Origin of the sequence: Citrobacter sp. MGH110 (assembly GCF_001037515.1) — a bacterium.
Taxonomy (GTDB): Bacteria; Pseudomonadota; Gammaproteobacteria; order Enterobacterales; family Enterobacteriaceae; genus Citrobacter; species Citrobacter portucalensis.
This window is the reverse complement of the sequence record NZ_KQ089831.1, coordinates 57672-115342: the sequence shown is the minus strand read 5'-3', so window position 1 is coordinate 115342 and position 57671 is coordinate 57672. Positions and strand designations below refer to the sequence as shown.

60 protein-coding genes (2 of these 60 cut by a window edge) are annotated in these 57671 nt (G+C 51.4%); 40 read left to right on the top strand and 20 right to left on the bottom strand.

From position 1 onward, the window contains the following. A protein-coding gene (locus SK38_RS16740; RefSeq protein ID WP_048236600.1) for an ATP-binding protein crosses the window boundary here: on the top strand, positions 1 to 248 show its 3' portion. It extends 2995 nt beyond the left edge of the window; the window shows 248 of its 3243 coding nt (coding positions 2996-3243); its start codon lies beyond the left edge, outside the window; it ends in the stop codon at positions 246 to 248. 74 nt (positions 249 to 322) lie between these two features. Here SK38_RS16740 and SK38_RS16735 read toward each other — a convergent pair whose 3' ends face one another. Further along, a complete protein-coding gene (locus SK38_RS16735) occupies positions 323 to 955 on the bottom strand; it encodes a YfdX family protein (RefSeq protein ID WP_048236598.1) in 633 nt (210 codons plus the stop codon). Positions 956 to 1236: 281 nt separating this feature from the next. Between SK38_RS16735 and SK38_RS16730 the strand changes: the two genes are divergently transcribed. Next, on the top strand, positions 1237 to 1833 hold the full coding sequence (locus SK38_RS16730; RefSeq protein ID WP_003826082.1) for a DUF308 domain-containing protein: 597 nt from the start codon (positions 1237 to 1239) through the stop codon (positions 1831 to 1833). Next, a complete protein-coding gene (locus SK38_RS16725) occupies positions 1833 to 2180 on the top strand; it encodes an HdeA/HdeB family chaperone (protein ID WP_048236597.1) in 348 nt (115 codons plus the stop codon). Before SK38_RS16730 ends, SK38_RS16725 begins: the two co-directional genes overlap by 1 nt. Before the next feature lie 206 nt (positions 2181 to 2386). Here SK38_RS16725 and SK38_RS16720 read toward each other — a convergent pair whose 3' ends face one another. The 4 genes from SK38_RS16720 to SK38_RS16705 form a co-directional block, all read right to left on the bottom strand. Then, positions 2387 to 5503 (bottom strand): efflux RND transporter permease subunit, encoded by a 3117-nt coding sequence (locus SK38_RS16720; protein ID WP_048236596.1) that lies wholly within the window; start codon positions 5501 to 5503, stop codon positions 2387 to 2389. Between the two features lie 28 nt (positions 5504 to 5531). Next, a complete protein-coding gene (locus SK38_RS16715; protein ID WP_008785564.1) occupies positions 5532 to 6686 on the bottom strand; it encodes an efflux RND transporter periplasmic adaptor subunit in 1155 nt (384 codons plus the stop codon). A gap of 280 nt (positions 6687 to 6966) precedes the next feature. Then, positions 6967 to 7533 carry a Slp family lipoprotein gene (locus SK38_RS16710; protein ID WP_048236594.1) on the bottom strand — a complete coding sequence of 189 codons (567 nt, stop codon included), beginning with the start codon at positions 7531 to 7533 and terminating at the stop codon, positions 6967 to 6969. A 244-nt stretch (positions 7534 to 7777) separates the two neighbouring features. After that, a complete protein-coding gene (locus tag SK38_RS16705) occupies positions 7778 to 8632 on the bottom strand; it encodes a MurR/RpiR family transcriptional regulator (RefSeq protein WP_048236593.1) in 855 nt (284 codons plus the stop codon). 293 nt (positions 8633 to 8925) lie between these two features. Here SK38_RS16705 and SK38_RS16700 point away from each other — a divergent pair, with 293 nt between their 5' ends. From SK38_RS16700 to iolB, 10 genes are all read left to right on the top strand, one after another. Further along, positions 8926 to 10431, top strand: a complete 1506-nt coding sequence (locus SK38_RS16700) for a CoA-acylating methylmalonate-semialdehyde dehydrogenase (RefSeq protein WP_048236591.1) — start codon at positions 8926 to 8928, stop codon at positions 10429 to 10431. 11 nt (positions 10432 to 10442) lie between these two features. Continuing rightward, a complete protein-coding gene (iolD, locus tag SK38_RS16695; protein ID WP_048236589.1) occupies positions 10443 to 12368 on the top strand; it encodes a 3D-(3,5/4)-trihydroxycyclohexane-1,2-dione acylhydrolase (decyclizing) in 1926 nt (641 codons plus the stop codon). A 343-nt stretch (positions 12369 to 12711) separates the two neighbouring features. Beyond that, on the top strand, positions 12712 to 13698 hold the full coding sequence (gene iolG, locus SK38_RS16690) for an inositol 2-dehydrogenase (RefSeq protein WP_048236588.1): 987 nt from the start codon (positions 12712 to 12714) through the stop codon (positions 13696 to 13698). A 38-nt stretch (positions 13699 to 13736) separates the two neighbouring features. Beyond that, the gene (locus SK38_RS16685; RefSeq protein WP_003839787.1) at positions 13737 to 14666 is read left to right on the top strand and encodes a sugar ABC transporter substrate-binding protein; all 930 of its coding nucleotides are present in this window, start codon (positions 13737 to 13739) and stop codon (positions 14664 to 14666) included. A 53-nt stretch (positions 14667 to 14719) separates the two neighbouring features. Then, a complete protein-coding gene (locus SK38_RS16680; RefSeq protein ID WP_008785559.1) occupies positions 14720 to 16267 on the top strand; it encodes a sugar ABC transporter ATP-binding protein in 1548 nt (515 codons plus the stop codon). An 11-nt stretch (positions 16268 to 16278) separates the two neighbouring features. Beyond that, the gene (locus tag SK38_RS16675; protein ID WP_003826102.1) at positions 16279 to 17307 is read left to right on the top strand and encodes an ABC transporter permease; all 1029 of its coding nucleotides are present in this window, start codon (positions 16279 to 16281) and stop codon (positions 17305 to 17307) included. Between the two features lie 8 nt (positions 17308 to 17315). Continuing rightward, the gene (locus SK38_RS16670; protein WP_048236587.1) at positions 17316 to 18449 is read left to right on the top strand and encodes a Gfo/Idh/MocA family protein; all 1134 of its coding nucleotides are present in this window, start codon (positions 17316 to 17318) and stop codon (positions 18447 to 18449) included. Positions 18450 to 18461: 12 nt separating this feature from the next. Then, positions 18462 to 20366, top strand: coding sequence for a bifunctional 5-dehydro-2-deoxygluconokinase/5-dehydro-2-deoxyphosphogluconate aldolase (locus SK38_RS16665; RefSeq protein ID WP_048236586.1), 1905 nt, complete (start codon positions 18462 to 18464; stop codon positions 20364 to 20366). Positions 20367 to 20380: 14 nt separating this feature from the next. Further along, entirely contained in the window at positions 20381 to 21271 is an 891-nt protein-coding gene (gene iolE, locus SK38_RS16660; protein ID WP_048236584.1) for a myo-inosose-2 dehydratase, read from the top strand. A gap of 9 nt (positions 21272 to 21280) precedes the next feature. Beyond that, positions 21281 to 22099, top strand: coding sequence for a 5-deoxy-glucuronate isomerase (gene iolB, locus SK38_RS16655; RefSeq protein ID WP_048236583.1), 819 nt, complete (start codon positions 21281 to 21283; stop codon positions 22097 to 22099). Positions 22100 to 22315: 216 nt separating this feature from the next. Here iolB and SK38_RS16650 read toward each other — a convergent pair whose 3' ends face one another. The 14 genes from SK38_RS16650 to SK38_RS16590 all read right to left on the bottom strand — a co-directional run bounded on the left by SK38_RS16650 (position 22316) and on the right by SK38_RS16590 (position 36047). Further along, positions 22316 to 26671 carry an autotransporter outer membrane beta-barrel domain-containing protein gene (locus tag SK38_RS16650; RefSeq protein ID WP_048236581.1) on the bottom strand — a complete coding sequence of 1452 codons (4356 nt, stop codon included), beginning with the start codon at positions 26669 to 26671 and terminating at the stop codon, positions 22316 to 22318. Between the two features lie 433 nt (positions 26672 to 27104). After that, complete coding sequence (locus SK38_RS16645) at positions 27105 to 30647, bottom strand: inverse autotransporter beta domain-containing protein (RefSeq protein WP_048236579.1); 3543 nt, start codon at positions 30645 to 30647, stop codon at positions 27105 to 27107. Positions 30648 to 31216: 569 nt separating this feature from the next. Continuing rightward, on the bottom strand, positions 31217 to 32389 hold the full coding sequence (locus SK38_RS16640; RefSeq protein ID WP_048236578.1) for an Arm DNA-binding domain-containing protein: 1173 nt from the start codon (positions 32387 to 32389) through the stop codon (positions 31217 to 31219). Next, positions 32344 to 32553: a hypothetical protein gene (locus SK38_RS25250; protein WP_048236576.1), complete on the bottom strand. Its 210-nt coding sequence runs from the start codon at positions 32551 to 32553 to the stop codon at positions 32344 to 32346. Before SK38_RS25250 ends, SK38_RS16640 begins: the two co-directional genes overlap by 46 nt. After that, the gene (locus tag SK38_RS16630) at positions 32543 to 32854 is read right to left on the bottom strand and encodes a hypothetical protein (protein ID WP_048236574.1); all 312 of its coding nucleotides are present in this window, start codon (positions 32852 to 32854) and stop codon (positions 32543 to 32545) included. The genes SK38_RS25250 and SK38_RS16630 overlap by 11 nt, the downstream gene beginning before the upstream one ends. A 100-nt stretch (positions 32855 to 32954) precedes the next feature. Beyond that, positions 32955 to 33179, bottom strand: a complete 225-nt coding sequence (locus tag SK38_RS16625) for a hypothetical protein (protein WP_048236572.1) — start codon at positions 33177 to 33179, stop codon at positions 32955 to 32957. Then, positions 33176 to 33397, bottom strand: coding sequence for a ParE family toxin-like protein (locus SK38_RS25245; protein WP_045261750.1), 222 nt, complete (start codon positions 33395 to 33397; stop codon positions 33176 to 33178). Before SK38_RS25245 ends, SK38_RS16625 begins: the two co-directional genes overlap by 4 nt. After that, positions 33369 to 33581 carry a hypothetical protein gene (locus SK38_RS16620; RefSeq protein WP_048236570.1) on the bottom strand — a complete coding sequence of 71 codons (213 nt, stop codon included), beginning with the start codon at positions 33579 to 33581 and terminating at the stop codon, positions 33369 to 33371. Before SK38_RS16620 ends, SK38_RS25245 begins: the two co-directional genes overlap by 29 nt. Then, positions 33574 to 33810 (bottom strand): hypothetical protein, encoded by a 237-nt coding sequence (locus SK38_RS16615; protein ID WP_048236569.1) that lies wholly within the window; start codon positions 33808 to 33810, stop codon positions 33574 to 33576. The genes SK38_RS16620 and SK38_RS16615 overlap by 8 nt, the downstream gene beginning before the upstream one ends. Further along, positions 33800 to 34150: a hypothetical protein gene (locus tag SK38_RS16610; protein WP_048236567.1), complete on the bottom strand. Its 351-nt coding sequence runs from the start codon at positions 34148 to 34150 to the stop codon at positions 33800 to 33802. Before SK38_RS16610 ends, SK38_RS16615 begins: the two co-directional genes overlap by 11 nt. Before the next feature lie 179 nt (positions 34151 to 34329). Beyond that, a complete protein-coding gene (locus SK38_RS16605; protein WP_048236565.1) occupies positions 34330 to 34539 on the bottom strand; it encodes a hypothetical protein in 210 nt (69 codons plus the stop codon). A gap of 38 nt (positions 34540 to 34577) precedes the next feature. After that, a complete protein-coding gene (locus tag SK38_RS25240) occupies positions 34578 to 34994 on the bottom strand; it encodes a hypothetical protein (protein ID WP_048236564.1) in 417 nt (138 codons plus the stop codon). Further along, a complete protein-coding gene (locus SK38_RS16595) occupies positions 34995 to 35207 on the bottom strand; it encodes a hypothetical protein (protein WP_048236562.1) in 213 nt (70 codons plus the stop codon). 171 nt (positions 35208 to 35378) lie between these two features. After that, positions 35379 to 36047, bottom strand: a complete 669-nt coding sequence (locus SK38_RS16590; protein WP_048236889.1) for a LexA family protein — start codon at positions 36045 to 36047, stop codon at positions 35379 to 35381. A gap of 98 nt (positions 36048 to 36145) precedes the next feature. Here SK38_RS16590 and SK38_RS16585 point away from each other — a divergent pair, with 98 nt between their 5' ends. The 11 genes from SK38_RS16585 (at position 36146) to SK38_RS16535 (ending at position 44596) form a co-directional block, all read left to right on the top strand. Then, entirely contained in the window at positions 36146 to 36370 is a 225-nt protein-coding gene (locus SK38_RS16585; protein WP_048236560.1) for a helix-turn-helix transcriptional regulator, read from the top strand. Further along, positions 36342 to 36644 carry a hypothetical protein gene (locus SK38_RS16580; RefSeq protein WP_048236559.1) on the top strand — a complete coding sequence of 101 codons (303 nt, stop codon included), beginning with the start codon at positions 36342 to 36344 and terminating at the stop codon, positions 36642 to 36644. Before SK38_RS16585 ends, SK38_RS16580 begins: the two co-directional genes overlap by 29 nt. Positions 36645 to 37072: 428 nt before the next feature. Next, positions 37073 to 38689, top strand: coding sequence for a DEAD/DEAH box helicase (locus tag SK38_RS16575; RefSeq protein ID WP_048236557.1), 1617 nt, complete (start codon positions 37073 to 37075; stop codon positions 38687 to 38689). After that, entirely contained in the window at positions 38686 to 39654 is a 969-nt protein-coding gene (locus tag SK38_RS16570; protein ID WP_048236555.1) for a toprim domain-containing protein, read from the top strand. The genes SK38_RS16575 and SK38_RS16570 overlap by 4 nt, the downstream gene beginning before the upstream one ends. Beyond that, complete coding sequence (locus tag SK38_RS16565) at positions 39654 to 40514, top strand: hypothetical protein (protein ID WP_048236553.1); 861 nt, start codon at positions 39654 to 39656, stop codon at positions 40512 to 40514. The genes SK38_RS16570 and SK38_RS16565 overlap by 1 nt, the downstream gene beginning before the upstream one ends. Next, positions 40511 to 41293, top strand: coding sequence for an antitermination protein (locus tag SK38_RS16560; protein ID WP_048236552.1), 783 nt, complete (start codon positions 40511 to 40513; stop codon positions 41291 to 41293). The genes SK38_RS16565 and SK38_RS16560 overlap by 4 nt, the downstream gene beginning before the upstream one ends. Positions 41294 to 41504: 211 nt before the next feature. Next, a complete protein-coding gene (locus tag SK38_RS16555; RefSeq protein WP_231587327.1) occupies positions 41505 to 42425 on the top strand; it encodes a hypothetical protein in 921 nt (306 codons plus the stop codon). Positions 42426 to 42437: 12 nt separating this feature from the next. Further along, positions 42438 to 43010, top strand: coding sequence for a hypothetical protein (locus tag SK38_RS16550; protein WP_048236548.1), 573 nt, complete (start codon positions 42438 to 42440; stop codon positions 43008 to 43010). A gap of 153 nt (positions 43011 to 43163) precedes the next feature. Further along, on the top strand, positions 43164 to 43442 hold the full coding sequence (locus SK38_RS16545) for an HP1 family phage holin (protein ID WP_048236547.1): 279 nt from the start codon (positions 43164 to 43166) through the stop codon (positions 43440 to 43442). Beyond that, positions 43414 to 43962, top strand: a complete 549-nt coding sequence (locus SK38_RS16540) for a lysozyme (protein ID WP_048236546.1) — start codon at positions 43414 to 43416, stop codon at positions 43960 to 43962. Before SK38_RS16545 ends, SK38_RS16540 begins: the two co-directional genes overlap by 29 nt. Before the next feature lie 100 nt (positions 43963 to 44062). Beyond that, the gene (locus tag SK38_RS16535) at positions 44063 to 44596 is read left to right on the top strand and encodes a DUF2514 domain-containing protein (protein ID WP_048236888.1); all 534 of its coding nucleotides are present in this window, start codon (positions 44063 to 44065) and stop codon (positions 44594 to 44596) included. 3 nt (positions 44597 to 44599) lie between these two features. Here the strand turns inward: SK38_RS16535 and SK38_RS24230 are convergent, their stop codons facing one another. After that, the gene (locus SK38_RS24230) at positions 44600 to 44815 is read right to left on the bottom strand and encodes a KTSC domain-containing protein (protein WP_071891841.1); all 216 of its coding nucleotides are present in this window, start codon (positions 44813 to 44815) and stop codon (positions 44600 to 44602) included. 260 nt (positions 44816 to 45075) lie between these two features. On the opposite strand from SK38_RS24230, the gene SK38_RS16525 reads away from it, so the two are divergent. The 16 genes from SK38_RS16525 to SK38_RS16450 form a co-directional block, all read left to right on the top strand. After that, positions 45076 to 45282, top strand: coding sequence for a hypothetical protein (locus tag SK38_RS16525; RefSeq protein ID WP_048236545.1), 207 nt, complete (start codon positions 45076 to 45078; stop codon positions 45280 to 45282). A gap of 103 nt (positions 45283 to 45385) precedes the next feature. After that, a complete protein-coding gene (locus SK38_RS16520; protein WP_048236544.1) occupies positions 45386 to 46390 on the top strand; it encodes a tyrosine-type recombinase/integrase in 1005 nt (334 codons plus the stop codon). A 246-nt stretch (positions 46391 to 46636) separates the two neighbouring features. After that, positions 46637 to 47239: a hypothetical protein gene (locus tag SK38_RS16515; protein ID WP_048236543.1), complete on the top strand. Its 603-nt coding sequence runs from the start codon at positions 46637 to 46639 to the stop codon at positions 47237 to 47239. A gap of 198 nt (positions 47240 to 47437) precedes the next feature. Beyond that, positions 47438 to 49054, top strand: coding sequence for a hypothetical protein (locus SK38_RS16510; RefSeq protein WP_048236541.1), 1617 nt, complete (start codon positions 47438 to 47440; stop codon positions 49052 to 49054). A 1-nt stretch (position 49055) separates the two neighbouring features. Next, on the top strand, positions 49056 to 50519 hold the full coding sequence (locus SK38_RS16505) for a DUF1073 domain-containing protein (RefSeq protein ID WP_048236540.1): 1464 nt from the start codon (positions 49056 to 49058) through the stop codon (positions 50517 to 50519). 76 nt (positions 50520 to 50595) lie between these two features. After that, positions 50596 to 51129 carry a phage head morphogenesis protein gene (locus SK38_RS16500; RefSeq protein WP_048236539.1) on the top strand — a complete coding sequence of 178 codons (534 nt, stop codon included), beginning with the start codon at positions 50596 to 50598 and terminating at the stop codon, positions 51127 to 51129. 261 nt (positions 51130 to 51390) lie between these two features. Further along, a complete protein-coding gene (locus tag SK38_RS16495; protein ID WP_048236538.1) occupies positions 51391 to 52656 on the top strand; it encodes a DUF2213 domain-containing protein in 1266 nt (421 codons plus the stop codon). 11 nt (positions 52657 to 52667) lie between these two features. Continuing rightward, positions 52668 to 53171: a structural cement protein Gp24 gene (locus SK38_RS16490; protein ID WP_044702725.1), complete on the top strand. Its 504-nt coding sequence runs from the start codon at positions 52668 to 52670 to the stop codon at positions 53169 to 53171. Between the two features lie 11 nt (positions 53172 to 53182). Continuing rightward, the gene (locus tag SK38_RS16485; protein WP_044702726.1) at positions 53183 to 54130 is read left to right on the top strand and encodes a DUF2184 domain-containing protein; all 948 of its coding nucleotides are present in this window, start codon (positions 53183 to 53185) and stop codon (positions 54128 to 54130) included. 44 nt (positions 54131 to 54174) lie between these two features. Continuing rightward, entirely contained in the window at positions 54175 to 54582 is a 408-nt protein-coding gene (locus SK38_RS16480) for an STY1053 family phage-associated protein (RefSeq protein ID WP_048236537.1), read from the top strand. After that, positions 54554 to 54964: a DUF4054 domain-containing protein gene (locus SK38_RS16475; protein WP_048236535.1), complete on the top strand. Its 411-nt coding sequence runs from the start codon at positions 54554 to 54556 to the stop codon at positions 54962 to 54964. Before SK38_RS16480 ends, SK38_RS16475 begins: the two co-directional genes overlap by 29 nt. Continuing rightward, on the top strand, positions 54961 to 55467 hold the full coding sequence (locus SK38_RS16470; protein ID WP_048236534.1) for a hypothetical protein: 507 nt from the start codon (positions 54961 to 54963) through the stop codon (positions 55465 to 55467). Before SK38_RS16475 ends, SK38_RS16470 begins: the two co-directional genes overlap by 4 nt. Continuing rightward, positions 55467 to 55871: a hypothetical protein gene (locus SK38_RS16465; RefSeq protein ID WP_048236532.1), complete on the top strand. Its 405-nt coding sequence runs from the start codon at positions 55467 to 55469 to the stop codon at positions 55869 to 55871. Before SK38_RS16470 ends, SK38_RS16465 begins: the two co-directional genes overlap by 1 nt. After that, on the top strand, positions 55864 to 56409 hold the full coding sequence (locus SK38_RS16460; protein WP_048236530.1) for a phage neck terminator protein: 546 nt from the start codon (positions 55864 to 55866) through the stop codon (positions 56407 to 56409). Before SK38_RS16465 ends, SK38_RS16460 begins: the two co-directional genes overlap by 8 nt. A 3-nt stretch (positions 56410 to 56412) precedes the next feature. Next, positions 56413 to 57558, top strand: a complete 1146-nt coding sequence (locus SK38_RS16455) for a DUF3383 family protein (RefSeq protein ID WP_048236529.1) — start codon at positions 56413 to 56415, stop codon at positions 57556 to 57558. Positions 57559 to 57569: 11 nt separating this feature from the next. Further along, positions 57570 to 57671, top strand: the 5' end (the start) of a protein-coding gene (locus SK38_RS16450) for a DUF3277 family protein (protein WP_000257260.1). 339 nt of this gene lie beyond the right edge of the window; 102 of the gene's 441 nt are visible here — the first part of the coding sequence; its start codon is at positions 57570 to 57572; the stop codon falls past the right edge of the window.

Genomic DNA, 57671 nt, shown 5'->3' with positions numbered 1-57671 from the left:
TGAATGATATACAAGCGGCTGAGAAAGCCGTTCTGCAAGATGAACCTCAGCTGTTTTTGCGAGCCCTTCACCGGTTGCATGGTTCGGCGCAAATTCTGGGTATCACTGCGCTACAGAACCTGTGCGACCCTTTCGAATCCAGACGACATGACGATCTTTCTCTGTCAGAACGCGAGGAGGCATTGCAGAAGATCATTGCTGTTATGCGGGAAATTGAGATTGAGATAGACAGTCTGATTAGCCATTAATCCCCCTGATCGGGTAGCTGTAGCTGCCCGATCAGGAGAGAAAGTCCTGGTTCAACACTCCGTAGTGCTGAGTACTACTGGCCTGCGCCGATCATCTCGCTATCGACCACAATGCCATCTTCAGCACCTTTTAACACAAGGTTTGCTTCATAGTATTTACCGGAAGTCAGCAGTTTTTGCGCGCTGGCAACGGCTTTACGAGTCTGATTCAGAGGCATCAGGTATTGGGTCTGAAGCACGCTGATACCAGCCAGTTGCAGAGTATCCACTGCACCTTTCCAGTCGCCTTTGGCCATTTTGCCATTCGCTGTTTTGATAGCGGATTCTTTGGCCGGAGTCGCAATATAGTCTTCTGACAGCGCGACCGTAGCGTTAATAACCACGTACTGATCGTCAATCATCTTGGCTTTAGGCGTAGCTTTTACAAATTTCGCCCAATCTTTGCTGTCGCCTGCCAGCAGGGAAGCCGCGTCATCGGTTAATTTTTTAGCGCTGTCAGGCTGTCCATGAAACAGGGCCAGACGAGCAAGCTGAATATCACGCATCGCATTTGCGCCTTGCACTGCGACCTGCATAACATCGGCAGCTTCTTTTTGTACATTTGCGGTAGCAGCTTGCGCCGGAGTGGTTGTGGTAGCAGTAGCAGCCATCACTGGTGCTGAACCCATCATGGTTGCAAGCACACCCGCAAGAATAATCTTTTTCATTACTTTCTCCTGAATAAATTTGGTATATGTCACCAAACGCAATAAGCATATTAAATAATGTTAAAGAGAGGAATCAGAGCCAAGATAGAATAATGACCGTTTAATCCTACAAGTGTCAGATGTCTGACATGTGTAGGAATATACGCATAGCGACATTCTCTTGTTCTTATATACGCTTCCTTAGTGGAAGTCTTATCATTCTATTGTAAGTAACATATGTTGAGTGAGTAATAATTCTTGTGTCAACAGGTTACATTGCGTTTATGTATAACGGAGGATGTATGTTTGTTTTTAATCAGCGTAGCCTGAGAGCGTTTAATGAAAAAACACTCGTTCATTATAAAAAGCACGCGACGATTATGGCGGTGTTGATGTTGATTTGTGGCATCTGCTGCTTGATTTATCCGATTGCTGCAGGTGTTTATTTAAGCTATGCAACCGGCTTTATGTTCCTGGTATGTGGTTTCTATTCTATTTATAGCCTGTTTAGCTCAGGTAAAAAGCAATTGAAAGCCAAATTTACCTATGCCTTTTTTGCTATCGCGTGGTTACTGCTGGGTTACTGTTTCCTCGTGAATCCTGTGATAGGCATGAATTCACTGGCAATGGTATTTTGCTGCCTGTTTATTCTGGGGGGGATTTTTCGTATCGCCTCTGGGGTCAAACTGTTCCGTAGCCCGGGTTATGGATGGAACATTTTTATTGGTATTTTTGACCTGCTTATTGCCGGCGTATGGCTGAATATGGATCCCGACAGATCGTATGTATTTACCTCAATTTTTATTGGTGTCGAGATGATCTTTAGTTCTTTAGCTTTTATCAGTCTGCGTAGAAATGCGACGCTGGTTAAAACTGATAAGCTCGCCGATAAAAATTAATGCTAACTCTGGAGCGCATAGTGAATATTAAGATGATGGTTTCTGCAGCTATTCTTGTGACCTCTGTTATGGCGCCAATAACCCGTGCTTTGGCTACTCAGGCAACGGAAGCTGCGCCACAAGATATGACCTGTAAAGAATTTGTTGATATGAGTCAGCAATACAAGACGGCAATTGCCTTTGTGATTGTTAATAAAAATTCTGACTTTAAAGGCGATGATTATGTTCCCCTGCATGAGGTGGAAACGGAAGCTGTACCGAAAATGGTTAAAATGTGCCATCAGCATCCGAATACAAAACTGGGTGAACTGGCTGTAAATCTGAAAGGTTCCGGTCTGCACTATTGATTAACCGTTTTGATAGCCTGGCTTTTGTTAGAATTGACAACCTCTGTTCCTACCCTCAGTCGTTCCTTATAAAAAATCCGCGTAATTTACCCTGCTATCCACGAGAAACTCGCTGGATAGCCGTGCCCGCTAATAACCGTAGACCTGACAAACGAAGCCCCATCCCTGGGAATTTAATAATCTAAACCCAGGGATAGGGCAGGGGATCAGCGTCGAGCTTTAAATCGCGCTAACGTATTTTCAACGAGGACAAAGAACACTGGAACAAAATAGATTGCCAGTACCGTCGCGGCCAGCATCCCACCGATAACCCCCGTACCGACGGCATTTTGCGCACCAGAGCCCGCGCCGTTGCTTATTGCCAGTGGAATAACCCCCAGGATGAAGGCCAGTGAGGTCATCAGAATTGGACGTAAGCGCATTTGCGCGGCTTCCACTGCGGCTTCAAGCGGCGTTTTCCCTTCTTTCTGCATAATCTCGACGGCAAACTCGACGATCAGAATGGCGTTTTTAGCCGACAGCCCCATGGTGGTGAGCAGGCCGACCTGGAAATAAACATCATTGCTCAGGCCGCGCAGATCGGTAGCCAGCAAAGCGCCGACCACCCCGATTGGCACAACCAGCATCACCGAGAACGGGATCGACCAGCTTTCATACAGAGCCGCCAGCGCCAGAAACACGACGATCAGCGAAATGCCGTACAGCATTGGTGCCTGGTTTGTGGATAGCGCCTCCTGATAAGACAGACCGGTCCAGGCATAGCCGACGCCTGCGGGCAGTTTATTAATCAGCGATGCCATAAATTTCATCGCATCACCGCTGCTTTTCCCTTCAACCGGCTGGCCCAGAATTTCCATTGCTGGTTGACCGTTGTAGCGTTCAAGGCGAGGAGAACCGTAGGTCCACTCGGTGGATGAGTAGGCGGAAAGCGGGGTCATGGAACCGGAGGCGTTACGTACGTACCAGTGGTTGATATTGTCCGGCAACATACGGAACGGCGTATCGGCCTGGACATACACTTTTTTTACGCGCCCCTGGTTCAGGAAATCATTGACATAGCGACTACCAAACGCGGTGGAGATGGTCTGATTAATATCCGATAACGCAACGCCCATAGCTTCAGCCTTTTTGGCGTTGACGTGAATGCGGAACATCGGTGTATCTTCCAGACCGTTCGGACGCACCCCGTCGACCTCACCGGATGACTGGTTGGCCAAAGCCAGAAGCTGGTTCCGCGCCTGCATCATTTTTTCATGCCCAAGATTACCGTTATCCAGCAGCTCCATATCAAACCCTGATGCGGTGCCCAATTCTGCGACCGCCGGTAAATTGAACGGATAAACGACGGCATTATTGATGGTGCTTAAGGCCATCATGGCCCGTCGAATAATGGCGGTAACCGAGTTTTCTTCGCCAACGCGTTCTGACCAGGGCTTCAGGCTGATAAACGCCAGACCGTTGTTTTGTCCCTGGCCGCTGAAACCAAATCCGCCGACGGTGAAAACGGAAGCAACGTTTTTCTGCTCTTTCGTCAGGTAGTAGTCGGTTATTTCCCCGAGCACTTTACTGGTGTTCACCATCGTTGAACCCGAAGGCAATTGTGCCGTGGTCATGAATACCCCCTGATCTTCTTCAGGCAGAAACGAGGTCGGAGTGCGTAAAAACAGCACAATCATGCCCGCGCCAATGACTAAATAGACGACCATATAACGGCCTGTGCGACGTAGCAGTCTACGGGTGCTGTCCGTGTAGTGCTGAGTGCATTTCTCCATGAAGTGATTGAAACGGGTAAACAGAAAATGTGTGTTTTCCTTTTCTCCTTCGTGGGATTTCAACAACATAGCGCAAAGTGCAGGCGTCAGGCTCATTGCCACAAATACCGACAGCAGCATGGAGGAGATCAAGGTGATGGAAAACTGACGGAAAATTTCACCCGTTGCCCCGCTCATAAATGCCATTGGCATAAACACGGCGGATAAGACGACGGCAATACCGACCAGTGCTCTCTGGAGCTGACCCATCGCTTTATGCGTCGCCGCTTTTGGTGACAAGTGCTCTTCGGCAATAATACGTTCTACGTTCTCAACCACCACGATGGCATCATCGACTAACAGCCCTATCGCCAGCACCATGCCAAACATCGTGAGCGTGTTAATCGAAAAACCGGCGACGTCGAGTATTGCAAAGGTTCCGAGGATAACCACCGGAACGGCGATAGTGGGGATAAGCGTCGCACGGAAACTCTGTAAAAATAGATACATGACGAGGAATACCAGAATGATTGCCTCGATCAAAGTATGAAAAACACCCTGAATCGAAATCTCGATAAACGGCGTGGTGTCATAGGGATAAACGGTTTTCATACTGGCCGGAAACCAGGCCGATAATCTGTTCAGCTCTTGTTTGACCGCCTGGGACGTTGCCAGGGCATTGGCACCAGCGGCAAGTTTAATCGCAATCCCGGCGGCGGGTTTGCCGTTGTAACGTGCAACCGTTGCATAATTTTCCGCACCCAGCTCAATGCGCGCGACATCGCGCAGCAGAACCTGAGAACCATCTTGCTGAACTTTAAGGAAGATCTTGCCAAATTCATCGGTCGTTTGCAGACGCGTCTGGACGATTATCGACGCATTTAACTGCTGATCGGCTGACTGAGGCATGCCCCCCAACTGCCCGCCAGATATCTGATTATTCTGCACTTTGAGCTGGGTAATGACGTCCTCGGGAGTGAGGTTATACTTGTCGAGCTTTTGTGGATCCAACCAGATGCGCATGGCGTATTGCGAACCGAATAACTGTACGCTCCCCACCCCGGCAGTGCGGCTTAGCGGATCTTTAATGTTCGAGGCCACATAGTCGGCAATATCATATTGGCTCAGGCTGTTATTATCAGAGATAAAACCGGCAACCATTAAGATATTGCTGCTGGATTTATCAACGCTGATCCCTTGCTGTTGTACTTCCTGTGGCAAGGAAGGCATCGCCAGCTGTAGTTTATTCTGTACCTGAACCTGCGCAATATCGGGTGACGTACCCGTTTTGAAGGTCAGGATAATCGAGGCATTACCTGCCGCATCGCTGGTGGATGACATATACATCAGGCCATCAAGACCATTCATATTCTGTTCAATCACCTGGGTGACGGAGTCTTCAACGGTCTTTGCGTCAGCCCCTGGGTAGGCAGCGCTGATGGTAATGGTTGGGGGCGCAATTTGTGGATATTGGGCGACAGGCAGGTTCATTATCGCGATACCGCCCGTAAACATCATGATAATAGCGAGCACCCAGGCGAAAACCGGGCGCTCAATAAAAAAGTTGGCCATGAAGAAAGTGTCCTTAATGCCTGAAATATTACTGTTCAGCTACCGTGTCAGGTGTGTTCAGTTTTGAAGGGAGGACCCGGGCTTTGATTCCCGGACGAATTCTTTGTAATCCGGACACAATGACCCGATCGCCAGGATGTAATCCCGCGGTCACTAACCATTGATTACCAACGGCCTTCACTGCGTTTATTTCACGCAGTTGCACTACGTTTTCCTGGTCAAGGATCAGCGCGGTGGCTTTTCCTTGCTCGTTATGCGTAATTCCTTGCTGGGGGACCATCAACACGTTTTGTTGACTACCTTCATCCAGCAACGCCGTGACATACATACCGGGTAAAATTTCACCTTCAGGATTGGGAAATACGGCGCGCAGGGTTACCGAACCGGTGGTCTCATCAACAGCGGGATCGGAAAACTCAAGCGTACCGGTATGGCGATAGGGCTTGCCGTTTTCCAGCATTAGCTCAACCGGAATTTTGCCTTGTTGCTGGGCGATTTGGCCGTTGGCTTTCTCTTCTTTCAGGCGTAAGAAGTCCTGTACTGACTGGGTTAAATCAACATAAATCGGATCTAATCTCTGAACGGTGACCAGCGCGTTTTCCTGATTGGCAGTAACCAGGGCACCCACGGTCACGGAAGATTTGCCGCTAATGCCATCAATGGGCGAGGTAACATTGGCGTATCGAAGATTGATGGTGGCTTGTTCAAGATCCGCTTTAGCGACGGCAACATTGGCTTGCGCTTCATTAAGCTGTGAACGCGTCGTATCATAGTCTTGGCGGCTGACGTAATTAGATTTTATTAATGCTGACTGCCGATTGAGTGTCAGACGAACATTATTGGCGGTAGCCTGTGCCTTTGCCAACGCGCCTTTGGCTGAGTCCAGTCGTGCCTGCAGCGGGGCTGGATCAATTTGATACAGTGATTCTCCTTTGCTGACTTTATCACCTTCAACAAAGTTGCGTTTTATGATGATCCCACCAACCTGAGGGCGGATTTCGGCGATCTCGAACGCAAGCGCGCGACCCGGAAGTTCACTTTTAATATTTACTGAGGAGGGCGCTAAGGTAACAACGCCGACCTCGGGCTCCATGGCGGTTTTTACTGCAGGTTTATTATCGCAGGCGGTGATGATGACGCTACTAAAGAATAATGGTATCAACAGTAAGCATTTTCTGTTCATAGTAATCCCTGAATAATGTATAAACACAAATGTTCTTTTATTGCATGCAGGGTGGGGGGGTTGTCGGTAAATAACAAAAGATGGTCAGGCATGAGAAGGGTAAAGCCCATTTCTTCGCTAAAGAATTAGCGGTTAAAAATTATATGTAACAGGAAGAATGCATGTTAAGCGAAGGATCTCATGAAGCAGGATGGCGCAATAAGATAAACGCGGGGTGATGAGAAGGGGTGTTTGCCAACACCTGACTCCGGAATATAGTCGCGCCATCTTACCTCTGGGATTATTTCACTAGCTCCGGAGTTACCTGAGTGACTGTATTGGCGTAGTAAGGCGCTCCCCACATCGGCTCAGGCCAGAATGCGCCGTAACCATAATCCCACATGTTATAGGTGGTGTTGACAGACTCAGTTAAATGCCAAACCTGAATTCCTTGTAAATCAACTTTAACAAAGTTGTACGGGACTTTGTTGATGAATCCTGACTCATCTCCTTGAATTGTTCCCAAAATGGTCACGAAATGGTTTCTGTAGTTTACCGGATCGAGGAAACCTTTCTGCTGGGCAAGAATACGTCCCTGATAGCTCGCGTCTATTTGTGGCTTAGCAGAGTCGTTCAGTGGCAAAACGGCGATTTCCAGCAACGTATCATTTTTGGTGTTAATCACATTGATGACTTTACCACCAAAGCGAGCCTGTTGACCGGTATATAAACTGGGCTGGTTATGCACGGAGATAAAGTTTTTTTGGATATCGGGTTGATTATTACCTTTGATATTCTCAGGAATGGAAGCACATGATGCCAGGGTGAAAGCAAGGGCAATAATCATCAACCCTTTTGTATTTTTCATTTTACTTTCCTGCTTAAAAAAGACAGGTCTATAGTAAACCTTTGCGTATTATTGTCAGCATGCGCATTGTTGATTATCTAATATTAATATAATTGTAGCTTATGGTAATAACGGATTGTATTTTATCTGGTCGCTGAATGAGGGCGATATTTTCAACGACCATAAAAGTAACGGCTGGCATCACGGTTTCACGTCACGCTGGCGGGAATGTAATAAAGCGGATCGTCAATTTTTGCGGTGCTCATCACCCGACAGAATGACCGCGTTCATTACTCCCGTCACCCAGACGGTAAGCCAGCGCCACCACTAGCGACTGCACCAGGCACAGCGTCGCAGACTGGGATCGAAACGCGTCAACCTGCGCCTCTTTCACCACAAAGCAGAGATCGCTGAACGTGGCCAGCGGGCTTATCTGGCTGTCGGTAATCACGATCTGGCGCGCGCCGGCATTGGCCGCAGTTTCGCTGACCATCAGCGTTTCTTCCGCATAAGGCGAGAAGCTAATCGACACCACGATATCCTGCGCTTTGATGCGGTTAATCTGCTCGCGCAGCATTCCGCCCATTCCGTCGAGCAAAATAGGACGACACTCAAGATGGCTCAGGGCGTAGGTGAGATAGGCCGCTACGCTAAACGAACGACGCAGACCTGCAATGTAAATGGTGTCGGCTTCTGCCAGCAATTGTACGGCGCGTTCCAGCATTTCAGGTTCGGCACGGGCTGCCAGCTGCTGGAGCGCCTGGGTATTCGAACGGGCGAACTCCTGCAGGATATCGAGCGGGGTTTCCGGTACGGCTTCGCTTTCCATCTCACGGAACATGCGCGCGCGGTCGCTGTAGCTGGCGGTTTCCTCTACCAGGTTCATACGAAACAGCTGTTTCATTTCGTTGAAGCCGGTGAAGTCAAAGGCGTTGGCGAAGCGGATCAGCGTAGAGGGGGGCACTCCGGCACGTTCAGCAATGACGGCAACCGTATCAAAGGCCACGCTATTGGTATTATCCAGCACATAGCGGGACACCTGCTGCAGCCTCTTACTCAGGCTATCGTAGCGATCGCGGATTTGCTGCTGCAGCTCGTTCAGGCTGGTTGCTGTTGTCATTTTACCTCCTGGTACATAGTTTTATGATTCTAAACGCAAAACCGCGTCTTTGAAATGTCACTCATTCATCTGGCTGTAAAAACGAAACAAAAGCTTCAGGCTTGTCGTCCGCTGAAACGTTATGCCAGTGCACGCTAATCATGCGATTCCGCTTGTTAACATAAAAACCCATCCTTGATCACATTAATCATTATTTATTTTATTTCAACTTAAAATGGAATGTTTGTTTCATATATAGTACACAGATAACAGTGTTCAGGTAACAGTCACGTATCAACAGCGAGAGGTTAAGGATGGAGACAGTAGCGAATTTTATCCACGGCGAATGTGTCACCGGTTCAGGCCAGCGCGTTCAGGCAATCTTCAACCCGGCCACCGGCGAACAGATCCGCCAGGTGGTGATGAGTACTACACAGGAAACCGAGCAGGCCATTGCGGCAGCGCACGACGCATTCCCCGGGTGGGCGTGCCATTCTCCGTTAAAACGTGCGCGAGTGATGTTCCGCTTTAAGGCGCTGTTGGAAGAAAACATGGAGAGGCTGGCTCGCATCATCAGCGAAGAGCATGGCAAGGTATTCTCTGACGCAGTTGGTGAGCTGACCCGCGGCCTGGAAGTGGTGGAGTTTGCCTGTGGCATCCCACATCTGCAAAAGGGCGAACACTCAGCCAACGTAGGGACCGGCGTCGATAGCCATTCGCTGATGCAACCGCTCGGGGTTTGCGTCGGGATCACGCCGTTTAACTTTCCGGCAATGGTACCGATGTGGATGTTCCCCATCGCGCTGGCAACCGGGAATACTTTCGTGCTGAAACCCTCAGAAAAAGACCCTTCTCTCGCCCTGGCACTGGCGAAACTGCTGCAAGAAGCCGGATTGCCTGACGGCGTGTTCAACGTCGTGCAGGGGGACAAAGAGTCCGTTGACGTGCTGTTAACTGACCCGCGCGTGCAGGCCGTGAGTTTTGTCGGCTCTACGCCGATTGCGGAATACATTTATCAGACGGCATCCGCCCACGGTAAGCGTTGCCAGGCGTTAGGTGGCGCTAAAAATCACTGCATTTTAATGCCGGATGCCGACATGGATATGGCGACCAACGCCATTATGGGGGCCGCTTACGGCGCGGCGGGTGAACGCTGCATGGCGCTTTCGGTCGTGCTGGCGGTAGGGGACAAAACGGCAGACGAGCTGTGCTCGAGACTGGAAAAACAGATTGCGGCGCTGCGTGTCGGGCCTGGTCTTGACCAGACACCGGAAAATGAAATGGGGCCGCTTATCTCCTCTGTACATCGTAATAAAGTGCTCGGTTATATCGACAGTGGGGAATCGCAGGGGGCCAGCCTGCGCGTGGATGGTCGACGTTTTAGCGTTAAAGGCCATGAGCAGGGTTATTTTGTCGGGCCGACCCTGTTTGATAACGTCACGCCGGAGATGACCATCTATAAAGAAGAGATTTTTGGACCGGTGCTTTCTGTGGTGCGCGTAGCAGATTACAGCAGCGCAGTGGAACTGATTAACCGTCATGAATATGGTAATGGCACGGCAATTTTCACACGTGACGGCGGCTGTGCGCGTCGCTTCTGCGAAGAAGTGCAGGCGGGCATGGTGGGCGTAAACGTGCCAATTCCGGTGCCGATGGCGTTCCACAGTTTTGGCGGCTGGAAGCGGTCTATTTTTGGTGCGCTGAACGTTCATGGTAACGATGGCGTGCGCTTCTACACCCGGATGAAAACCGTCACCGCACGCTGGCCGGAGATGCTGCAGGACACAGGGGCCGCGTTCTCCATGCCAACGCTGGGCTGACAGGAGGGTTTATGCAAACCGAACGTATGACCATGGCTCAGGCGCTGGTCAAATTCCTTAATCAACAATATATCTGTGTCGATGGCGTGGAAACACCCTTTGTCGAGGGCGTCGCCACCATCTTTGGTCACGGTAACGTGCTTGGCATTGGCCAGGCGCTGGAGCAGGCACCCGGTCATTTGCAGGTGATGCAGGGATGTAATGAGCAGGGAATTGCGCACATGGCGACCGGATTCGCCAAACAGCATCGGCGCCAGCGTATTTTTGCCGTGACGTCATCGGTTGGGCCGGGAGCGGCAAACATGGTGACCGCCGCGGCAACCGCGACGGCGAACCGTATTCCGCTGCTGCTGTTGCCTGGCGATGTCTACGCCAGTCGTCAGCCGGACCCGGTATTGCAGCAAATTGAGCAATACCATGACCTTGGCATCAGTACCAACGACTGCTTCCGCCCGGTCTCGCGTTACTGGGACCGGATTAACCGCCCGGAGCAGTTAATGAGCGCGATGCTAAACGCGATGCGAACGCTTACTGACCCCGCAGATACTGGTGCCGTAACTATTTGCCTGCCACAGGATGTGCAGGGGGAAGCCTGGGACTATCCGCAGAGCTTCTTTGCGCGCCGCGTTCATTTGATCGAACGTCGACCACCCGACCCGCAGCGTCTGGCGATGGCGCGGGCGCTGATTGCCCGCAAACGCCGTCCGCTGGTGGTATGCGGCGGCGGGGTACGATATTCCGGCGCGCATGAGGCGTTTCGTACGTTTGTTGAAACGCTGCAACTGCCGTTTGCCGAAACTCAGGCCGGAAAGGGAGCGCTGGTTAGTGACCACCCACTTAACCTCGGAGGCATTGGGGTAACTGGAGGGATGGCAGCGAATCAGCTCGCACCGCAAGCCGATCTGGTGATCGGCATTGGTACGCGCCTCACAGACTTTACCACCGGTTCGAAAGCGCTGTTTTCTCATCCGGAGGTTGAGTTCCTGCTGCTGAACGTGGCGGAGTTTGACGCACTGAAGCTTGATGCTACTGCGCTTATCGCCGACGCCCGTACCGGGCTTACGGCATTAACTGAAACACTGAAAGACTACCGCAGCGATTGGGGGAAGGAGGTCGCTAAGGCGCAAGAGGCCTGGCGCGATGAGTGCCAACGTTTATGGGAGCGCGACTGGCGTCCCGATGACGAACCCGAAGTGGCTGGGCATCTTGACGCTCAGCTGGCGGAATATGGCGACACGCTAAACACCCGGTTGACCCAGACGAAGGTGCTGGGGCTTATCAATCAGCACATTGAAGATAACGCTATCGTCGTGGGGGCCGCCGGATCGCTGCCTGGCGATTTACAGCGTATCTGGCAGGTCAAAACCCCGGATAGCTATCACCTGGAATACGGTTACTCCTGTATGGGCTATGAGATTGCGGCTGCTATTGGAGCCAGGCTGGCGAAGCCGCAGCAGCCGGTATATGCCATGGTGGGGGATGGCTCGTACATGATGCTGCATTCCGAGCTACAAACCGCCGTCCAGGAGGGGATAAAAGTCACTATCCTGCTGTTTGATAACGCCAGCTTCGGGTGTATTAACAACCTGCAGATGGGGCATGGGATGGGGAGCTTCGGTACGGAAAACCGTCACCGCAACCCGCAAACCGGACGGTTGGATGGGCCATTGGTGAAGGTCGATTTTGCTAAAAACGCTGAAAGCTACGGCTGTCGGGCATGGCGTGTACATGACGAGCAAAGCCTGCTGGCGGCGCTGGAAGCCTCGCGTGCGCATTCGGGACCTGTGCTGCTGGATATCAAAGTTCTGCCGAAAACCATGACCCACGACTATGCCTCCTGGTGGCGCACTGGCGATGCGCAGGTGGCAGAATCTCCGTCGGTGCGAAAAGCGGCTGAGCAGACGTTTGAGCAGATGAAAAACGCACGTCAGTACTAAAAGCGATTAATGCCGGATGGCGCCGCGCTTATCCGGCCTACAGCGGATTCTACCCCCAGGCCGGATAAGTCGTTAGCGCTGTCATCCGGTAACCTGCGACAACGAAATTTTCATTTCATTTTTCCTTTCTCTTCATCCATCGCCTCCTTCCTGAACGGAAGGGGGCTAATTCCTGCATCTTCCCTGTTGTTATGTTGTGATATTGATAACAGATTTTATCTCGATCATCTCAAAAGTGTTAACTTGCACCCAAAAACATAATTTTCACTATTTATAAAAATGAAATAAATGTTTTATTTAAAGGGTCGTTAGTTCATCGCATTCACCAACACCGGGAGCCGTTATGTTTAACATTGCTTTACTGGGCGCTGGCCGAATTGGCCAGGTACATGCAGCTAACATTGCCAGTCACAGTGCCACTACCCTCTGGTCCGTCGTCGACCCGAATAAGGAATTTGCCACCCGTCTTGCCACACAGTACCAGGCTCGTTTGCAAAGCCTGGATGAGGCGATGACGGACCCTAACGTTCACGCCGTGCTGATTGCCTCCGCGACCGATACCCATGCGGATCTGATTGAAATGGCCGCCCGCCACGGCAAAGCCATCTTCTGTGAAAAGCCGGTCCACCTGGATCTGGCCCGTGTACGCGACTGCCTGAAAGTGGTCAAAGAGTACGACGTACCGTTGTTTATCGGTTTCAACCGCCGCTTCGATCCACAGTTTCGCCGTGTGAAAACTGACGCACTGGCCGGGCGTATCGGAAAGCCGGAATCGCTGCTGATCATCTCCCGCGACCCGTCGCCGCCGCCTGCGGAATACGTGTGTGTGTCCGGCGGTATGTTCCGTGATATGACCATCCACGATTTTGATATGGCGCGCTTTATCATGGGCGAAGAGCCGGTTTCGGTGTATGCCCAGGGCAGCAATCTGGTGGATCCGGCGATTGGTGAAGCGGGCGATATCGATACCGCGTTCATCGTACTGAAATATGCCTCCGGCGCGATGGCGACCATCGTCAACAGCCGCCGCTCCTCCTACGGCTACGACCAGCGCCTTGAGCTACACGGCTCTGAAGGGCTGCTGTGCGCGGGCAATATTCTCGAAAACCAGGTGCAACACTACGCGAAGACCGGCTGCACCAGCGCGTTACCTGAACACTTCTTCTTGCAGCGTTATAAATCGGCCTATGCCGCGGAATGGGAACACTTTGTTGCGGTTCTGCGCGGCGAAGCAGTCCCTGATTGCAGCGGGGACGATGGTGAGCGTGCGCTGTATCTGGCGGATAAAGCGCTGGAGTCACTGCATAGCCAACGTGAAGTTCTCCTCTGATTGTCACCACAACCTACCCTACACAGAGAGACATAATAATGAAAAAACTGATCTTAGCTGTCCTCATCGCCATGACATCCGGGGCAGCCATTGCTGAAAACGAGCAAATTGTTTTCAGTACGCCAAACCTGGCGATGCCATTTGAAGTTCACATGCAGCGTACGGCGGTGAAAGCCGCAAAAGAGATGGGCGTGAATTTACAGGTCCTGGACGGGCAGGGTAGCTCGCCAAAACAGGTCGCTGACCTGGAAAACGCCATAACTCGTGGCGCACAGGGCTTTATTGTTTCACCGAACGATGTCAACGCGGTGTCCAGCGCGGTAGATGAAATTCAGGATGCGAAACTGCCCGTTGTTACCCTCGACCGCTCCGTTGACAGCCAGAAAAAAGTGCCGCACTTCGGCGCGAACAACTACAAGGGCGGTCAGGCGATTGGCGACTTTGTCAAAACCAAATTCCCTGACGGGGCAGACATTATTCTGCTGACTGGCCAGCCAGGCTCCTCCTCCAACATTGAACGTACTAAAGGCATTCGCGACAGCCTGAAGGCGGGTGGTGAAAAGTACAAGATCGTTGCCGATCAGACCGGTAACTGGATGCGTTCTGAAGGGATGCGCATTGTCGAAAGCGTTCTGCCTTCGTTGCCGAAGCGTCCGCAGGTGATCCTCTCCGCTAACGACGATATGGCGTTGGGCGCGATTGAAGCGTTACAGGGACAAGGACTGAAACCGGGTGAAGTTCTGGTCACGGGCTTCGATGCCGTGCCGGAAGCACTGGCGCGTGTGCGCGACGGCTGGCTGGCAGTGACGGCGGATCAGCGTCCTGGCTTTGCGGTGAAAACGGCCATGAGCCAGTTGGTGAATAACGTCCGTGAGAAGACTGCGATCACCGGGGCTGACTACCCGCCAACGCTTATCACCAAAGAGAACCTGCAGCAGGCCGAGCGTATTAGTGAGGCCGGTAACTGATATGTCCGCAGCCGCCGCGCAAGTGGCGGCTCTCTATGAGGAGGAGCAGACCGATGTCGCAACCCTTACTGAAAGTGACCGACCTGGCGAAAAGCTTTTCCGGCGTTTGGGCGCTGAGCAGCGCACAGCTGACCGTCGGAGCAGGCGAAATTCATGCGCTGTTAGGTGAGAACGGTGCCGGAAAATCGACCCTGCTGAAAGCGCTGGCGGGCGCACAGCCGCAAACACGCGGGGATATTTGGTTCAACGGCGAAACATTGCCGGTAGAAGACTCTCCGGTTGAGCGGCAGAACAAGGGCATTATCACGATTTATCAGGAATTTAATCTGCTGCCCAATATGACCGTCGCCGAGAATATGTTTCTCGGACGCGAACCGCGTAAACGCAATCTGATTGTTGACGAAAAGGCGGTAAATCAGGAAGCGCAGGTGATTCTGGATTACCTGCAACTGAACGTTGCGCCAACCACGGCCGTGGCCCGGCTGAGCGTGGCGCAGCAGCAAATGGTGGAAATTGCGCGGGCGCTGACGCTGAACGCAAAGCTGATCATTATGGATGAACCTTCCGCCGCGCTGAGCGACAGCGAAGTAGAAAGCCTGCATCGTGTGGTGCGGGAACTTAAAGGGCGTGGCGTGAGCATTATCTACGTCACCCATCGCCTGCATGAAGTTTTTCAACTCTGCGACCAGTTCACCGTTTTCCAGGATGGACGATTCACCGGGAATGGCGCGGTTGCACAGACCACCGTAGAACAGCTGATCCGCCTGATGGTGGGGCGCGATGTGGCCTTTAATCGCCGTCCGGCCAGCGAAACTCACCATGAAGATAAACCTGTGCGTCTGGCGGTGAAGGGGCTTAGCCGCGAAAAACCGCCGCTGGATCCGCATGGTATCGCGCTGCACGACATTAGCTTCCACGTGCATGCTGGCGAAGTGTTAGGCATTGCCGGACTGGTGGGTGCCGGGCGCACTGAAGTGGCCCGCTGCCTGTTTGGCGCCGACAGTTTTACTTCCGGCAGCTTTGAACTTGATGGCGTGCCATATCAGCCGCGCGATCCGCTGTTTGCGCTGGATCAGGGGCTGGCGCTGGTACCGGAAGATCGTAAAAAAGAGGGCGCGGTGCTTGGGCTGTCGATCCGCGACAACCTGTCGCTCTCCAGCCTCTCGTCACTGCTGCACTGGCGCTGGTTCGTGAATACCCGCAAAGAGGATGCCCTGATCGAGTCATACCGCCAGGCGCTGCAGATCAAAATGGTCAACAGCGCGCAGGAGGTGCGCAAGCTCTCCGGCGGGAACCAGCAGAAAGTAATCCTCGCGCGCTGCATGGCGCTTAATCCTCGGGTGTTGATCGTGGATGAACCAACGCGCGGCATCGATGTTGGCACCAAATCAGAAGTCCATCAGGTGCTGTTTGATATGGCGAAAAAGGGCGTGGCGGTGATCGTGATCTCCTCCGATCTGCCGGAAGTCATGGCGGTTTCCGATCGGATCATCACGTTAAGTGAAGGCCGGGTGACTGGCGAGATCCACGGCGACGACGCTAATGAAGAGCGGCTAATGACGATGATGGCCATCAACCACAACGCCCTGAATGCGGCATAACGGAGTGATTCATGACGCAGATTATTTCTAAAACGCAGGTTCCTGCCAAACGCGGCGGACGTCTTGATCCCATTGCCTTTTTTGAGCGCTTTGGGGTACTGATTTTCATGATCCTGCTGCTGATTTTCTTTCAGTTGCAGAACAGCAATTTTCTTTCTGAACGCAATATTTTCAACATTCTGACCGAAGTCTCCATCTACGGGATCATGGCGGTGGGGATGACGTTTGTCATTCTGACCGCCGGGATCGATCTGTCGGTGGGCTCCATCCTGGCGGTCTGCGCCATGACCGCCGCGTATGTGATTAAGGGCGACAACTTCACCACCGTCGACCCGAACGCCTGGGGTGGCATGAGCTGGCTGATTGGCCTTGGTATCTGTATGGCGATGGGCACCGCGATTGGTTTTCTGCATGGCCTCGGCGTGACCCGCCTGCGTCTGCCGCCGTTTATCGTCACCCTCGGCGGGATGACGATCTGGCGCGGCCTGACGCTGGTGATTAACGACGGCGCACCAATTGCCGGTTTCGACGCGGGATACCGCTGGTGGGGACGCGGCGAACTGCTTGGTATCTCCATTCCAATCTGGATATTCGCGCTGGTGGCGGTAGGCGGTTATCTGGCGCTACATAAAACCCGCTGGGGGCGCTTCGTGTACGCCATCGGCGGCAACCCGGAGGCGGCGCGTCTGGCAGGGGTTAACGTGAAGCGCGTGCTGGTGAGCGTCTACGTGTTAATTGGCTGTCTGGCAGGGCTGGCGGGCTTCATTCTCAGCGCGCGGTTGGGCAGTGCAGAAGCGGTCGCCGGGATCTCGTTTGAGCTGCGCGTTATCGCCTCGGTGGTCATTGGCGGTACCTCACTGATGGGCGGTTACGGGCGTATTGGCGGCACCATTATCGGCTCGATCATCATGGGCATCCTGATTAACGGTCTGGTGCTGATGAACGTCTCGGCTTACTACCAACAAATTATTACCGGCTTAATTATCGTTCTGGCGGTGGCGTTCGATACCTACGCCAAGAGCCGTCGCGGCGCATTGTGAGGATCATGATGAAAGAAGTTCGTATTGGATTGATTGGCACCGGGTATATCGGCAAGGCGCATGCCATCGCCTATGCCCAGGCCCCGACGGTGTTTAACCTGCGCGGCAAGCTGGTGCGCGAAATGGTGGCGGAAGTCTCTCCAGAGCTTGCCGCCGAGCGGGCGCAGGCGTTTGGCTTCAATCGCTCAACCGGAGACTGGCGTGCGCTGGTGGCTGACCCGGCCATTGATGTCGTGGATATCTGTTCTCCTAATCATCTACACAAAGAGATGGCGCTGGAAGCGATTCGCCATGGCAAGCATGTGTACTCGGAAAAGCCGTTGGCGCTGAACGCCCACGACGCGCGTGAAATGGTTGAGGCTGCACAGCGGGCAGGAGTGAAAACGCTGGTGGGGTTCAACTATATGAAGAACCCAACGGCGCAGCTGGCGAAAGAGATCATTGAGCGCGGAGAAATTGGTGAGGTGATCCATTTCTACGGCACCCACAACGAAGACTACATGGCCGATCCGCTTGCGCCGATCCACTGGCATTGTTTTAAAGAGACCGCCGGACTTGGTGCGCTTGGCGATCTGGCGGCGCATATCGTCAATATGGCGCAGTACCTGGTTGGGGATATTAAGCAGGTCTGCGGCGACCTGAAGATCGTGGTGCCACAGCGTCCGGCGAAAGTCGGTTCCTCGCAAATGGTGACGGTAGAGAACGAAGATCAGGCCCACGCGATGGTGCGCTTTGCAGGCGGTGCGCAAGGGGTGATTGAAACCTCGCGCGTTGCCTGTGGCCGCAAGATGGGGTTGTCGTATGTGATTACCGGGACCAAAGGAACCATCAGTTTTACTCAGGAGCGTATGGCTGAGCTGAAGCTCTATCTGCATGACGATCCGGTCAACCGCCAGGGGTTTCGCACTTTACTGGTTGGCCCGGCGCACCCGGACTACGGCGCGTTTTGCATGGGAGCCGGGCATGGTATCGGCTTTAACGACCAGAAAACAGTAGAAGTACGCGACCTGGTGGACGGCATTGCCGCCGATGCACCGATGTGGCCGGACTTTGAAGAGGGCTGGAAGGTGTCGCGCGTGCTTGACGCTATCGCACTCTCGCACCAGGAAGGCCGCTGGCTGAACGTGAACGACATTGTCTGAAGAGGTATCAACGTGGAAAAGCAGTTTGATGTGATATGCATGGGCCGCGTGGCGGTTGACCTCTACAGTCAGCAGATTGGCGCACGCCTGGAAGATGTGTCGAGCTTTGCCAAATATCTTGGTGGTTCGTCCGGCAACGTGGCTTACGGCACGGCACGCCAGGGACTGCGTTCTTCAATGCTGGCGCGGGTTGGCGACGAACATATGGGCCGTTTCCTGCGTGAAGAATTAAACCAGGTAGGCTGCGATACCAGCCATCTGATCACTGATAAAGACCGCCTGACGGCGCTGGTGCTACTCGGCATTAAAGACCGGGACACCTTCCCACTGATTTTTTACCGTGATAACTGCGCGGATATGGCGATTACCGCCAGCGATGTTGATGAACAGTACATCGCTTCTGCTCGTTGTCTTGCCATCACCGGGACGCATCTTTCTCATCCGCAAACCCGCGAGGCGGTGTTGACGGCGCTCGCTTACGCCCGGCGTCACGGCGTGCGTACGGCGCTGGATATCGACTATCGCCCGGTGCTGTGGGGGCTTACTTCCTTAGGCGACGGCGAAACGCGCTTTATCGCCGCCGAACAGGTCACCCGCCAGTTGCAGGAGGTGCTGCATCTTTTTGATGTAATTGTCGGCACCGAAGAGGAATTTCATATCGCGGGCGGCAGTACCGATACGCTGCAGGCGCTGTCTCAGGTTCGCGGCGTGAGTCACGCGACGCTGGTTTGCAAGCGTGGTGCGCTCGGCTGCTCGGTGTATACCGACGCCATCCCGGCCCGGCTTGACGATGGCCTGACGGTGACCGGCGTGCGCGTGGAGGTGCTGAACGTGCTGGGGGCAGGGGACGCGTTTATGTCCGGTCTGCTGCGCGGCTATCTTAACGATGAGGGATGGGAGCAGGCGTGCCGCTATGCAAATGCCTGCGGCGCACTGGTGGTATCACGTCACGGCTGTGCGCCAGCGATGCCGAGCAAAGTTGAGCTTGATGATTATCTTTCTCGCGCTGCAGAGGTTCCGCGTCCGGATCTCGATCCGCATCTCAACCATTTGCATCGCGTGACGACCCGTCGTCGCACATGGCCGGAACTGTGCGTGATGGCCTTCGATCACCGTAGCCAACTGGAAGAGATGGCGTTGCAGTGCGGCGCGTCTTTGAAGCGTATTCCGGCATTGAAACAGCTTATTTTGCAGGCCAGCCGTGAAGCGGCCAACAGCGCCGGGCTGGAGGGCAAGGCCGGGCTGCTGTGCGATGGTACGTTTGGTCAGGATGCGCTGAATGCGATAACCGGAGAGGGCTGGTGGATAGGTCGCCCTATCGAACTGCCGGGGTCGCGCCCGCTGGAGATGGAACACGGCAATATAGGCTCGCAGCTCATCAGTTGGCCGCAGGAACATGTGGTGAAGTGTCTGGTCTTTTTCCATCCGGAAGATGCCCACGCGTTGCGTCTGGAACAAGAACAGAAAATCGCTGAGGTGTACCGCGCCTGTTGCCAGTCCGGTCATGAGCTGCTGCTGGAGGTGATTTTACCGGCCAGTATGCCGCGCAGTGATGAACTGTATTTGCGCGCCATTTCCCGTTTCTACAACTTAGGGATCTACCCCGACTGGTGGAAACTCCCACCGCTGACTTCTGCTGGCTGGACGGCGTTGAGTGACATTATCGAACGGCGCGATCCGCACTGCCGTGGCGTGGTGATCCTGGGTCTGGACGCTCCGGCAGAGCAACTGCGTGCTGATTTTAAAGCGGCTGCGGGTCATGGGGTGGTGAAAGGATTTGCCGTGGGACGCACGCTGTTCGGCGACGCTTCCCGCGCGTGGTTGAAACACGATATTGACGATGCGCAGCTGGTGACGCGCATTAAAGATAACTACCTGCAGCTTATCGCCTGGTGGCGCGAGCGCGGACAAGCATAATTCAGGAGAAGATGATGACGGTACAATTAGGTATTAATCCACTGACATGGACGAATGACGATCTTCCTTCACTGGGCGCTGAGACGTCGCTTGATACGTGTCTGAGCGAGGGCAAAGAGGCTGGATTTGCTGGTTTCGAACTGGGCAACAAATTCCCGCGTGAGGCGCGACTGCTCGGCCCCATTTTGCAGCGCCACGACCTGCAACTGGTTTCCGGCTGGTACTCCGGACGTCTGCTGGAACGCAGCGTGGAGGAGGAGATTGCCGCTGTGCAATCGCACCTGACGTTACTGCGCGAACTGGGAGCGAAGGTGCTGGTCTTTGCCGAAGTCAGTGGCTGCATTCACGGCGAGCAGCAGACGCCGGTACATCTGCGTCCGCGCTTCCCGCAAGAGCGCTGGCAAGAGTACGGTGAAAAACTCACCGAGTTTGCGCGCTACACCCAGCAGCAGGGGGTACAGATTGCCTATCACCACCACATGGGAACGGTGATTGAATCTGCTGAAGATGTGGATAATATGATGACGAATACCGGTGATGAAGTTGGCTTGTTGCTCGACACCGGGCATTTGACCTTTGCGGGTGCCGATCCGTTGGCTGTGGCGCAGCGCTGGGCATCACGTATCAACCATGTTCACTGCAAAGACGTACGTGCCGACGTGCTGGCGGATGTCAAAAACCGCAAAACCAGCTTCCTTGATGCGGTGCTGAGCGGCGTCTTTACCGTGCCGGGAGATGGCTGCGTTGACTATCCGCCAATCATGGCATTGCTGAAGGCGAACCAGTATCAGGGGTGGCTGGTGGTGGAGGCGGAGCAGGATCCAGCCATCGCGCATCCGCTGACGTATGCGCGTCTGGGCTATAACAACCTTAGCCGTCTGGCGCGGGATGCCGGGCTTATCTGAGGAGGTGATATGTCACGTTTATTATCACGCTGGCAGCAGCCGGACGCGCAAGGGTGTACGCAGTCAGTGACGCCGGAAAGCGCCGGTTGGGGATATGTTGGCTTTAGAGCGTATGAACTGGAGGAAGGGCAGCAGCTTACGCTGCCCGCCGTCAGCGAAGAACGTTGTCTGGTATTGGTTGCCGGACGCGCGACCGTCACCACGCCGGGCGCAACTTTTACGGATATCGGTGAACGGATGAGTCCGTTCGAGCGTATCAAACCGTGGGCGGTTTATGTCACTTCTGGTGAAACCATACAGGTTCAGGCGGTGACCAGACTGGAGCTGGCGGTCTGCGCTGCACCGGGGAAAGGCACGCACCCAACACGGCTGATCGCACCTAAGGATATCGACGGGGAAGCGCGCGGCAAAGGCCACAACCAGCGCTACGTGCACAACATCTTACCGGAAGATAAACCCGCAGATAGCCTGCTGGTGGTGGAGGTGTGGACCAACGAAGGTTGTACCAGTTCTTACCCAAGCCATAAGCATGACACCGATAATCCCCCGCAGGAAACCTATCTGGAGGAGACTTACTACCATCGCCTCAACCCGCCGCAGGGATTCTGTATGCAACGGGTCTACACCGATGACCGGTCGCTTGACGAGTGTATGGCAGTCTATAACCGCGACGTGGTGATGGTGCCGAAAGGGTATCACCCGGTGGCAACCCTGGCGGGATATGACAGTTACTACCTTAACGTGATGGCCGGCCCGGTTCGCAAATGGATGTTTACCTGGGAAGATGAACATGTGTGGATTAACAGGGATTATCCGGTTGATAAGTAAGGTCATGAATGGCTTTTTTAACTGCGAGTCGTTTTTTTCCCTCCTTTTGATGAGTAAAAGGGGGAAGAATGGGATGACGGTTGGCGCTATTTAAGTGCTCATTATTCTCATAGCTCGCCTGGCCATGAGAATAATCCAAGCGTCGATATATTTGAGGTTATGGCAGTAGCCGGGGTGCTCTCGAAAACACCCCGGCTATCTTTTGTTGAGGGCTAATTAGAAATGATATTTCAGTCCTAACGTTGCCGAGCTGTTGTTATAACCGTTGTCTCCCATCTGGACGCCCACATTACCCCACAGATTTAAATCTGGTGTAATCTGGCCTTCGACACCCAGTTTAATCTCTCCCAGATTGCGTGCACCTTCCTGGCTGACGCTAACGTCGTCCATTTTAGTGCTAAAACTGCGTGTATTATGGAGCCAGTTAGCTTCAATAAATGGCTGGAATTCGCGGCCTTTGCCCTCATCCATTTTATTAAAGCTTTTCAGGTAGGCTCTGGCTCCAAGACGGGTTTGAATATTACCGTTACCATTCATCTCGATACGCGTTCCGTTAGCTTCCCGATGGTCATCAGATTTGACCCCCATCCAGGTAACCTGCGCCTGCGGTTGAACATACCACTCATTAACGGTTCCTTTGCTGCCAGAGAATTCGCCAACTTTAAAGGTATATCCCGTTTCAACAGAAGCTGTCAGACCTTTGGATTTATAGGACTCAGAAGCCAGTCCTTCACCTTTTACATGGTTGTCAAACCATCCATATTGTGCCCAACCGTCGAGGTACAGGCCTTTATGGTCGGTGTTATCGGCAAACCATGTAGCATAAAGGCCAGTGCTATAGCCATTGACGCTACCTCGCGAGGTGTAACCCGTTGCTGATGAGCGGGTCTGATTATTGTCATGACCATACCCGGCCATGATCCCGAGACGCCAGCTATCATGCCCGTTGGTTGAGCCCTGCGCGATATCGCTGCCGAGTTGCATCACATAGCGATTACTTTGAGTACGTAATTGGCTGCTACCGTCATACCAACTTTGGTGGCCACCTGCCTGACGCATCCACATACCGGTGGTTTTCATCTCTCCGGTTGACACATCTGTGTACTGAGCTTTGCCCGAGCGAGCGTGTAACTGCATGTTAAACATGGTGTTTACGGCAGCATGGTTCGCGGTATAGGTCCCTCCTTCCGGGCGAAGCATATGCTCTGTGGGCGAAACCGGTTTTTCGGGTATTTCAGGCTTATTCAACTGACTGGTCAGATACCAGTGATTATTGTTAGCCCCCTGACCTCGAACCAATGAATAATCATACGCGCCCGCAGTGATACGCCCGCTCTGAGTAAAATCACCATCAGAACGGCCATCAACATGAATAAGCTCAATCCCCTCCAGAGTTTGTGAACCCTGGCCTCCTGCATTGGTGACACTGACTTGAGTATTACCAGTGGTATCACCTTTTACAATAAGCTTATCGGTGGCTGAACGGTCGTCCCCCAGAACCGTATCAAAATTAATAACACCATTGTCGCCGTGGTAATTTCCTTCAACAATCAGCTGATTGCCTGCGGACTGTCCAATATTCCCTAAAGATATCGCACCCTGGTTGGTGAGATCTCCGCCAACAGTAAAGTGGCCTGATGCTCCATTTCCGGCAACAAACAGTCCGGCATTATGGATACTGCCTAGTACCGTTCCCGCGCCTGAAAGCATACCGGCAGAAGATATATTGACCTGCTGGCTCGCTAAGGTAACAGGTGCATCCTCCTGACCCAGCATCAGACCCCCTTGTTGAATATCAGTGGTGCCGGTATAGGTGGAATCTGCAGTCAGAGTGATAGTGCCCTGACCCTGCTTGATGACATTACCGCTGCCATCGACCTGGTTTTGCATGGTCCAGTCATCCAAGCTGTTAAGGATCATGTCACCCTGATTATGAATGGTCGCCTCTCCCAGATGTTCGGCGGCTGACGCCACTAATTGTGTGTTTTTATCCAGGTTAAGCTGGCCGCTAAATCCACTGTTATCCCCCTCAAGAGCGACGTTAGATTCGCTGAATGAAACTTCACCCTTACCGCTAAGGTTGTTGGACAAGTGTCCCTCAACGGCATTGAGATTGAGGTGGCCATCGGAAATAATCTCCCCGGTCCCCAATCCCTGAACATTATCCAGAGTGACCTCTGCGCCGGAAGCGATGGTCGTTGTTGCGCTTAAGGACGCATTATTGCCCTTCACGCTAAAGACACCGTTATCTATATTCAGATTACCGCTGCCGACCAATGCTCCTGCGGATGTTCCGCCGTTAGAAATCGTCAGGCTACCGCCATTAATATTCAGAACTGATCCCACCGCGCTGGTTAGCTGCCCAATCGTCTGGCTATGCCCATTCATATCCAAAACGGTCTCTTCTGCCATCTGCAGACCTGCTGTATGGCCCAGTACATTATCATTGAGCATCAGTAGATTACCGCTGCGCAAATCGGTCAGACCGGTGTAATCATTATTCAAACCTGACAGTGAAACTGTGTGGCCTTTCTGGCTGTCGAGCGCCAGATCCCCGGAGCCGGTCAGGCGGGAACTCAATTCCGCAGCCGCTCCGGTTTTTCCGTTGGCGTTCAGGATCAATGCATTCTGACCCTGTCCTTGTAATTCAATCTGTGTCAGACCGTAGCCCACATAAAGGCCGTCATGATTTTGCCCACTGGTCAGGCGATAGTCATACGTTCCCTTTGCTACAACCTGTCCGTCCTGGCTGATGTCATGCTGAACAGCATCTGTTATCGCGTTACCGTTCAGATCTTGCAGTTGCAGGTTTCCGGCATCTCCTGTTACAACGGTTGCTGAATTGGTGGAAACCAGCTTAATTTCCGCATTGGCGTCTTCCTGCTCCATTAAGGAGAGACCGGTATCAATACCCTGAGATATGGCGTCCACTACGCCCACAGGATTCACCTGCACAGCACCAGACCCAGTCAGGTCTAACTGATCTTTAACATTCACCATTTTGTCGGTTTGGTGTATGCCGGGGGTAATGTTACCAAACTCAATGGTACCGCCAGAAAAGGCCAGGCTTCCAATGGACTGTGTGCCAGTGCCCAGTGAAATTTCACTTCCTTTTCCTGCAATCAGCCCTGCTTTTGCAAGAGAATCGGTGTTGGTTCCCTGCAGGTTGAATGTCGTATTCTGTAACGCCAGAGCACCAGTGAACCCAGAGGTCGCTGTGCTATTTTTAAAAGAGAAAGCGTGATTTCCCGTATCGACACTCAGGATGCCGGACCCAGAAATCTTGTGGTTAAACAACCAGTCGCTGGTGCTATTGAGCTGCAGTTTCCCGGCAACGGATAACCCGGCAGAGCCCAGGTTTTTCTGATCGGACACGGTCGCAACGGCACCCGATTCAACATTGATCTTGCCTTTAAAGGCGCTGTTATCACCCATTAACGCCACATTTCCGGCGCCGACGGAGATAATACCGTTCCCCGTAATCTTATTGGTGAACTCCATGTCATCTTGAGCGTTCAGCAAGAGTTTGCCGCTATTGCTAATATCAGCGGTTCCCAGGTTCTGCGTAACCCCAAGGGTGGCATTCTTGGCAATTTTTACTTTGCCGCTAAATTTTGAGTTATCTCCGGACAAAAACGTTGTGCCATTAAGCGCATTGATATTACCCAGCCCCTCACTGCCGCTTGATATATCAGCTGTTATATTGGCGTTATCACTGGTGTGGTTCAGTGTGATTTTTTTATTGTCCGTACTAGCCCAAACGAATTCTATTTTCTTGGCGTCAATAATCCCAGCAGCTTTAGCTTTCTCTCCTTCTTGAGCGCCTAATGCTAATTCTGAGTTCGTACTCAAGCTAATTTCTGGAGCAGAGATTTTCCCCATATCTGATACCACTAAAGTGGTATTTGAGTCTTGGTTAAAATACCCCAGACTTAATTTCTCACTGGCGTTAATTTCTCCCTTGTTATTAACCGACAGGAATTGATCGCCACCGTAGCTCTTGAAAACACCCATGAAGAATGTTTGAGTATTTACCTGGCTACCTTCGCCGCTAATGTTTCCCCTTTCATAGGTAAGACGACTGGTCCCTTTAACATGAATCTTACCGCCATCAGACACGTTAAAATAACCGCCAGTTCGCCAGTTGTCTGATGCGCTGTCATATAAGTCGTCAGCATAGAGTTCGCTGCCTGCATTGGACACGTTAAGGTAACCCGTACCTCTCAGCAGAACGTTTAGCTCACCATTGATACGCACTGTTCCTTGGGTAATATCCAGCCCACCACCTGATGTGAAGGTCAGGCGGGGGCGAGAGTCCGGCGCATTAATCACCAGGTTGGCGTTATCTTTTACATTGATATGGTAATTAATGGAGTGACTGTTTTGGCCAAAATCAATGGTGTTATCTGTGATGACATCAATATCATCAGCAAAAGCCATTGATGAGCATAGCGCTACAGCACCGGCTAATAACGCCCTGGACTTTTTTTTCGTGTTCTTCCTTCCCAGTTCGGAGCACACACACCAGCAATTACGGACTTTACTCCATTTTATTTGATATATTTTGTTCATAAACTCTCCGCAAAATAATCATAATAAAAATTTAACACTTTTGGGGTGAAATATTTATCGGGATACATTTTTGAGAGTGAAAATGTAGATCTCCGAATTGATGATATATGTCACGTGTCATTAATGTGATGTAAACATCGATACCGGATACTCGATTCAAGTCTCCCTGCGTAGTTTGTCACGTGATAAATTAATTTTGATAATATAGCCATCTGGTTGGAAATATTTTACCTGAGGTTTTGTCGATATTTCCAGCCCCTTTATTATATTGCTGCTTGTTTTCAAATCAACGGGGAAAGGGGAATCATCGAGAGTGAACTTAGCTTTGCTAAAGCTATTACAGTTCTGAGTCTTAGTGGGTAGAGGACGCGTGGACAATATATAGAAAGGGAGATAGCCGCCACGCTGCGGCTATCTCCTGTTTATATCCCGATCAGAAATTTGGTTGATGGTTCTCAACTACCCAGACGGTGAGTACTTTTTCCAATGTTTTATCTCCCGTCGTCGCCTTCGCTCTCACCCAACTTACACCGGCCGTATCCGTTCTCAGTTCAGAGTAAGCATTCCCTAACTTAAAGTTGGTTTTATCCGGCGTCATCGTAAAGGTTCCGCTGCCGGGTTTGGCTTTGCTGCCTGCGCTAAATTCGACACTGCCGTTTAACGGGTTACCGAATTTATCCTGCAACCGGGCCATAAAGCCTACCGGCTCAAGGTTGGCAACGGCATAGCCAGGATCCTGCTCCAGAGTGAGTACTGGATTCTGGGCATCGGCATTCAGCGTTAGCGAAGCATTTGCCGAGACATTGCTACCGTGTTCAGCCAATGTGGCGGTCAGCGTGTAACGACCCGCCTTATTACCGTGGACATTTACAGTCGCAGTACCGGAACCATTGGTGGTGACAAGCGTATTGTCAATCACCAGAGGATCGCGTGGCGATGGGCCTGTAGCCGTAATTTTCAGCTTACGGTTGCTGACGCTGTTCCCTGATGTATCGGTCAGATGCAGGGTAAACGCCACGTTATCCACATCACTGACTACGGCGGATGTCGTTGACGGTTCGATCGTCAACGCGGCATTTTGTAGATCCGATACCACCTCAATCGCCTTACTCGCCGTAACGCGTTTACCCTCTTTGATGAAGGTTGCCTGCAATTGATAGTGCCCGGCTTCTGCGGCAATAAAGGTTGTTGATGCCATTCCTTTCTCATCCAATGTCAGTTCGGACTGGCCCAGTTTTAATCCACTGGTAGGGGAACTGGTCAGGTGCACGTCACCACTAAATGGGTTGTTTTCACCGTCGACAACCTGTACCTGAATTTCATGTGCCGCTGATGCGTTTGCCACAATGCTCTCAGACGGTGCGGTCAAATTCAGCACTGCGCTGTTAATATCAGGTACGAATTCCAGGTCAACGCTTGAGGACTCAACGCTGTGCTGCCCATCTGTAACCCTGGCATTAACGGTGTAATGACCTGCCTTAACCGTAGTTAACGTTACCGTCGCGTAACCGTCTTTATTGGTGGTGATTTTCTCCGGGTACACGAGCCCTTGTGGCGTGACGATAAGCTCCACTTTCTGCCCTTCAACCGACGCGGCGGTATTGTTGAGCATGATCTCAAGCGTGGCACCATCGCGGCCGTTTGCTGCAATATTGGTGATTGCGCCATTGTCTTTGGCTGTCAGAGACAATGTTGCCCCCTCCATTGCAGAGGCAAATGTTACGCTTAGCGATGAGCTGATGTTCCCCGCGCTTAGCGTAATATCATAAGTTCCCGGCGTTGAACTGGTCAGTGAGAATCTTGCTTCACCTTTGGCATCGGTCTTCACAACGTTCTCCCCATTCGCGATCTTAACCTGTGGCGGTAACGCCAGGGTGACCGTGTATCCGGACAGCGGGTTCCCATAACGGTCGGTCAGGGTAACGACCGCGACATTACTCTGTTTGCCATCCGCCAGCGCATTGTCCCTGGTCAGGTTAAAAGCCTGCACCACCGGTTGCGTTTTGTCGGCAATCCAGTTGGCTTGTTTTTCCAGCCCGGAGAAATCATGTTTTTGTGACGTCACACCAATGCGTGTCGCCTGAGCCAGTTCAGACGTTGCCTTAGCGCTGTACACGCCGTCTTTCTCTTCTACGGCAGTAAAACGGACCTCGCCGCTGGCTGAAACAGCATAAAAACGTAAGCTGTCGTCGCCGGTGATGGCATTCCCGTCTTTATCTTTTGCTTCTAACGCCAGGCTAATCGGGTGTCCAACGACCTGCTCCATGGGCATTACCGTGAATGTCGATTTTGCCGCCTCTGCGGAAACCGCTTTTAGTTTCACCGTCAGGGTTTCTGTTTTACCCAGAACTTTAGCGGTTATGCGTGCCGTCCCCGCCGTTAAACCCGGCGTCAGCGTGGCGGTATACACCCCGGAGCGGGTTTCCTGCACTTCACCAAGCTTTGGAGCCTGTGCCGAACGCTCACGATTTCTCTGTGCGTCAGGTGTAAACGCTAAAGACAACTCAATGTCATGTGCAAGTCCTGTTAACGGATTACCATTGGTATCTTTAAGCACCAGCGTAACCGGATGCTGTGACTTCCCGTCAGCAGCGATGATCGGTTGCTGCTCGCCGTTCAATGTAAAATCCATTGTGCCGACAGAGGCCGAACTCCTCGTCACCGTCACGTCCATCACCGCATAGTTAGAGGCGTTTCCTTTAACATCTCGCGCCATTGCACCGATTTGCCAGTGATTAGTGCCGCCTGGTGTATAAGCGGGTAACGTCAGTTGCCATGATGTGCCGCTACCGGAAATGCGTCCGCCAGCGGCGGTAAATGCGCTATCGTTCCACTCTACCGACTGAATGCCCCAGTGGGATTTATCCAGCGAAATAGTCACCGGAATAACGGCGCCACCTTCCCCCTGTACGCTTTCAGGCAGGCGGATTTTCAGAACCGATTTTTTGCGGTATTCCAGAACAATATTGTTATTTCGTTCGACAAAATCGTAGCGTCCGTGCTGAACTTCGCGCATTAACGCAACATTGTCGCTGTCCAACTGCTTCGCCAGCGGGATGCCGGGGCGATAGTTAATCTCTATGCCGAAGCGTGAATCATGAGTATTGCTCTGCCCCTGCTTGTGTTCAGCGGAAAGCGTAACTAGCGGAACCGGCGTATAGCTGATCCCGCCTGTAAAGGCGTACGGATTTTCCTGAAGATGATTGCTGCCAAAGAGGCCGACATTCTTGCCGTAATACTTTTCATATTTAAGCGATGCGCCCAGTTGCGGATACGATGGCAACCAACCTTGGGTATAGATATCCCATCCATCCGCCGGACGTTCCTGATAATCATCCAGATCGTGGGAATCCTTCCATTTTGATAATCTTAAATAAGCATTTGCGCCTGCGCGTAAATAATCTCGCCAATACTCAACGCCTGCACCCATACGTGCGTGATGACGACTTAAATCGTAGTCATAAAATAAGTTTGCGCCAAGCATTGAATTATCCGCCGTGAAGTAGCGATAACCCATACCGATATTAGTTTGGGTTCTGTCATCGGTACGGTGAAGCGATGTCTGGCTAAATAAAACATGCTGCTTTGTATCAACCCACGGATAAAGGAAATCGAACGCCGAATCTTTCAACGAGAAAGCGTCATCGACGTTGAGTTGAATACGCGCATTACCGTACTTCTGTAGCCACTCTACCACCTCCTTCGTTGCCTGTGCTGAGACGGTATTGGCAGCAAAACTGCCCGCATGGCCGTTTTCAATACTTCTGCCAGCCTGCGCGGCGAGAGAAGACAGACCGCGCAGTTCTTGCTGTTCTGCGGTGGCCTGCGATGCCTTAACGGCTGACGCATGGCTGATGGTTGGCGTGAAGCTAAGAAGGGCAGGATACAGAGCCTGCAAAGCGATTGTTGACCATGCGACAACCTTATTAACGGGGCCTGTTGCCCCATTGCTCCGCGAAATTTTCTTATTTGACATTTGTAACTCCAATATCAATTAAAAAAATCAAAGGTTATTTCATGTACTGAACGGGATGCGTAATATATGTATTTAGTAGGAAAATTCAAGAGTTGTTCATGGAGAAGTTAACTGGATATTTTTACACTATGCGGCATTGTGGGCTGTTTAACGATGTCGAACGTTTAAATGACGAATGTATTTAAAAAATACGTTTCTTTTTATCGTGATGATTTTAAGCCTGTAGGGATATTATTTAACCATGGTCGTTCACTGTTAAATAAAAAGAGTTATCAGGAAATTAATCTGCCTGTTCGTATTCAGCTATCATCACGTTCTCCGGATCTAAGTCTGGAACGTGTCAACACTTTCAGGACGGGTCAATAGACACAAAAAAGCCCTCAGCTTGCGCTGAGGGCTTTCACCGGTGTTTGGTGGAGCTGGCGGGAGTTGAACTCGCGTCCGAAATGTATTTAACTAATTGAAAATAAACAATTATTTCACCATATCAGGCTTCAAGTGCATTTTACGCGCATATTGATGTCTGTCTAACGTCCTGATTCCGTCCAACATTTTGAAATATTCCCCCTTTACAGAGCTGCTGAAATCGCGGTTTTGCCGTCATATTCAGCTAGGTATTTACCGTAATTGCGGAACAACATTTCCGGCCCTTTGTGGCCCATCTGTCCAGCAAGCCAGAAGAGGTTAACGCCCTGGCTAATATGCTTGGTGGCGAACGTGTGACGGGTCTGGTACGGGTTACGGTAACGCACGCCTGCTTTTTTCAGTGTCGGTACCCATGCTTTTTTGCGGATCGCGTCGGCGTTCGCCCATGGCTCCCCCGTTTTCGGATCGCTGAATATGAACTCACTTTTCATAAAGGTGTATTGTTTCTGCGCCTGCAGGGCTGCCAGTGCCTCACTGTTCAGCTCCACCTTACGGGTACCGGCTTTTGTCTTGGTACCTTTAAGTACCCCTACGACACTGGCTGCCTGTACGTGGGCAGTGTTCGCTATAGTATCGAGATCAGGCCAGCGCAGCGCGCACAGTTCGGAGCTCCGCAGACCGGTATTGAAGGCGAAGCGGAACAGGTTTTCCCATTCCGGGTATTTGCAGCTCTGGTAAATAGCGAGGGTTTCCGCTGGCGTGAACGGGTCAACCTCATAATCGTCAGCGCTTGGACTGTTGTCGATCACATGGTACCGGCTGGCGCTGACAAGGGTTACCGGGTTTATAGTCAGCAAGCCATCCGTCACCGCTTCATCGATGGCGCTGCGCAGAAACGAGAGGTTATTCCTGGTCGTTTTCAGCTTCGTTTTCCGGCTGGCTATCCAGTTTTTAAGGACAGCAGGTGTCAGTTCTGAGACATGGAGTTTATGCAGAGCTGACAGCGCCGACAGGCATTTTTCATAACCGTTGATGGTCGACGGAGACAGGTTGCGGTTCTGGCAGATTTTCAGGTACTCGTCCAGGTAAGACTTTATATTTTTGGTCTTCTTCACTACCCCGAACAGTTCCAACTTTTTTGAGTTAGGGAAATATTTAGCATATTCAAAGGTTCCGCTGACGATCTGGTTTTGTATCTCCCCGAGCAGGCGCTCGGCGTACTTCACACCGCGCGCGTTCGCTTCCATTTTGGAGAGGGGCTCCCGGCACAGAACCCCTTTGTATGTAAAAGTGATAACCAGAGTGTCGCCAGTTTTATGCTGGCGGATGGTTACTCCTCTTGGGAGAGATAATGATCCTTGTTCTTTCTTGCCCACTTTGAAACCTCCGTTAAGTCAATCCAGCGTTCTTTAACGCCATCGACTTTTAATACATGTACTCCCTCCTTCCATAACCCCCTTTGTATCCGTTTGTTAACGGCTTCTACCGTTTCCCCCGCGTCCCTGCAGTACGTAGAAAGGGGTACACAGTCAAGAGTCATGGCTGACCTCCTGCCCAAATGCTTGGGCATTTTCCAGTTCATTAGCTGCATAAATCAGGGCGTTGTGATGTGCTCGAAAACCACCATCGAGTTCGCGAGCAGCTTTGTCGCGCAAGATGTCGATCGCTGCCTGATAGTCACTCTGACAATCGACTGACTTTTCAGCCGAACTGGCTGGCAGTTCCCCCAGTACCATCAACATGTTTTCCGGGTCGATCGGGATGGTGGTGAGACCCAACTCTTTGGCTTCCGATGCTAAACGGGTCCAGCGTTCAATAATTTCAGTGGTATCTTTTTTCATGGCATACCTCAGAAACCCATTAAAAATTTATACTCAATAAGCGCGCCGAAAACGACGGCCACCAGTAACAGGCCAAACAGCATGGAAAGGAAAATGGCTTTCATCTGGCCGCTTCTCTCTGAACGGTTTTATAAGCCCTTAGCATTTCTTTCGATCTGCCAGAAAGGACTGATCTCATAATGAAAAAGCCACTCCGGTTGGCAATAACACCAGGCGAGCAAATTAATGCTGTATCAACAATGCGCACATGACGACGGAACTCAAATACAGTGCTGGTAATCGTTACCTTTGCGGTTGCGCCTTTATCTTCATAAGCAATTTTCATTTTCTATCCTTCACTTTGCTGTAGCGTTCATGGCTCATCACTTCCCAGTTCTGGCCGCCGTCTCGGGACAGCAAGCGCCAGCGGCGATTAACCCTCAGGCTCAGGTTCCCGGAACCGTGCATGCGACAGGGATGAATTCGCCTGGCCCTGAACTGGCGGAGTACATGGACCGCCTGCAGGTGCACCCACTCAGGAATTCGTATCGCTGTCAGGGCCATTGTCCTTCTCTCCTGCAGGTGGAGTGATCGTGTAACCGGCACGTTCAGCCATCCATAAAAAAGTCTCCAGCGACGCTGTAACTTCGCCGTTCTGAACCGGGCGCACGTGGATTACTTTCCCGTTCTCGATCGTCAGCACTATTTCAATAGGACCATGTTCCACCGAATAATTAACATCAGCCATTTGATGTCTCCTGAATGCGTAATTCCATATCCCGAGCCATTTCGATGAATGTGTCCAATGTGCAGATATGTTCATCCTCAGTTAGCCGTCGGTCGCACTTAACTGCGCCATTTTCGATATAGAGAACCACGCGCCCGGTAAAAGCTGGAGATACATGTAGATCTATACTTAAAACAGGACGTGGAATTAATGCCTCTTTGTACATAATCAATTTTTGATTAGACTGCATGTTGAGCTCTCCTTTTTTTCAGCGCTTCTTCAGCCAGGGTTTCAATAAGAGCATCCATGAAATACACTGCATCGGGTGTTAAGTTACTTTTACCTAAGCAGTCGAAATAATGCCCGGCTATGGCTTCTTCTGCTAAATGCTTAGTGGGATAAGTCATGTAAATCATTTCTTCAAAAAGTTTTATCAGCGCTTTTGTCAATATGCCTTCGGATAATTCGACAGGAAATAATGCACCGTTATTCAACTTTGCCATTTGGATATAGCCGCCAGTTCTACGATAAACAGAATTCAGTTTCGCCTGCACTAAGTGACGACGGCGAGTTTCAATTAGTGTATTCATGATTATTTCCCGTATGCTTTTTTTAAGTAAAGGGTTGCTATGACCATATGCCCAGCAGCGGCGAAACGCTGTGCTGTTTTAAATGCCTCAATATCTTTAATGAAAGTAATAATTCATCATTCCCTATTGCAGGGCTGAGTGATTCCCCAGCGATTAAGCTGTAAATAAATTATTGGTTATTACTTGGTTAGACCGCGACTATGTGAATCGATAACATCCATCTGGTTTAATAGCGCGGTTGCAATAATATTAATGTTCGCACCAGCACCAGCACCTTCAATGGAGTCGGATATAAAAAACAAGGCCTGTGCACAACGTTCTATTTCGTCTCTCCATAACTCAAGGTCTTCGGCAGAGGTTACTAATGGTGCTGACTGTTTGCTAGGCATAACACCCTCTCTTTATCCATATTGCTGATAAGTGACAATTAATTTAATTTCGATTCAATTTTTTCTAGTTCTGCACGGATTCTCATGGCGTAATCGTGAATAACATCTGACATATAACATTTAGGGTTGTTATTATCTTTATCTGTGAAATATGCCTCGATATAAATGTGGGTTAGTTCTTCCAGTTTTTTTGCAATAATGATTGCATCAAAAATATCTTCATCGATATTGGCCGTTCTATCCGTTAAATTAAAATCGGGTTGTGTTTGCGTGTTTAGTTTTTCTACATATTCATATGCAGACTCATTGGTTTTCTGCATGGAGCGAATCAGGCACGCAATTGCATTATCAGCTTCTGGCGGCAATTCGTTGTTGCGGTAAATAACCTCAAGTAATGAAGTGCTTTCTAAAAGATCAGCCGCAATGCTTTCAATCATGCTGATTGGAGTTTTCATTTATTTATTCTCCGTCCAGTCATGACCAAGTTCATGGTTTAAAGTGGAAAGGTTTTTTTTCAGTTGATTGATACAAATTTGAATAAGGGCTGCAGGTTTATAGCCAGTATCTGGATCAGATTCGGCATATTCAAGCGCATTGACCACCCGATCAATATCCATAGCTAGCTTATGGACAAGACCATTTTCCGAAACCAATTGTTGAGTGTTCATATACTCGCTCCGTTTGCTTGTTGATGATTCAACAATACATAATGTATTAAGTTGCGTCAATACAAAACGGATTAATCTGATGTATTAATTTTTATCTTTCTGTTTGTAAAGGGGTTTTTGTTTGCTCTAGTGACGTAGGGCATAAAAAAAGCCGCTTACGCGGCTTATGCACTATGGAAGATTGGTTATCTTTGCGTCTACCACGACACCGATAATACGGCAATTACCGTTTATGGGAATGATCGGATATTGAGGGTTCAACGGCTTGAGGAATCGTTGACCAGCATCGATAACTAGTTTTTTGAAAGTAGCCTCGTTATCCCCATCAAGCTTAGCTACAACTAACTTTCCGTTGATGGGCTCAACCTGAGGATCGACCAGTATAACCATGCCTTCTGGAATGCTAAGCCCTGCAGGCGAGGTCATCGAATCCCCTCTGACGTCTAACCAAAATGAATCTTCTGAACATTCGACGGTTGTATCATACCAGCGGTCGATCGCCCGCCTATGATATGGCTCTACTGCTTCCATCCAATCCCCTGCGCTAACCCAACTGATTACGGGGTAGCTTCCTTTCGATTCATTGATTCCGCGAAATGACACATTGTGATCAGCTCTTGCGTCGCTCACCGCGCCGTCAGCGTCAACTACAAAACCTGGCATTTGTAGAATTTTAAAAATTTTTGCTATGACCTCCAGATTAGGTTCACGTCTTCCGTTCAGCCAATGACCTAACCCACCCTGTGTCATACCGAGTGCTTCAGCTAGCTGTTCCTGAGTCATTCCGACTTCTTTCATCCTGGATTTAGCCAGGTCCTGCCATCTCTGTTTCATAGACATGATTATTACAATCCGTATTTTTTGAACAACTTCCATTTTGTATTATTGTCTTAAGTGTGTATAGTACGTTATGTATTATTTAGATAGGAACTATCCGAATGAGCGGTATCAAGAGCCTAAGGCTGAGAGCAAAAGTGACCCAAGGGGAGCTGGCAGCGTTGATTGCTAGCTCTCAAGGGGCCGTTAGCCACTACGAAACTGGTCGCCGAATCCCAGATATTGAAGTTGGGAAACGCATTGTGAGCGCTTTTAAGCAGCTCGGATATGAAACCAGTCTGGATGAGGTTTTTTCCGATGAACATACCGGAGAGCAACTTCGATAACGCAATGCTGCCGGAAACCCACTCACAAGCGGATGCCGAGTGGGTTAAGCAGCAGTTACTTAGCCTGACACCAACTGCAAGACAAAAAGCTATCCAGCGTTATGCAGCTGTGTATCAGGAGGCGTTCGAAGCTGAACCCGTTTCATACCGCAAGGAGAACCGGGCAAGGCATGAAGCAAACACAAGGCTTCGCCTGTTTGTGAGAAATCAGGGCAGAGCTTTACAGGGGTATACCGCCGAACCTCCCCTGGCTGGAACGCGACAGCGCTCCTGATTGTTTCGGGTTTAAAGGTACCTGAACAGAAGCAGGCTTAAAGGTGCCTGTTCAGGTTGGCAACCAACTGACCCAACTCCTCATGTGTACTAGGGAAGTAGTACGTTTTTATGGGGAAGAGGGAAAGGGGGGTAAGGGGGGATTGGGTGCAGGGGTAGGAATAGGGTCTTTTCCAACAGGAGAGATCCATTGGTTAAGTAGATCACTGTCTTAAGGGCGCAATTTAAAAAAACGCCTGTATCAGCAAGGTAGTACAAAGCGCTCAGGCGCTGAGAAACGAAAAGGGTTCTTCCTGGAAGAGTGATTTTTCAGAGGAGCTGAATCAGAAGGGAGGCTGGCAGCCTTTGGGGAGGCCGCTAGCCATGTGAGGGGGAATCCATGAAAACCACATCACAAAATTATTATCTCATCAGCACGGGGGCAGCACAATGGAGCTGACGATTACGCCGAATTTTGCACAGGAAAGAGCGTTAAACATGTTGCGCCATGACTGGAAGGCAAACGACACCTTCATGGTGTACTCGCCAACTGGCAGCGGTAAAACTGGTCTTGCCGCTTTCATCGTTGCCGGGTTCGTCAGCCGTGGTATGCGCGTTCTGTTTTGTGCACCGTACACCATCCTGATTGGTCAGACGGCCAATCGCTTTGTGGAGTACGGGTTACCGGGGGATGAAATCGGTTATATCTGGGCGGATCACCCGAACTACGATCCAGCCCGTAAAATTCAGATTGCCAGCGCCGACACGCTTATTCGTCGTGTTTTTCCTGAAAATATTGATCTGCTGATTATCGACGAAGCACACCTGCGTAAAAAACGCATCCTGAAGGATATCGAACGGCTGCGCGGCAAAGGCGTAAAGGTGATTGGTCTGTCGGGTACGCCTTTTTCCCCATTCCTGGGCAAATACTATGACCGACTGATTAAGCCGACCACCATCGGCGAGTTAATCCAGCGTGGCGATCTGAGTAAATACGAATTTTACGCGCCAACAAAGCCGGATCTGAAAGGCGTAAAAACCAAGTCTTCGCTTGAATACGGCAACGATTACAACGAAACGCAGCTGGCTGAAATTATGTGTGGCTCTACGCTGGTGGGCGACATCGTACAGAACTGGCTGGAGAATGGCCGGGATCTCCCTACCATCGCTTTCTGCGTCAACGTAGCTCACGCCAATTACCTGACAATCCAGTTTAACCTGGCGGGTGTTAACGCTGAGGTCATGACCGCCGACACTCCAGTGGATGAGCGCCAGACCATCATTCACCGCTTTGAAACCGGCGCAACGAAAATCATCGTTAGTGTGGGCGTTCTGGTGGCCGGCTTCGATAGTGACGTTCGCTGCATCATCTACGCCAGACCAACAAAAAGCGAAATTCGCTGGCTGCAGGCGCTCGGGCGTGGCCTGCGCACCGCACCGGGTAAAGAGTCCTGCCTCATATTCGATCACAGCGGTACTGTGCACCGCCTCGGTTATCCGGATTCTATCGAGTATGACGATCTCCCCGGTAAGTCTGACGGTATGGAGGAAAGCGCGCGCCGCGCAGCTGAAGAACGGGCCGAAAAACTCCCCCATGAATGTTCTCAATGCCACTACATGAAACCCGCTGGTGTGTACGTATGCCCGAAATGCGGACATAAGCCGTTGGGCGGTGAGGACGTCGATACTGACACCGGACGCAAACTCAAAAAGCTGGGTAAAGACCAGCATCAGCCCACGAAGGCAGAGAAACAGGCCTGGTGGAGTCAGATCAAATTCTATCAGCGCCAGCGCGTATCGCAGGGGAAAAAGCCCGTTAGTGATGGCTGGTGCGCAAACACTTTTCGCGATCGTTTTGACGAGTGGCCTAACGGGCTGAGCGATTTCCCGATGGAGATCACACCGACTGTTTCGAATTTCATCCGGCACAAATTGATCGCTTATGCGAAAGGTCAGGAGAAGGCCAAACGTATGCAGGCGGCATCTGGTGCACCTGCGCCATCCTCCATTCGGCAAGCACAGAAAGTGATTAGCGATATCAAACAGCAGTTAGGAAAACGAGCATGAAGACGGCAGAAGCAGCAATTGGGCATTGGCCTACCATCTTTGAGCACTTCGGCCTTCCGCCGATCACTGGTAAAAACCACTTTAAAGGCGAATGTCCGGTATGTGGAGCGCGCGGCAAGCTACGTATTGACGACCGCGACGGTCGGGGGACGTGGATTTGTACCTGCGGCAACGGTGACGGTATGAAGCTTGTCACCCTGACACAGGGGAAGCCATTTAACGAGGTTTGCAGGGAAATAGACCACCTGATCGGTAATGATTTTCAGCGTGTAAAAATCCCTGTCAGCAGCAGTGCTACCAGCCTGCGTACAAAGGTTCTGAATAAGTTCGCGAAGCTGCAGCCGTTGCGCGGCACTTCTGGTGCTGCGTATCTCAATGCGCGCGGTATTTTCAGTCTGCCTCCTGAAGCGATTCGCTTCAACGATAAGCAGCGCCATGCCGGGAGGGTGTATCAGTCGCTTTATTCCCTCGCCACTGACGATAAAGGGGAACTGTGCTATCTGCACCAGACATTACTCGATGGCGCCAAAAAGGCAGATATTGGCACCAGTGCAAAGCGCCAAAAATCCCTGCAGGAAGATAACTATCTTGATCACGCTCGTTCAGTAGCGATCCGGATGTTCCCGGTAGCCAGCACACTTGGTATCGCCGAAGGCATCGAAACCGCTTTATCAGCGCACCAAATTTACAACGTAAATACCTGGGCAACCATGACGGCCAACTTCATGAAGAAATTCCGCGTTCCGGCTGGCGTTAAGCACCTCATTATTTTTGCTGACCGTGACGAGAACAGCGCTACCGGGTTGGCTGCGGCCTATGAATGCGCTCATGCCAATCTGCTGGCAAAGAATGACTTACAGCGAGTGAGCGTGTACTGGCCCGATCACGATGATTTCAACAACATGCTCATGAACGGCGATCAGGTTCGTGAGCTGGTTTTCCACAAGAAAAAGGCGGCTGCGTAATGCGTACAGATAATAACGAACATAAAGCACTATTCACCATCCCGACGGCAGCGCACAGCTCCGCCCTGGCAAACATCAAACCTCTGCCTGAGCAACGGAGAATCACCGGGCATAAACAGACCGATGCCTATTTGTGGGTACTGGAGGTCATCCGCCTGAATGAACCGGCACATCTGGACGCTGCAGAAGCTGCGCTGGAGAAAATTAAAATCTCTCCAAAAGAGGCCGAGCAACGGTATTCCCGTTATCTGCTGGCGAATGGCGGCGATCCTTTCCAGGTAGCTTTCGGTACCATCGGCATGGATAACCCGGCCCGGGCTATTGAGAATGCGCGTAAGAACATCAAAAAAGCTGCTGATGTGCGTGCTACGTTCGGCAGCTATGAGGCAGCGATGGAGGACGTAGAGGCCGAGCGAATTATTAAGTCCTCTGCGAAATTCATCGATGATTATGACTGGGGATGGACTCCAGAGGAACTCGAAGCCGGCCATATTGGCGGCGGTCGTATGTTTGAAATTGACGATCAGCGTCGTGATTATGTTGATGGTTATCGTGATGTTTTGCCAGAGCCCCATACTCTCTCTGATGTTGTTCGCGAATTTGTTTACTGGGACTGGCTTTATAGCGTACGCAATGCCGCAGGCAAAGAACTCGGTTATGAATTCGGTTACTCCGAGCATCATAATTCAGTCTATGACCGCGAGCATTATCTGGAAAAATTGCTGGCAACCATCAAACCCGTGACGCGAGCTGAAGCTATCGAGGTATGTCGCTGGTTCCTTGAAAGTGAAAAGGTACAGTACATGGAAAACCACGGTGCAGCGGTCATTCTTAATCTTGTTGGGGAGTGCGAACAATGAAGCTTGAGGCATCGCTAAAACACTTCAGCCCTCAGGGAATGCATATCAGCGACGACGTGAAGGGAACCTCTCCGGATCGTATTACCGGCACCGATGTTATGGCGGCCATTGGTACCACCAGCAGCCGCGCGCGGTTTGGTCTGGCAGCCTTCTTTGGTAAGACCGGGATCAGCAAAAGCGATGAGCAGCTGGCTGTACAGGCTCTGGCGCGTCATGCAATGGAATCAGCGCCCAGGAATGTACGTAAAGCAGCTGCAGGAGAGTTTGGCTGGTGCATGCTGGTGCTCGCACAATTTGCTTTTGCTGAATACTCCCGTTCAGCGGAAACCAGCGTGACATGTCACCGCTGCAGCGGCAGCGGATTAACCTCTCAGTATGAGGATGTGATCAAACATCCTGGAGTCTTCAACTCTGACGGAATGGAAATCGTACCGCCGAAAATCAAGCACGAACTGGTCAAGCGTAAATGCGCGGCATGTAACGGTAAAGGTGAGTTGTTGGCCCGATGCCGTTGCGGCGGCAAAGGTGAAGTGCTCGACCGCAAAGCCACAAGCGAGCGCGGCGCGCCGGTGTTTAAAACCTGCGAGCGCTGCAGCGGAAGCGGATATTCTGTCGTTTCATCTGCAACTGTTCATCGTGCCATTTTGAAGAGACTCCCGGATCTCCATCAATCCTCATGGTCGCGTAACTGGAAGCCATTCTATGAAATGCTGATTGATGTACTGCACAAGGAGGAGAGTCGGGCATCATCAGAATTTGAGAAGGCAACCAGTAATTAATACGATCGGAACAGATGGTGACAAGTTTTCGCATGATGGTGTTGACTTTGCATAAAACTGTCCTGTATGCTTCTGATTATGGAGTATAACGCCCTGTAAATAATTAATCTCAAAAAGCCCGCTATTTTGCGGGTTTTTTATTTGTGATCACTTTATTTTTTTCGCTGCTAAGTTACTGTATGTTCGTGAACAAAATTTAAGTGGTGGCATTGTGCTTTCTAACAACGAGCGTTGGGTTTCTTTTTTTGATTTTGCTTTGAGTCCTACACATCCAGCAGCGCCAAGCATTCCGATCGCAGATATTCTTACAAAGCTTAACCTGCTGGTGAAAGCAGGCAATGCTGTTAAGCTTTACAACAATGGTTCTAGAGCAGTCAGAATTTCAGAAATGAAATATGCAGTCGGGGGGCCACAAGCCACGTTGCTTATTCAACTGAGCGATAAGAACGGATCAGATCCCGTTTTTGGTGAGCTTACTACAGGAAATCTACGGGTAGAGCCTAAGCTTGCAGGGGAAGGCATCGCAGTTTCTTGTCATATTGTGATTTCTACTGAAGTTGTACCGCACACAGCAGATCATTACAAAACACTCGTTGAATCTGTGCCGGGAATAAGCAAGTCGGTTCTTGAGCCTTTTTTGAACGCAATGCTGCGAGAAGCATTCGTAGGGTGTGAGTTTAAAAACCCAGCAACAAAGGCCATGTGTCAACATAGACCAAAACTTGATATCTTCTCCCATGGTTCTCAGACGCTGATGGATGCCCTAAAAGGTGCAAAACTTCATAACGTTAAGCTTGTGAGCACAAGAAGAAAAGGTGGATTGGACCAAACGGCGTACACTGAGCTCTCAGAAAGGTCCGTAAGGTATAAAATCATTAGACAGCCGCCATTGAAAGATAAAGAAAGGTTGTTAGAGATTTTAAGAAAGAAAGGGCAGCAGTCTGGATATACCAAGGTTTCAATTAGTTACTCAAAAGATGGCAAGCAAGCCAGTTTGGATCTTGACCGTAACGAAGATGCTGCCACAAAACTGTTCACTAAAAGTGAGAGGGTAATATTAGGTAACCTCATCAACCAATGTGAAAGCACAGTACATCTGCAGCTTGAAACGAAAATGATAGGGTTGCTCTAACGGGAGTTTCATATGAAACTTTTTTCGCCGCTGAGTTATCTCCGCATCAAGCATGAGGAAAAGGACTGGTATGATTACAAAATACCAGCTGCAGTGTCTCTAATCGTCACTATTGTTTATTATTTCCATGCTAGCAAAATTTCTTTAATCGAGACTAACGGGCTCCTGCTTCAGGTTAATGGATTACTTCAAGTCTTGATTGGTTTTTATATCGCAGCACTGGCTGCGGTTTCTACTTTTTCTAGCTCTTCGATCGACGAAGTAATGGCGGGCGTACCTCCGACTCTAGTAGAGAAATTCCGAGGGCAAAAGCTTACTGTCGAACTGACGCGCAGGCGCTTTGTTTGTTACCTTTTTGGTTATCTAGCTCTTGTGAGCTTTATGCTATTTTGCTTGGGGATGATTTCTATTCTGATTGGGAAGCCTTTCCATTTGTGGCTGCTCACATTCTGGTCTCCTGATGCAATCTTGTGGCTTAAAACGGTGTTTGTTGGCGTTTATATATTCATCTTAATGAATATCATAACAACTACTTTGCTGGGACTTTACTTCCTTGCAGTTCGGTTCCACCAATCATCGCTGTAAAAAAATCTAAATACTTTGAGGCTGCCTTCGGGCGGCCTTTTTTATTTCAGGCTCACGGGAATCATCCTCGACGTGCTTTGTTGATAAATCCAGCCCGTGAAGCCTGACCCTTTTCATACACACAGCGCCATCCGAAAAATCGGAGGTGAGGCTATGACCAGAATGAGCACCATTTACAGCAGACTTTCATATGGAACAGGAACCACGCTGACCGGCTGCGGTGTATCAGCGAAGGCATATGCCGAAACAGCTAAAACAGCAAAAGAGGTGTCCTGGATGTTGGCCGACAGAATTGCAGGGTTAAACCTGAGCGACTGGGCAATTATTGTCGGTATCGCATGCACTGTAATCACCTGTGCAGTGAACTGGTATTACAGGAAAAAGGAAAGGGAGGACCGGCTTAATGGCAATGTCACCAAAGCTGAAGAATAAACTGAGCGCAGCGGTCGTTGGGTTAATTCTTGCCGGGGCTTCCGCACCTGTAATTCTCGATCAGTTTCTTAATGAGAAAGAGGGTAACAGCCTTACGGCATATCGCGACGGTGGCGGACTCTGGACCATTTGCCGTGGCGCCACGATGGTTGATGGTAAGCCAGTAGTTCAGGGTATGAAGCTGTCTGCTGAGAAATGCGCCCAGGTGAACGCCATAGAACGCGACAAGGCGCTGGCGTGGGTTGAGCGAAATATCAAGGTACCACTGACCGAACCACAGAAAGCCGGGATCGCATCTTTCTGCCCATATAACATCGGCCCCGGAAAATGTTTCCCGTCTACGTTCTATAAGCGGATCAATGCGGGCGACCGTAAAGGAGCCTGTGAAGCGATCCGCTGGTGGATTAAAGACGGTGGCCGTGATTGTCGCCTAACCAAAGGCCAGAAAAATGGGTGCTATGGTCAGGTAGAGCGGCGAGACCAGGAAAGCGCGCTGGTGTGTTGGGGGATAGACCAGTGAAATATTTACCATCTGCAATCTGCTTCATTGTCGCCGGAATACTCGCATGCAAGGGTATGACTGGTTGGGGATGGTTCTTGTTTGTGGGAGTGATATTGCTATGAGTTTTCGCTCTCAGATAATTATCGCCGCGCTTCTGGTATCCGTCGCATTCATCGGCGGAAATGTCTGGAGTAACCGAGGCTGGGAAAAAAAGTGGGCGGAACGTGATAGTGCGGAATCATCGCAAACAACGAACGCTCAGACCGTCGCGCGCATGATTGAACAAGGGCGTATTATTGCCCGTGATGAGGCTGTAAAAGATGCACAAGCACAAGCCGCTAAATCTGCTGCCACTGCTGCTGGCCTGTCTGCCACTGTTAGCCAGCTGCGCACCGAAGCAACAAAACTTGCCACCCGCCTGGATGCCGCAAAGCACACCGCAGATCTTGCCGCTACCGTCAGAAGCAAAACAACCGACGCCAACGCCGCAGTGCTCGCCAACATGCTCGGAGATATTGCAGAAGAAGCTAAACGTTATGCTGGAATCGCTGACGAACGCTATGCCGCCGGGATGACGTGTCAACGTATTTACGACTCGGTGAGACAGTCGAATAACGGGAAGTGGCAAAAAGCGGGGACGAATCCCCGCTAGCTGTTAGCCAACTTTGCGATAAGGATAGCCAGCTTTTTTGATGTGGGCATCAAAATACTGACCTTTTGACGGTGCATTCATTAGCGCCGTGTGCACGGCAGAAGGAACCCGAGAGTATTGATAAATGCCACTGCTATGGAATGCAATTTCCAGCGTTGAAGTGGCCTGGTCATAACCTACTGATTGGAGATTTGAAGATGAAACAGGTTGACGAATCAAAGCAGTTTCCTCGTTTGAATGGGAAAAGTCCCGAGGAAATCGTAGAGCTATTCAAAGGGTATAACTTTGTCGACGATCATGGTCATCGACTGGATATGTGCCAGGACTTCATTGACTTAGTAGAGATGGCGACCGAAACAGATAAGTAGCCATTACAAAGCTCATCGCGGGTGGGCTTGATCATGGTCTTGAAATCTGTAATGCAATCCCCATTTACATTTTGAAACCCTCCGAGTTGGTAGGGAATTAAGGGGATTGTCATGTTAGAGAACTATTTTAAAAATGGCGCGATTGCCACTGATGAAAAAACTCAACGTCTTTTAGCTGTTCAAGCGGCCTTAGAAATTGTTAAAGCATCAGCTTCCTCAGCTGCTGGGCAGGGCGGGTCAATGTATAACGATTTAACTTCCGCCAAAGAAGGTATCTCTGGCCTCGCAGATGCGATTCAAGCTGCATTAAAAGGCTGATAGTCTCAAGTTTCTACCTAACCGCCTACGGGCGGTTTTTTATTGTCATTACAATGGGCAGTCCCATCGTAATGACATAGCTTAAATCAGAGGATTGTTCAGTATGGCTTCGTTAAAAGAATCCACTGATGTCAATGGACAATCAAAATATTACGTCCACTGGAAGGATGAAAAATCCGGTCATGGACGCCGCCGCATCTTTAAGAATATTGACGATGCAGCACATCTTTTCTGGCAAAAACAGAATATTGAGCTGGATTGTCGAACCGCCAACTGGAGCGGAATAGATCATTCATGGACTTTCCGAAAGTTAATACTGTTTTATCTTGGCTATCAGGCCGGCAAGCTGGAAAAAAATATCATACGGCTGTCGTCTTATACGAAATGCCGTCACGATCTTCTCGCTGTTGATGGGCCGATACTGGAACAAAATATTCTCCATATCAGTCATCGGGATATCGTTGATTCGGTTCGCCCTGGCTGCCATCGCTGGATTCGTTCGGCTTTCTTCCTGCTGGTGGGAAAACGGCTCATCACTTTTAACCCTGTTGATCGTCCTGCGCGCCGGAAGCGTCGACCCATCACTATACCGCCTTCATCATCGGTCAGAGAGCTACTGAATAACGCGCCAGTTCGTGAGCGTATCGCGTGCTGGCTCGGGATTTGTGGCCTGCGCATCGGTGAGGCTCTGGCGGTTACTTATAACGACGTGTCAGCCGACTGGATCGACATCCGGGGGCATGTAGTTGACGGTGTGATACATGAGGGGCTGAAAAGAGGTGTGGAGCGCCGGGTACGGATGCCGCGTGAGCTTTTCGCGTTGCTGGATAAAAGTAAGCTTGGTTCCTCTGAGCCTCTTATCTGTAATCAGTTTACCGGCGCATGCCTCGCTACCAGCTATGGCACTCAGGGTGTTCTCGTCAGAACTCTAAACGACTATGGCATTAAGCGATTCCATCATCTTCGCCACTTTGCTGTATCTCGCCTGGCAAATAAAGGCGTCGATATTCTGAAAGTTTCCAGGCTTATTGGGCATTCGAACATCAAAACTACGATGGACGTTTACGGTCACCTGTTCGGGGAAGTGGTGGAGATGGATTTAGACTGAGTTATCCACATAGTGGAAATATTAGGGCGATCCACTATCTCCCCATTCTGCGCGGCCTCCGGGCATTAAATCGCAGTTTTGGCGAAAAATAGATAACTCCGCATTTTTTCGACATTTTAATTCCGCACTCAAACCCAGCAGGCTTGCAGCCCCGGAGTGGATTTTTTCTCAGAATTATTCCGCACGCAAAATGCGGAAAAATGATTTTGAACAAAATATAAACAGCACCCGATTTCAGGTAAGCGTATGGCCCGAAAAAATAGCTTTAAGAAGGCCTACGTCGGTATCGTTCTTGACATGGCCTTAGCCCGTAACAAGATCTCAAACCGCATGGTTGCCCAGCGGCTGGAAATTGACGAGGCGACTATCCGCAATTGGCGTAAGGAACATGCCGACTTTAACCGTGCCTTTACCGAGGCTCGCGAAGTTCTGATGGAAAGGATTAACAATGTTGCAGGTAAAAACCTGGACGTTCGTAAGCGGAAGACTGTCACTAAATCCCCCAATGGCCTGAAAACAACGGTCGAGGATGTCTTGCCAACACACAATGATGTTGCGGTGTTTGCCAAAGCCCTTGGCCTCGGTCGCAGCGTTTATGGGGAAGAAGACCGTCAACGTGATGTTCTTCGTGAAGTGATGAAACACAAGGTCGACGGTAAATACTCCGCGCTGCAGGCGGCGCAGCTACTTGAGGCTGAGGGGATTAAGGTTCCGCCCACTCTGCTTATGGAACTGGGAGCACCGAAAATTTTCGAATCGTTCACCAATATGGACGAGGCAGCCAAAGCCGAAGCGGCGAACCTGACCCCGCAGGAAGCGGCAGATATCTACAAAAAATACATGGGCTGAAAAATGCAAAAACAGGCGTTTCGAACTAAAAAAATGCTATGCACTTTTTGACCCGTTTTATGCACGTTTTATTCATCCCGATTTGACCTCTTTTCTGTTCAAAACAGAGGCTTCACGCCGTTTGCGTGATGGGTGCTGTTGCGCCAGTGCGGGTAACGACCATTATGTTAAATCGGGGCGTTTTTGAGGAATTTTTCTGTGCCGATCCCGTTCCCCTTTGACTTCCGTAAACCGGACTATACCGCCGTGTTTGAGTGGAGAATGGAGAGGCTGGAGCGGATCAGGAAAGCGCCTGAAATGCTTCCGGCACTCCGTGAGTTTTACCGTACTAACCCGGCCCAGTTCATCATCGACTGGGGCATGACGACGGACCCGCGTAACCTCGATTATGGCCTGCCTGCGACCATCCCGTTTTTGCTGTTCCCCCGCCAGGAGGAATGGATTAACTGGATCATGGACAGGCGCGCCAGTCTTGAGCATGGGCTGACAGAAAAAAGCCGCGAAATGGGGCTTAGCTGGACCTCTATCGGTCTGGCCTGTTCGCTTTGCCTGTTCAACAAAGAAATGGTGATCGGGTTCGGTTCCCGTAAAGAGGAATATGTCGACAGTACCGGCGACCCGAAAGCACTTTTCTGGAAAGCGCGTAAGTTTGTCGAGCTGCTGCCGGTTGAGTTTCGCGGTTCATGGAATGACAAAAAGCACGCACCTTACATGCGCGTGGAGTTTCCGGAAACGGGCGCGGTCATTAAGGGTGAGGCCGGCGATAACATTGGCCGTGGTGACCGTACCACTCTTTATTTCGTGGATGAGTCGGCATTCCTCAAACGGCCATTAATCATCGATGCTGCGCTCTCTCAGACGACCCGCTGCCGTATAGACCTCTCATCCGTTAACGGCATGAATAACCCCTTTGCACGTAAGCGCCACAGCGGAAATATCCCGGTGTTTACGTTCCACTGGCGCAGCGACCCGCGCAAGGATGATGAGTGGTACCGCAACGAATGTCTGAAAATTGATGATCCGATTATCGTTGCTCAGGAACTGGACCTGAACTACAGCGCATCCACAGAGGGGATTCTCATTCCTTCCGAATGGGTGCAGGCCGCCGTCGACGCACATATTAAACTGGGTATTCAGCCCAGCGGCCAGCGCCTCGGCGCAATGGATATCGCAGACGAAGGGAAAGACAAAAACGGCTTTTCTTGCCGCTATGGCTTCCTTCTGCAGAACGTTCACGAATGGTCTGGCATTGGCAGCGATATCTACGCCTCAGTCGTTAAATCGTTTGGGTATTGTGACGATTACGGTCTGGATGAGTTCCGTTTCGATGAGGACGGTCTGGGTGCTGGTGCGCGTGGCGATGCTCGCGTGATAAACGAGCTCAGGCAGGCTGAAGGCCGGGGAACAATCACAGCTACGCCTTTCCGTGGTAGCGGTAGTGTATTCGACCCGGAAGACGAAGCCGTACCTGGTGATAACGGTAAAGCGGCGCGCCTGAATAAAGACTTCTTCGCGAACGCGAAAGCACAGAGCTGGTGGCATCTCCGCAAGCTGTTTCGTAACACCTTCCGTGCGCTGAACGGGATGGACTACAACCCCGACGAAATCATTTCGATAAGCAGCGAGATAGAAAATATAGACCGCCTGCTGATGGAGCTTTCACAGCCCACGTGGTCGAAAAACGCCGTCGGTAAAATCCTCGTGGATAAACAGCCGGAAGGCACGAAATCGCCGAACCTCGCAGACGCCGTAATGATTAACTACGCGCCGATGGATTCCTCCCTTGATAACTGGGCCAAACTGGCCGGAGCGTGACATGTCCCGTAAGAAACGCCAGAACGGCGCACAAAAGCCCGTTGCGACTGCTGACGGGTACAACAATTTCACGGCCAAACTTGGCAGCGACACCAGAAACATCCAGACGGGTGGAATGTACATGCCCGGGTACATCAGCCGTAACAGGGTGATGCTGGAGTTTGCGTATCGTTCATCGTTCCTCGTTGGTGCCGGTGTGGATGCGATGGCCGATGATATGACCCGCAAGGGGATTAACATCAGCTCAAAGCTGAAACCTGGACAAAAGGGCAAGCTCGAAACGTTCTGGGATGAGCTCGCTATATGGGATGGGCTTAACGATAACCTCAAATGGTCACGATTGTACGGTGGCGCGGTGCTGGTGGTCCTGCTTGAAGGGCAGGATATGTCCTCCCCGCTGAAACTGGATCGCATCAAAGAGGGGCAGTTTAAGGGCGTGATGAGCCTTGACCGCTGGATGATTAACCCGAGTTATTACGATCTCGTTACCGATTACGGTCCCGATTTTGGGAAACCGAAATATTACAAGGTAATCACGAACCAGCAGGGGATTCCCCCCTGGAAGATCCACCATAGCCGCGTTATACGCATGGAGGGCGATACGCTTCCTTTCCAGCAGGCCCAGACGGAAAACGGCTGGGGGATGTCTGTTGTGGAGCGTATTTTCGAGCGTATCGAGGCTTTTGATACTGCGACGGTCGGCACCACACAGCTGATCCACAAAGCGCATCTACGGACCTACAGCATTGAAGACCTGCGCAAGATTCTTGCTACCGGAGGCGACCTTGAAAAGGCGCTGATGAAGCACCTGGACATGATACGTCAGTTCCAGACAATAGAAGGCATGACCATCATGGATGGTAAGGATAAGTTCGAAACCCACAGCTATACGTTTGCGGGTATCGCTGATGTCCTTCTCCGCTTTGCTGAGCAGGTTTCCGGCGCGACGGGAATTCCTCTCGTCCGTCTGTTCGGGCAGTCTCCCGCAGGTTTCAACACTGGCGACGGCGATCTGGAAAACTACTACAGCCGGGTTAACTCGCTGCAGGAGAGACGCTTACGCCGCCATATCCGATGGCTGCTCGATATCTCCTGGCGTTCTCTGTTCGGTGAACCACTGCCTGACGATTTTACTTTTGAGTTTAACAAGCTCTGGGAAATGTCAGACGTGGACCGCGCAACGATGGCGAACAATGTGGTTACTGCACTTGGTACCGCCGTTCGTGACCTCGGAATGTCGCCTGCAGCAGCGCTTAACGACCTCAGGAACATTTCCGATGTGATTGGCATCGGTGGTTCTATCACTGACGAGGATATAGAAGATGCGAAGGCCCAGTGGCAGGAGGATGAACCTGAAACCATCCCTCCGCCGTCGTTCGGAGATCCAGTATCGAAAAAGCCTGTTGGCGATAGCAAACCAGATAGGGCAGATCGTCGATGGTACCTACGATGGTTCACAGGTTAGCGCTGACAACATTTCGAAAACGCTGGTGGACTATTCCGAGGTAATCAGCGACTGGGCAGAGCAGGTCGGGCGAAGGATGTTTGCCCAGGTCGAGCAGGAAGAATGGAATCAGTGGAAATCGGTATCTGAGGAAATTGGCGCTGGCCTGCGTGATGTGGTGGGTAATACCCCCGTCGGGCAGGTAGCACAGGATATCGTATACCGACAGATTCAACTGATGAAGTCCTTGCCTCTGGAAGCTGCCGATCGTGTGATGGACATACAGCAGCGCGCAATGCAGGCGGTTGTCACTGGAGAACGTCCGGATCAGCTCTACGAGATGATTATGGCTTCCGGTGATGTGGCCGCCAGCAGGGCGCAACTGATCGCCCGTACAGAGATTGGACGAGCTACCGGCGCGTTGACGCAGGCCAGAGCCCTTTCGGTTGGCTCTGAGGGCTACTGGTGGCGCATCGAAGGGGCCGGAACGCGTGATTCTCACCGAAAGATGAAAGATAAATTTGTGCGCTGGGATAACCCGCCGACGCTGGACGGTATGACCGGACACGCCGGATGTTTGCCGAACTGCAAATGCTGGCCTGAAGTGCAAATTCCTGAACCGAGAAAATGAAAAATACGGCTTTGAGCATTCATTTCATGCGAACTGCAATACCTGCGAAATGTTATGAAAATGTTGTATTCGAAAAGATCGGTTTTTAGCTAAGTTAATCGCGATTTTTACGGCTTTAAGGGGACATTTTAATTGAGTCCATTTTCGTCGGTGCGGGTAAGAACTCTTATGTTAAATAGCCCGTTATTTTGAACATTTTTCCCATCTCACAAGGTCGCCACTGAGCGGCCTTTTTGTTGCCCGTAATCGAGCAGGTAACCCATGAAATATTTCTTCACTACACGCCTGGGCGAAACGCGTTATCTGCAGGCGGATGGCTCACTGCTGTGTAAAGACGTACCGATCGCACGTACAGGAACGCAGGTCTACTTACCCGAAGAAATCGACCTCGAGCCTGACGCCAGCGGCACAGTGACGGTCTGGCGAACGGAAGATGAGGTGTTTTCCCCGGAAACGATGGCGAGCTTTGAGGGCGTGGCCGTCACGCTGGGGCATCCAGAGGATAGTCTGGGCAACATCGTATTCGTTAACCCATCTAACTTTGCTGAGCTGGCGCACGGACATATTCAGAACGTCCGACGCGGCACCGGCGATAAATCGGATCTGCTCATTGCTGACGTGCTGATTAAACGGCAGGAAGCAATCGACGCGGTGAATTCTGGCCTGACCGATGTCAGTTGCGGCTATGACGCGCAGTACAAGCAACTGGCACCCGGCAAGGGCAAGCAATACCAAATCACAGGTAACCACCTCGCTGTCGGCATTGAACGGGGGCGTGCTGGTGGCCGCTGTGCAATCGGGGATTCCATCCCATCAACAACAAAGGAGAAGCCTGTAATGTCATGGCTTAAAAAACTGGCTCAGGCCATTAAGACGAAAGATGAGGATGCACTGGCAAAACTCATCGATGAAGCGCCGGATATGCCGTCTGATGGCATGGCTTCAATCCCCGGTGTAACTATCAACATGAATGCTCCAGCGCAGTCTACCGCGCTCCCTGAGGCGAACCGCTCCACTACGGACGAAGGCGATCCGAATAAAGAGAAAACAGGCGATGAAGAAATTCCTGCCTGGGCGAAAGCGTTGCTGGTTCGTCTGGAAACGCTGGAGGGTAAAACCACCGATGGCGATCCGGACCCAGGCAACATGACCACCGACGAAGACGAAGAAGAAAACCGCAAAGTGACGGGTGACGCAGCCTTTAAGCGCAACCTGATCGCAGATGCGGAAATTATCTGCCCTGGCTTCCAGCCTGCTGGCGATAAGAACCTGAAACGTCAGGTGCTGAATCACGCAATGCGCACCGGTGACAGCCTGAAATCGTTTGGCGTGGATGATTTCTACAAAGCGCCAAAGGCTACGGTCGACGCGGTGTTTACTGCCGCTGTAGCGCTGCATAAGGCGAAGAACCACCTTGCACCGCTAAATAGTGGTACTCGCACCACCGACCGGGCAATCAGCACAAAGCACCTTTCCCCGGCAGAACTGAACAAGCTCAACGCCGATTTCTGGGCAAAAAATAAATAAGGTAAATCATCATGGCAGGTACTGCATATTTAACGCGGATGCCCCTGGGCATTGCCGGGGGCGTTACCCGTCCTCGTGATCTCACCATTGAGCCGGTCACCCTGGACCACTCGAAGCAGTTCGCGTCCTACGGACTGGCTGGTAAATACGTGAACGATAAATTCGTTCCTCTGGAGTCCGGCGACACTATCGGCAAAGTGAAAGGTATTCTGGTCCGTCCGTTCCCGATCACCTCTGCGCTTGACCTGGCTTACATCGGTGTGACCGCTAATCAGGTGGGCGACAACCTTAAACGCGGTTACATCTGCGTAACTGCTACTGCAGGTAACGCGACGACCGCGAAGAAAGGCGATCCGGTATACGTTCGCGTGGCTGGTGGCACCACTCAAAGCCCGGTTGGCTCTTTTGTTTTGTCTCCGGACTCCACCGCATCAAATACACCTCAGCTGACAAATGCAGAGGTCATGGGGCCGGGTGAAGCCGACGGCCGTATTGAAATCGCTTATAACATCTGAGGGAATGATTAATGTTTACAGTTGACAGAGCGACCATCGACTCCACCGGCGCGTTTCTTGTCGGAGAGCTGGAGCGCATGGATCAGACGCTGAACATGCCGCTGACCTCCGTTAAGTGGTCCCGCGACATGCCACTGCGTAGCGATATTTCTATCGCTGATGAAGTGTCATCTTTCACGAACACCGATTTCGTCGGCGTTGGTGGTCCTAACCCTAACGGTAAAAACTGGATTGGTAAGAAATCCACCGCCGTTCCTGGTATTGAACTCGATATTCAGCCGACCCGTAACAACCTTACCCCTTGGGGACAGGAAATCGGATGGACGGTGCTGGAGCTGGCCTCCGCGCAAAAACTGGGCCGTCCTGTTGATGTCCAGAAATACGAAGGCATGAAGCTGAAGTGGGCAATGGATACCGACGAACAGGTTTACATCGGTGATACCGAACTGGGCGTTCGTGGTCTGCTGAACCTGCCGGATGTTACCCCGGTTGCTGCAGCTGCAGCGTGGACTGCCACCACCGATCCTGATGTCATTGTTCAGGATATCAACCTGGTGCTGTCTGATGGCTGGGTTCGTTCTGGTTATGCGGTCTGCCCGGCGAAAATTGGTCTGGCTCCGGAGCTGTTCGGCTTGCTGGCGAGCAAAAAGGTTTCCTCTGCAGGGAATATCTCCGTGCTGGAATACGTGAAGATTAATACCATCGCGTTCCAGGAAAACGGGACACCACTGGAGATCGTCTCCATGAAGTGGGCTTCCAAGCGTGGCGCTGGTGGCGCGCATCGTATCGTTGCTTACACCCAGGACGAAAAATACGTTCGCTTCCCGATGGTTCCTCTGCTGAACACGCCGCTGGAGTATCGCGGCCTGCAGCAGTTGACCACTTACTACGGCAAGCTGGGCCAGGTGGAAACCCCGTATTCCAATACGATCTCTTACCTGGACGTTCCGGCGTCTTAACCTGAAACAGGCGGGGAACCCCGCCTTTTTTATGGAGCAAAAACATGAAATACGTTGTTTCCGGTGGCGCAACTCTCAGCTTTGCCGACGGTTCTAAATTTGAGCTGTCTCAGGGCATCCACGACAGTTCCTCTTTCCCGAAAGAAGTTAAGGACCACTGGGCCTTTAAAGCCTATGCGCGCCCGATTGACGAAGCCGACCTGGCGAACGAGCAGAGCACTGAAGACCTGACCGCGAGCCTTGTTCTCCTGGCAGAAGAAAATAACACCCTGAAAGCGCAACTGGCGGCGCATGAAAAGACCATCACCGATCAGGGTAATGAAATTACGGATCTGAAAGCGCAACTGGCGGCCGCTCAGGCGGCATCTGCCGGTAATGCTGATGCCACGGACAAAGCCGATACCACCGGTGGGGACGCTAAAAATGCCAAAAAACAGCAGGCTTCCAACTAACGAGCAGTTCCGCACCGACTTTCCCGAGTTCGCCGATACCACCCGCTACCCTGATCCCTCAGTGAATTTCTATTTGGGGCAGGCAGACACAATCCTGAATCAGGACGTACAGGGCGATCAGTTCGTTTACCTTGCCGAACTATTCACCGCTCACTATACGGAGCTTCGCGGCCGCACGCTGGCCGCTGCTGCCGCTGGTGGTGTGAACAGCAACGGTGCGGCAGGTGTCGTGTCCTCTAAATCAGTGGATAAGGTTTCAGTGAGCTATGACGTGTCCGGGGTAATTAATCCGGATGCAGGTTACTGGAACAGTACCGCTTACGGACGCGAGTTCTACTGGTGGTGGTCCATGTTCGGCGCTGGTGGCAGGCAACTGCTATGAAAAGCGGGTTAACGGTTCGTGCTGATAACGCCGTGGCTGTTTTGGAATCCCTCCGCCAGTTATCCGGAATGGATGTGCTGGTGGGAATACCTGAGGACAAGGCAGGGCGTGAGGATGGCTCACCGATTAATAACGCGGAACTGGGCTACCTCCACTCGACGGGCGCAACGGTGGAAATCGACAGTACAACGGTCACGCTTCCCCCGCGTCCTTTTCTGGATATGGGGATCGAGGATTCAAAACCCCGAACAACTGCGCACCTCAAAGCAGCGGCAACCGCCGCGCTGGAGGGGCGGACTGAAGCAGCAGTGCGTGAGCTGGAGAGCGCCGGACAGATTGCTCGTGACGCTGCAAAAGCCGTTATCGGTGCTGGTGGCCGGTTGCATCCACTTTCTGAGAAAACCCTCGAACGCAGAAGGGCCGAGGGCATTCCCGGCGAAAAGCCGCTGTATGCCCACGGATACCTGTTGCGCTCAATTAACTACGTCGTGAGGAAAAAATAATGCCTCTTCTCGATGTGAGCGATGTTCTTCTCGATCCCGACTTCATGGACACCAGTCTGGTATGTCACCGGCAGGTTCAGACGGTGGATGAGGACAATTTCGCGAAAAACACAGCTCAGGATATCCCATTCTCTGGCGTGGTAACGGTTGATCGTTCTCTGGAAGCCAGGCGAATGGAGGCAGGCCAGAACATCAGCGGTGCGATCCTCATCGTGACGCAGTTCAGGTTAACTCAGGGCCAGCCCGGTACAGACAGCACCCCGCGACTTGATGCCGATATCGTGACCTATAACGGACGCGACTATCGCGTGACGTTCGTCGATCCGTACACCAGTTACGGCGCCGGATTCGTCCAGGCACATTGTGAGCTGGTGGATTTTAACGGAGGGACGCCAGTTGAGTAACGACAGCACCGTGCGCGGGTATCTGACGCCTGTCGGGGATAGCCCACAGTATGACGAGGCGCTGGAGCGAGAAATTAGTCGGTGGATTCGTGGTGTTTCTGGCCTGCCGGCCTCTCTGGTTTTCCCCCGATGGACCGACCCGCAGCCGCAGATCCCCAACAACGGGGTGACGTGGTGCGGTTTCGGTATCACTACCGTTCCGCAGCCGTTAAGCCAGTCTGATGTTCAGGTGTCGGAAGAACAGTCCGAGCAATGGATATGGGAGCAGGTCACAGTGATTTGCTGCTTCTATGGGCCTCAGGGAGCCAGCACGGCATCAACTTTCCGCGCGGGGATATTCGTCGAGCAAAACAACGCCGAGCTGAATCGCTCGGGACTTTCGCTGGTGGAGGCCGGGACTATCTACAACCTGCCAGAGCTCATTAATAACCAGTGGGTGAGGCGCTACGACCTCACCATAACGCTGTCCCGCAAAAACATTCGTACCTACAACGTCCGGACGCTGCAAGATGCGCCCGTCTCATTTTTCGGAGACTAAATTATGCCGCAGGGATTACCTGTATCTAACGTCGTGAATGTCGACGTGATCATTGGGCCGCGTGCGGCTACTGGTCGAAACTTTGGTTCACTGCTCATTCTCGGGAGATCAACGGTTATCCCGGTTTCTGAGCGCATTCGCCTCTACTCATCCCCGGAAGATATCGGCACAGATTTCGGCGTAGATAGCCCGGAATATGAAGCCGCTACAGTGTATTTCTCGCAATCACCGAAACCTCAGCAGGTGTATGTCGGTCGCTGGGCTAAAACGCTGGTATCGGCTGAAAGCGGTTCGGCGGAAACGTTGCTGCAGGCGGTGAACGCCGTTCTGAATTACACGAACTGGTACGGTCTGGCCGTGGCTGACGATGAAGATATCGATGATGCCGACTGGCTGAGCGTGGCCGCTGCGATCGAGGCCTCCAGTCTCAGCCGAATTCTGGCGATTACCACTGCAGAGCCTGAGACGGTAAACGCGACCTCCACTACCGACCTGGCTTATAAGCTGAAGGCGGCAAAATACGCTCGCACGTTTGTGCAGTATTCCACCAGCAGCAAGTACGCCGCACTGTCTGCATTTGGTCGCGCGTTCACGGTGAATTTCAATGGCAGTAACACGACCATCACCCTGAAATTCAAGCAGGAGCCGGGGATTACCTATGAAACCCTGACCACCAATCAGGCGGCGGCGCTGGATGCCAAGAACTGCAACGTGTTTGTGTACTACCAGAACGATACGGCAATCCTGCAGCAGGGCGTCATGTCCAGCGGTGATTTCTTCGACGAACGCCACGGGCTCGACTGGCTGCAGAACTACGTTCAGACCAACCTGTATAACCTGCTCTATACCAGCACAACCAAAGTCCCACAGACCGATGCTGGCGTTACGCGCCTGCTTTCCAATGTTGAACAGTCTATGGATCAGTCCGTCACTAACGGGCTGGTGGCTGCTGGCGTATGGAACGGTGGCCCGATTGGGCAGCTGGATTCCGGCGACACGCTGACAAAAGGCTATTACGTCTACGCGCAGCCGATTTCCGAGCAGGCGCAGGCAGACCGTGAAGCACGTAAGGCACCGGTTATTCAGGTGGCCTGTAAGCTGGCTGGTGCGGTTCATTTCGCTGATGTTCAGATCAACGTCGTTCGCTAAGGAGAACATGAATGGCTACTTATTCTTTTATGGATGTCACGGCGTCCCTCTCTGGCCCGACCGGAGAGATTGATCTGGGCTACGGTTCTGCCAGTTCAGAGGAAGGGATCACC

Coding starts and splice junctions, on each gene's coding strand:
- SK38_RS16560 (WP_048236552.1), top strand. CDS start 40,511: ATGAAGCTTGAGGCATCGCTAAAACACTTCAGCCCTCAGGGAATGCAT.
- SK38_RS16585 (WP_048236560.1), top strand. CDS start 36,146: ATGAGCGGTATCAAGAGCCTAAGGCTGAGAGCAAAAGTGACCCAAGGG.
- SK38_RS16545 (WP_048236547.1), top strand. CDS start 43,164: ATGACCAGAATGAGCACCATTTACAGCAGACTTTCATATGGAACAGGA.
- SK38_RS16485 (WP_044702726.1), top strand. CDS start 53,183: ATGTTTACAGTTGACAGAGCGACCATCGACTCCACCGGCGCGTTTCTT.
- SK38_RS16735 (WP_048236598.1), bottom strand. CDS start 955: ATGAAAAAGATTATTCTTGCGGGTGTGCTTGCAACCATGATGGGTTCA.
- SK38_RS16550 (WP_048236548.1), top strand. CDS start 42,438: ATGAAACTTTTTTCGCCGCTGAGTTATCTCCGCATCAAGCATGAGGAA.
- SK38_RS16520 (WP_048236544.1), top strand. CDS start 45,386: ATGGCTTCGTTAAAAGAATCCACTGATGTCAATGGACAATCAAAATAT.
- SK38_RS16505 (WP_048236540.1), top strand. CDS start 49,056: ATGTCCCGTAAGAAACGCCAGAACGGCGCACAAAAGCCCGTTGCGACT.
- iolG (WP_048236588.1), top strand. CDS start 12,712: ATGTTTAACATTGCTTTACTGGGCGCTGGCCGAATTGGCCAGGTACAT.
- SK38_RS16590 (WP_048236889.1), bottom strand. CDS start 36,047: ATGTCTATGAAACAGAGATGGCAGGACCTGGCTAAATCCAGGATGAAA.
- SK38_RS16650 (WP_048236581.1), bottom strand. CDS start 26,671: ATGAACAAAATATATCAAATAAAATGGAGTAAAGTCCGTAATTGCTGG.
- SK38_RS16470 (WP_048236534.1), top strand. CDS start 54,961: ATGAAAAGCGGGTTAACGGTTCGTGCTGATAACGCCGTGGCTGTTTTG.
- SK38_RS16575 (WP_048236557.1), top strand. CDS start 37,073: ATGGAGCTGACGATTACGCCGAATTTTGCACAGGAAAGAGCGTTAAAC.
- SK38_RS16675 (WP_003826102.1), top strand. CDS start 16,279: ATGACGCAGATTATTTCTAAAACGCAGGTTCCTGCCAAACGCGGCGGA.
- SK38_RS16720 (WP_048236596.1), bottom strand. CDS start 5,503: ATGGCCAACTTTTTTATTGAGCGCCCGGTTTTCGCCTGGGTGCTCGCT.
- SK38_RS16495 (WP_048236538.1), top strand. CDS start 51,391: ATGAAATATTTCTTCACTACACGCCTGGGCGAAACGCGTTATCTGCAG.
- SK38_RS16525 (WP_048236545.1), top strand. CDS start 45,076: ATGTTAGAGAACTATTTTAAAAATGGCGCGATTGCCACTGATGAAAAA.
- SK38_RS25240 (WP_048236564.1), bottom strand. CDS start 34,994: ATGAAAACTCCAATCAGCATGATTGAAAGCATTGCGGCTGATCTTTTA.
- SK38_RS16540 (WP_048236546.1), top strand. CDS start 43,414: ATGGCAATGTCACCAAAGCTGAAGAATAAACTGAGCGCAGCGGTCGTT.
- SK38_RS16610 (WP_048236567.1), bottom strand. CDS start 34,150: ATGAATACACTAATTGAAACTCGCCGTCGTCACTTAGTGCAGGCGAAA.
- SK38_RS16615 (WP_048236569.1), bottom strand. CDS start 33,810: ATGCAGTCTAATCAAAAATTGATTATGTACAAAGAGGCATTAATTCCA.
- SK38_RS16645 (WP_048236579.1), bottom strand. CDS start 30,647: ATGTCAAATAAGAAAATTTCGCGGAGCAATGGGGCAACAGGCCCCGTT.
- SK38_RS16700 (WP_048236591.1), top strand. CDS start 8,926: ATGGAGACAGTAGCGAATTTTATCCACGGCGAATGTGTCACCGGTTCA.
- SK38_RS16515 (WP_048236543.1), top strand. CDS start 46,637: ATGGCCCGAAAAAATAGCTTTAAGAAGGCCTACGTCGGTATCGTTCTT.
- SK38_RS16730 (WP_003826082.1), top strand. CDS start 1,237: ATGTTTGTTTTTAATCAGCGTAGCCTGAGAGCGTTTAATGAAAAAACA.
- SK38_RS16490 (WP_044702725.1), top strand. CDS start 52,668: ATGGCAGGTACTGCATATTTAACGCGGATGCCCCTGGGCATTGCCGGG.
- SK38_RS16705 (WP_048236593.1), bottom strand. CDS start 8,632: ATGACAACAGCAACCAGCCTGAACGAGCTGCAGCAGCAAATCCGCGAT.
- SK38_RS16500 (WP_048236539.1), top strand. CDS start 50,596: ATGTTTGCCCAGGTCGAGCAGGAAGAATGGAATCAGTGGAAATCGGTA.
- SK38_RS16725 (WP_048236597.1), top strand. CDS start 1,833: ATGCTAACTCTGGAGCGCATAGTGAATATTAAGATGATGGTTTCTGCA.
- SK38_RS16620 (WP_048236570.1), bottom strand. CDS start 33,581: ATGGCTGATGTTAATTATTCGGTGGAACATGGTCCTATTGAAATAGTG.
- SK38_RS16480 (WP_048236537.1), top strand. CDS start 54,175: ATGAAATACGTTGTTTCCGGTGGCGCAACTCTCAGCTTTGCCGACGGT.
- iolE (WP_048236584.1), top strand. CDS start 20,381: ATGACGGTACAATTAGGTATTAATCCACTGACATGGACGAATGACGAT.
- iolB (WP_048236583.1), top strand. CDS start 21,281: ATGTCACGTTTATTATCACGCTGGCAGCAGCCGGACGCGCAAGGGTGT.
- SK38_RS16595 (WP_048236562.1), bottom strand. CDS start 35,207: ATGAACACTCAACAATTGGTTTCGGAAAATGGTCTTGTCCATAAGCTA.
- SK38_RS16580 (WP_048236559.1), top strand. CDS start 36,342: ATGAACATACCGGAGAGCAACTTCGATAACGCAATGCTGCCGGAAACC.
- SK38_RS16630 (WP_048236574.1), bottom strand. CDS start 32,854: ATGAAAAAAGATACCACTGAAATTATTGAACGCTGGACCCGTTTAGCA.
- SK38_RS16455 (WP_048236529.1), top strand. CDS start 56,413: ATGCCGCAGGGATTACCTGTATCTAACGTCGTGAATGTCGACGTGATC.
- SK38_RS16685 (WP_003839787.1), top strand. CDS start 13,737: ATGAAAAAACTGATCTTAGCTGTCCTCATCGCCATGACATCCGGGGCA.
- SK38_RS16605 (WP_048236565.1), bottom strand. CDS start 34,539: ATGCCTAGCAAACAGTCAGCACCATTAGTAACCTCTGCCGAAGACCTT.
- SK38_RS25245 (WP_045261750.1), bottom strand. CDS start 33,397: ATGGCCCTGACAGCGATACGAATTCCTGAGTGGGTGCACCTGCAGGCG.
- SK38_RS16475 (WP_048236535.1), top strand. CDS start 54,554: ATGCCAAAAAACAGCAGGCTTCCAACTAACGAGCAGTTCCGCACCGAC.
- SK38_RS16465 (WP_048236532.1), top strand. CDS start 55,467: ATGCCTCTTCTCGATGTGAGCGATGTTCTTCTCGATCCCGACTTCATG.
- SK38_RS16535 (WP_048236888.1), top strand. CDS start 44,063: ATGAGTTTTCGCTCTCAGATAATTATCGCCGCGCTTCTGGTATCCGTC.
- SK38_RS16625 (WP_048236572.1), bottom strand. CDS start 33,179: ATGAAAATTGCTTATGAAGATAAAGGCGCAACCGCAAAGGTAACGATT.
- SK38_RS16565 (WP_048236553.1), top strand. CDS start 39,654: ATGCGTACAGATAATAACGAACATAAAGCACTATTCACCATCCCGACG.
- SK38_RS16570 (WP_048236555.1), top strand. CDS start 38,686: ATGAAGACGGCAGAAGCAGCAATTGGGCATTGGCCTACCATCTTTGAG.
- SK38_RS16715 (WP_008785564.1), bottom strand. CDS start 6,686: ATGAACAGAAAATGCTTACTGTTGATACCATTATTCTTTAGTAGCGTC.
- SK38_RS16680 (WP_008785559.1), top strand. CDS start 14,720: ATGTCGCAACCCTTACTGAAAGTGACCGACCTGGCGAAAAGCTTTTCC.
- iolD (WP_048236589.1), top strand. CDS start 10,443: ATGCAAACCGAACGTATGACCATGGCTCAGGCGCTGGTCAAATTCCTT.
- SK38_RS25250 (WP_048236576.1), bottom strand. CDS start 32,553: ATGACTCTTGACTGTGTACCCCTTTCTACGTACTGCAGGGACGCGGGG.
- SK38_RS16710 (WP_048236594.1), bottom strand. CDS start 7,533: ATGAAAAATACAAAAGGGTTGATGATTATTGCCCTTGCTTTCACCCTG.
- SK38_RS16670 (WP_048236587.1), top strand. CDS start 17,316: ATGAAAGAAGTTCGTATTGGATTGATTGGCACCGGGTATATCGGCAAG.